We start from the raw sequence: 55303 nt of genomic DNA, 5'->3' as shown, positions 1-55303 counted from the left end.
CCGCCTCGTCGTGGAGGACCTCGACGAGCTCACCGATGCCTTGCGCGGGAACACCGTGTGGTCCACCACGCTGCCGCGCGACGCTGCCTGACCGGCCTGCCGGTCAGTCGGGTGTCGGGGTCTGCACCCAGCCGTAGCTGCGGTTGACCGCCCGCCCCCAGTTCTCGTGCTCGCGGCGGCGCAGGTCGTCGTCCATCGCGGGCTCCCACGCGGCGGCGCGGTGCCAGTTGGCGCGCAGCACCTCCAGGTCCGGCCAGTACCCGACGGCGAGGCCCGCCGCGTAGGCCGCACCGAGCGAGACGGCCTCGGAGCCGAGCGGGCGCTCCACCGGCACGTCCAGCACGTCGGCGACGAACTGCATGAGCAGGTGGTTGGCCGTCATCCCGCCGTCGACCTTCAGCCGGGCGACCGGCACCCCGGAGTCGGCGTTCATCGCGTCGACGACCTCGCGCGTCTGCCAGCCGGTGGCTTCGAGCACGGCGCGGGCGAGGTGGCCACGGTTGATGAACGAGGTGAGCCCGACCATCACGCCACGCGCCTCGGGGTGCCAGCGCGGCGAGTACAGGCCGGAGAACGCCGGGACGATGTAGCAGCCGCCGTTGTCCGGGACCGTGCTGGCGAGCGTCTCGATCTGGGCGGCGGTGCCGATCATCCCGAGTGAGTCGCGGAACCACTGCACCAGCGAGCCGGTGACCGCGATCGCGCCTTCGAGGGCGTACACGGGCGTGTCTCCGAGCAGGTACCCGACGGTCGGGATCAGGCCGTGCGTCGACTCGGCGAGCCGGTGCCCCGTGTTCATCAGCAGGAAGGCACCGGTGCCGTAGGTGCACTTGATCTCCCCGGGGGCGAAGCAGGCCTGGCCCACGAGCGCGGCCTGCTGGTCGCCGAGCGCCCCGGCCACCGGCACACCCGGCAGCAGCGTGGTGCAGGTGCCGTAGACCTCGGCGTTGGGCCGGATCTCCGGCAGCATCCGACGCGGCACCCGCAGCACGTCGAGCAGCTTGTCCGACCACTGCAGCGTCCTGACGTCCATGAGCATCGTGCGGCTCGCGTTCGTGACGTCGGTGACGTGCCTACCGGTGAGCCGCCAGATGAGCCAGCTCTCCATCGTGCCGAACAGCACGTCCCCCGCCTCGGCGCGCTCGCGCGCCCCGGGCACGTGGTCGAGCAGCCACCGCAGCCGCGGGCCCGCGAAGTACGTGGCGGGCGGGAGCCCGCAGATGGACGTGATCAACGGCGCGTGCCCGTCCTCGACGAGCCGGGCGACGATGCCGTCGGTGCGCGTGTCCTGCCAGGTGATCGCCCGCGCGAGCGGCACCCCCGTGTGCCGGTCCCAGATCACCGTGGTCTCGCGCTGGTTGGCGATGCCGAGCCCCACGATGTCGTCCGGCGTGAGGCCTGCGCTCTTGAGCGCCGCGGGCACGACCCGGGTGACGTTGCGCCAGATCTCCGCCGCGTCGTGCTCCACGAGCCCCGGCCGCGGGTAGTGCTGACGGTGCTCCCGCTGGGCAACGGCGAGCATCCGCCCGGACCGGTTGAACAGCAGGCACCGGGTGGAGGTGGTGCCCTGGTCGATGGCTGCGACGACGCGCTCGCTCACGGGCTGGCCACCAGCTCTGCCGAGATCTCGCGCGCCGCGGCCACCAGCTGCTCCGCCAGCCACGGGCGCAGCTCGCCGCCGATGCCGTAGAGCTCCTCGACCGGGCCGACCACGCCGATCGCGCCGACCACGATCCCGCCGCTCGCCCGCAAGGGCGCCGCCGCGCCGCCGGTGCCCGACTCGTACTCCCCCGTGTCGCTCGCCCATCCCCGCCTTCTGGCGAGGGTGAGCTGCGCCTCGAGGGCGGCGACCGAGACGCAGGTGCGCCCGGTCCAGCGCTGCAGGTCCAGGTCGCGCGCAGGCGGGGTGGCCACGGGGGCGAACGCGAGCAGGCACTTGCCGAGCGCGGTGGCGTGCAGCGGCTGCTCCTCGCCGGTGCGGATCCGCTGCGGGCTGCCGTTCGGCCGGAAGACGTGGTGCACCAGGCGCACGGAGCCCTGCGTCGCGACCCCGAGGTGGACGGCGAGCCCGGTGCTGCCGGCCAGCGAGTCGGCCCAGTTCATCGCGCGGGCGCGCAGGTCGTGCCGGTCCCAGCCGCCACGGCCGAGCTCGTGCAGGGCGGAACCGAGCCGGTAGCGGGCCGAGAAGGCGTCCTGGTCGACGAACCCCACGTCACGCAGCGTGCGGATGATCCCGTGAGCGGTCGGCCGGGGCAGGTCGAGGGCGGCCGCGAGCTCGTTCAGGCCCAGCGGCCGGTCGGTGCTTCCCAGCAGCCTGAGCACGGCCGCGGCCCGCTCGATGGACTGAATGGAGCCGGGCACGGCGCGACTCTACGGCACCCGATGTGATGTTCGTCCGATCGGCGGTTCGACAATGCCGAACACCGGCCGTTGACCGCCCCCTCCTGCCTCCCTAGCGTCCGCCACACCCCGCCGCTCAGCGGGTGTCTTCGAGGGAGGGCTTCAGCGGTGAAGAACTCATACATCGGGGAACTGATTGCAGAGTTCCTCGGAACGATGATCCTCATTCTCTTCGGCGTCGGCGTGGTGGCGCAGGTCGTGACCAACCCCGACGGCGCCATGGGCGACCACGACTCGATCGCCTGGGCCTGGGGGATCGGCGTGATCCTCGGCGTCTACGTGGCCGGGCGCGTGTCCGGCGCCCACATCAACCCGGCGGTCACGATCGCGCTCGCGGCGTTCAAGGGCTTCCCGTGGCGCAAGGTGCTGCCGTACTGCCTCGCGCAGACGCTGGGGGCGTTCGTCGCCGCGATCATCGTGCGGTTCGTCTACGCCGACCTGATCGCAAGGATCGACGCCGAACACACCATCGCCTCGCAGGGCATCTTCTCCACGCTGCCGGGCAACGGCGTCGAAGGCGCCAACGTCACGATCACCACGGCGTTCTTCGACCAGATCGTCGGCACCGCGATCCTCGTGTTCGTGGTCTTCGCCCTGATCACCGCGACGAACAACCCGCCGCTGGCGAACATGACCCCGGTGGTCATCGGCCTGCTCGTGGTCGGGATCGGCATGGCGTGGGGCGCGAACGCCGGGTACGCGATCAACCCGGCCCGCGACTTCGGGCCGCGGTTCGCGTCGTGGATCACCGGCTACGAGACGGCGATGTTCGACCAGAACGGCACCCTCTACTTCTGGTTGCCGATAGTCGCGCCGATCATCGGGGGACTGATCGGCGGGGCGGCCTTCAAGTACCTGGTGGAGCGCTACCTGCCTGCCGAGGCCCCGGAGGTCACGCTGGAGCCCACCCCGGCCGAACCCACACCGCCGCCCACCGCCGCCGACCCCAATCACCAGAAGCAGGCCTAGCCGGGCAGCGGAGCTTCCCCAACGCAGAGGAGAGACGCATGGCCGAGTTCGTCGGCGCCATCGACCAGGGCACGACCAGCACCCGCTTCATGATCTTCGACCACTCCGGCGACGTGAAGGGCATCCACCAGCTGGAGCACGAGCAGATCCTGCCGCAGGCCGGCTGGGTCGAGCACAACCCCGTCGAGATCTGGGAGCGCACCACCGCGGTCGTGCAGACCGCGCTCAACAAGACCAACCTCACCGCGTCCGACCTGGCCGCGGTCGGGATCACCAACCAGCGCGAGACGACCGTCGTCTGGGACCGGACCACCGGACGCCCGCTGTACAACGCGATCGTCTGGCAGGACACCCGTACCGACCGCATCGCCTCCGCGCTCGACCGGGACGGGCGCGGTGACGTCATCCGGCAGAAGGCCGGCCTGCCCCCGGCCACCTACTTCTCCGGCGGCAAGATCCAGTGGATCCTGGAGAACGTCGACGGGGTCCGCGAGGCGGCCGAGCGCGGCGACGCGATCTTCGGCAACACCGACACCTGGCTGCTGTGGAACCTCACGGGCGGTCGGGACGGCGGCGCGCACGTCACCGACCCGACCAACGCCAGCCGCACGATGCTGATGAACCTCGAGACGCTCGACTGGGACGACGAGCTGCTCGGCTTCTTCGGCATCCCGCGCTCGATGCTGCCGCAGATCCAGCCCAGCTCGCACCCGAGCGGCTACGGCACCACCCGGGCGAACGGCCCGCTGGGCGGCGAGATCCTGCTGACCGGCGACCTCGGCGACCAGCAGGCCGCCACCGTCGGGCAGGTGTGCTTCGCGCCGGGCGAGGCGAAGAACACCTACGGCACGGGCAACTTCATGCTGCTCAACACCGGCACCGAGCTCGTGCGCTCGAAGTCGGGGCTGCTCACCACCGTCTGCTACAAGTTCGGCGACGAACCTGCGGTGTACGCCCTCGAAGGCTCGATCGCCGTCACCGGGTCGGCCGTGCAGTGGCTGCGCGACCAGCTGGGCATCATCTCGGGCGCCGCGCAGAGCGAGTCGCTCGCCCGGCAGGTCGAGGACAACGGCGGGGTGTACTTCGTGCCGGCGTTCTCCGGGTTGTTCGCGCCCTACTGGCGGTCGGACGCGCGCGGCGCGATCGTCGGGCTGTCGCGCTACAACACCAACGCCCACCTGGCCAGGGCCACGCTCGAGTCGATCTGCTACCAGAGCCGCGATGTCGCCGAGGCCATGGAGAAGGACTCGGGCGTTGCGCTGGACGTGCTCAAGGTCGACGGTGGCGTCACCGCCAACGAGCTGTGCATGCAGATCCAGGCCGACGTGCTCGGCGTGCCGGTGAGCCGGCCCGTCGTCGCGGAGACCACGGCGCTCGGCGCGGCCTACGCGGCGGGGCTCGCCGTCGGGTTCTGGAAGAACACCGACGAGCTGCGCTCCAACTGGAACGAGTCGAAGCGCTGGCTGCCGCAGTGGAGTGACGAGCAGCGCACGACCGGGTACGAGCGCTGGAAGAAGGCCGTGACCAGGACGTTGGACTGGGTAGACGTCGACTGATTCTTCGAGCGACGCAACGAGGAAGGGAACCACCACCATGAGATCGGTCGCGCTCTCCCCGCAGGCCCGCGAGGAAGCCCTGGAGGCCATGAGCTCGACCGAACTCGACGTGCTGGTCGTCGGGGGCGGCGTCGTGGGCAGCGGTGCCGCCCTCGACGCCGCCACCCGCGGCCTGTCCGTCGGGCTCGTCGAGGCGCGCGACTTCGCCTCGGGCACGTCGAGCCGGTCCAGCAAGCTGATCCACGGCGGCCTGCGCTACCTGGAGATGCTGGACTTCCGGCTCGTCGCCGAGGCGCTTCAGGAGCGCGGGCTGCTCATCCAGACGCTCGCGCCACACCTCGTGAAGCCCGTGCCGTTCCTCTACCCGCTCACCCACCGCGGGTGGGAGCGGCTCTACGCGGGCACGGGCGTCGCGCTGTACGACACCCTCGGGCTTCTGTCCGGCCGCTCCCGCGGCGTGCCGGCACACCGCCACCTCACCCGCCGGGGCGCGCGCAAGATCGTGCCGTCGCTGCGCAAGGACGCCCTCGTCGGGGCGCTCCTCTACTTCGACGCCCAGGTCGATGACGCACGGCACACCATGTTCGTCGCCCGCACGGCCGCGGCGTACGGCGCACACGTCGCGTCCCGGGCCAGGGTGGTCGGGCTGCTGCGCGAGGGCGAGCGGGTCACCGGCGCCGAGGTGCACGACCTGGAGTCCGGGCGCACGCTGCGGGTGCGGGCCCGACAGGTGATCAACGCGACCGGGGTGTGGACCGACGAGACGCAGGGCCTGGTCGGCGAGCGCGGCCAGTTCCACGTGCGGGCGAGCAAGGGCATCCACCTCGTCGTCCCGCGCGACCGGATCCGCGGTGACTCCGGGCTGATCCTGCGGACCGAGAAGTCCGTGCTCTTCGTCATCCCGTGGGGCCGGCACTGGATCATCGGCACCACCGACACCGACTGGAAGCTGGGCCTCGCCCACCCCGCAGCGAGCGCCGCCGACATCGAGTACCTGCTCGACCACGTCAACGCCGTGCTGGAGCAGCCGCTCACCCACGAGGACGTCGAGGGCGTCTACGCGGGGTTGCGGCCGCTGCTGTCGGGCGAGTCGGAGTCGACGTCCAAGCTGTCCCGGGAGCACGCCGTGGCGCACACGGTGCCGGGGCTGGTGGTCGTCGCGGGCGGGAAGTACACGACCTACCGCGTGATGGCCAAGGACGCCGTCGACGCCGCGGTGCACGGGCTGCACATCAAGGTGCCGCCGTCGGTCACCGAGAAGGTCCCGCTGCTCGGCGCCGACGGCTTCGAGGCGCTGAAGAACGCGGCCCCACTTCTCGCCCAGCAGTACGGGGTGCACGAGGCGCGCATCCTGCACGTGCTGGGGCGCTACGGATCATTGGTCCACGAGGTGCTGGAGCTCGTGGTGACCGACCCGAGCCTCGGCGAGCCCCTCGCCGGAGCGCCCGACTACCTGCGCGCCGAGATCGTCTACGCCGCCTCGCACGAGGGCGCCCGGCACCTCGACGACTTCCTCGCCCGCCGCACCCGCATCTCGATCGAGACTTTCGACCGGGGCATGGGAGTGGTCGAGGAGGTGGCGCGGCTCGTCGCGCCCGTCCTGGGCTGGAGCGACGAGCAGGTCGAGCGCGAGGTGGAGCACTACCGCAAGCGCGTCGAGGCCGAGCGGGAGAGCCAGAAGATGCCCGACGACGAGACGGCCGACGCCGCCCGGATGGGTGCCCCGGAGGTCGTGCCCGTGGTGTGACCCCTGGTCAGTCCTCGTCCCACACGGCCAGGAGGCTGACCAGGACGAAGACCTGCACCTCCAGCGGCAGTCCGGGCAGCTCCGCCTCGGCCTCGCCGAACCAGGCGCTCGTGCGCCGGACCGTGCCGACCGGCTCGCCGTCGCGCACGAGCACCTGGTCGCGCCGCCACGGCGAGGGCCGCTCGAACTCGTGCACCTCCCCGCCGGTCTCCAGGGTCCAGGTCGAACGGCCGACGCCGTCGGCGAGCGCGACCAGCCGGCCGGACTCGTCGCGCAGCCGGTAGCGCCGGCCCGTCCAGCCGCCGCGCGCCACGTCGTAACGGTGCCCGCCGAGCTCGAACGTGCCGCCGCCGATGAAGGCGGACGGCTTCCACGTGCACGTCGGCGTGTCATCTCGGGTGATCTCGTAGCGGGTGCTCAGCAACCCGGCCCGGGACGCGCGCAGCACCGCCCAACCACACCATCCGACGCCGTGATCCGCCAGCCCCGCGTAGCTTCGACGAACGTGCCGGATCTGATCTCACTCGACGACGTCACCGCAGCGGCCGAGCGCATCGCCGCCCACGTGCTGCGCACCCCCACCGTGTCCAGCCCCGGCCTCGCCGACCACCTCGGGGTACCGGTGACGTGCAAGCTGGAGCTGCTGCAGCGCACGGGTTCGTTCAAGCCGCGCGGTGCGGTCCACAAGCTGCTCGGGCTCTCCCCCGCCGAACGCTCGGCCGGGGTGGCGGCGGTCAGCGGCGGCAACCACGGCATCGCCCTCGCGGAGGCCGCCGCCGCGCTCGGCGTCGCCGCCACCGTCGTGATGCCGGAGTCGGCGCCGCAACGCTCCATCGAAGCGGTGCGGGCCCGCGGAGCGCAGCTGCGGCTCACCCCGGACGTGTCCGCGGCCTTCGCGCTCCTCGACGAGCTGGTCGCGGCCGGTCGCACGCTCGTGCACCCCTTCGACGACCCGGTCGTGATCGCCGGTCAGGGCACCGTCGGGCTGGAGCTCGCGCAAGACGCCCGGGATGTCACCGATGTGCTGGTCAGCATTGGCGGCGGCGCGCTGATCTCCGGCGTCGCCACCGCGCTGCGTGCCCTCATCCCGGGTGTGCGGGTCTGGGGCGTGGAGACCGACGGCGCGGACTCGATGTCCCGCGCGCTCGCCGCGGGCGCTCCGGTCACGATGGCTCCGACCTCGATCGTCACCACGCTGGCGCCCCCGTACGTCTGCGAGCTGACGCTCGCCCACGTCTCCGCGCTCGTCGAGGACGTGATCGTCGTCCCGGACGCCGACGCGGTGCGCGGCTGCCTCACGTTCGCCGAGGAGGCGAAGGTGTGGACCGAGCCCGCGGCGGGCTGCCTCGTCCCAGCCGCGCACCAGGTGGTCGACCGGGTCGGGCCGGGCGCCCGGCTCGGCCTCGTGGTCTGCGGCGGCAATGTCACCGCCACCGACGTCACGGCGTGGGTGCAGCGGTTCGCGGCCACGCCGTTCCCGGCGCGTGTCCCCGTGGCCTGACGGGACTTCCCCGCACCCCGCGGGCGTTGGGGTGGGCGTGCGGAGCGACGTGGTGGTGATCGGGGCCGGGCAGGCGGGGCTCTCGGCGGCGTACGGGCTGCGCCGGGCGGGGCTCGCTCCCGGCTCGGGATTCGTCGTGCTCGACGGCGAGGACGGGCCCGGCGGTGCGTGGCGGCACCGCTGGCGCACGCTGCGTGTCGACCGCGCGCACCGCATCTCGAGCCTCCCCGGGCTGCCGTTCGAGCCCGCCGACCGGACCCGGCCCGCGGCCGAGATCGTGCCGGCCTACTTCGACGCGTACGAGCGCGTGTACGACCTGCAGGTGCGGCGCCCGGTACGGGTGGGCGCCATCCGCCCGGCCGGACCCGACCTCCGGGTCGAGACGGACGCGGGCACCTGGACCACCCGCGCGCTGATCAACGCCACCGGCACGTGGACGCGCCCGTTCCGCCCGCGCTACCCCGGCGCGGAGACCTTCCGCGGCCGCCAGCTGCACACCGTCGACTACGCGGGGCCGGAGGAGTTCGCCGGCAAGCGCGTGGTCGTCGTCGGCGGGGGAACGTCCGCGGTTCAGCTGCTGATGGAGATCGCCACCGTGGCGGCCGCGACGACCTGGGTCACCCGGCGTCCGCCGGAGTTCCACGAGGAGCCGTTCGACGAAGACTGGGGCCGCACGGTCGTTGCCCGCGTCGACGAGCGGGTGCGGGCCGGGCTGCCGCCGCAGAGCGTCGTGAGCGTCACGGGCCTCGCACTCACACCCGAGGTGCGGGCCGCGCAGGCCGCGGGGGTGCTCGACCGGCTGCCGATGTTCGAGCGGATCACCCCCGAGGGCGTGGTGTGGGCAGATGGCACAGCCTGGGCCGCGGACGTGATCTTGTGGGCCACGGGGTGGCGCGCCGCCCTCGGCCACCTCGCCCCGCTGCGGCTGCGCTCACCGGGCGGCGGCATCGCCGTCGACGGCACGCGGGTGGTCGCCGACCCGCGGATCCACCTCGTCGGCTACGGGCCCAGCGCCAGCACGATCGGCGCGAACCGGGCCGGGCAGGCGGCCGCGCGCGAGGTGGTCGCGCTCCTGCGGGAACCCGCAGCGGCGTAGCCGCGATCCGGCCCGGACTGTCGGGATTGCGTGGGCGGGCGAGCCACCGCAACGTCTGGATGACGGCCGTCACAAGGCCTCGCCTTCGCAACACCCCACCTCTAATATTCGGCGCGGAGTAATCGGTGCGGAACGATCAGGAGGGCATGTCCACGGTGACCGTGACCCCGCTGGGCATCTCCGTGCTGGCCCTGCTCGCCGAGCGGCCCATGCACCCGTACGAGATGTACCGGCTGCTGCTGGAGCGGCACGAGGACCGGCGGGTGAAGGTCCGGCCCGGCTCGCTGTACCACACGGTGGACCGGATGGCCGAGATCGGCCTGGTCGAGGCCACAGGCACCGAGCGCGACGGCGGTCGCCCCGAGCGCACCACCTACCGGATCACGGACGCCGGCCGGGAGGCCCTCGCGGAGCGGATCCGCACGCTGCTGGCCACCCCCGTCAACGAGTACCCGCAGTTCCCCGTCGCCCTCGGCGAGGCGCACAACCTCCCGCGCCACGAGGTGATCGAACTGCTCCGGGCGCGGACGCGCCGGATCGAGGGCGAGCTCGCCGAGGGCGCCGCGCTGCTGCGGGCCGCCGCGGACCGGCACGTGGAGGAGGCCTACCTGCTCGCCGCCCACTACCTGCAGGAACAGCTCACCGCGGAGCTGAGCTGGCTCACCGACCTCATCGGTCGGCTCGAACGCAAGGAGCTGCGATGGCCGAACGAGGACGGGCTGTGAGCGGCGCCCGGCCGTGGCCTGCGCTGTGGGCGCTCTCCATCGGCTTCTTCATGATCCTCGTCGACGCCACGATCGTGTCGGTGGCCACGCCCGCGATCATGGCGGACCTGGGCGCCGATGTCGCGTCGGTCGTGTGGGTCACCAGCGCCTACCTGCTCGCGTACGCGGTGCCGCTGCTCGTCACCGGCCGCCTGGGCGACCGGTTCGGCCCCAAGCGGGTCTACAGCGTCGGCCTCGTGGTCTTCACGCTGGCGTCGCTGTGGTGCGGGCTCACGGCGAACGTCGAGCAGCTGATCCTCGCGCGGATCGTCCAGGGCCTCGGCGCCTCGATGATGAACCCCCAGACGATGGCCGTCATCACCCGAACCTTCCCCGCCGACCAGCGCGGCCGCGCGATGAGCCTGTGGGGCGCGGTCGCGGGCATCGCGACGCTGGTCGGCCCGATCCTCGGTGGGGTGCTGGTCGACGGCCTCGGCTGGGAGTGGATCTTCTTCGTCAACGTGCCGGTCGGCGTGGTCGGCCTCGCACTCGTCCTGCGGCTCGTGCCGGACCTTCCCACCCACGTCCACCGGTTCGATCTCCTCGGCGTGGTGCTGAGCGGGGTCGGGATGTTCCTGCTGGTGTTCGGCATCCAGGAGGGGCAGACCTTCGACTGGGGCCCGATCGCCGGGCCGATCTCGGTGTGGTCGCTCATCGTGGCCGGGCTCGTACTGCTCGCGGTGTTCGTGCTCTGGCAGGCGCACCACCAGGGCGACCCGCTCGTGTCGCTCGCCCTGTTCCGCGACCGGAACTTCAGCCTCGCCAACGTCGCGATCACCACGGTCGGGTTCGCGGTGACGGCGATGGCGTTCCCGCTCATGCTGTACGCGCAGGGCGTGCGCGGGCTGAGCCCCACCGGGTCGGCGCTGCTCCTCGCCCCGATGGCCGTGATCTCGGGGGTGCTGGCGCCGGTCGTCGGGAGGCTGACCGACCGCCACCACCCGCGCCACATCGCCGGCATCGGGATGGCCTGCTTCCCGGTCGCGCTGTTCTGGCTCGCGGCCGTGCTCGTGCCCGGCGCGCCGATCTGGCAGCTGCTGCTCCCGCTCGTGCTGATCGGCACCGCGAGCGCGTTCGTCTGGGCGCCGATCGGGAGCACGGCCACCCGCAACCTCCCGATGGCGCACGCCGGTGCCGGAGCGGGGGTCTACAACACCACGAGGCAGGTCGGCGCGGTGCTCGGCAGCGCGGGGATCGCGGCGATGATGGAGGCGCGGCTGTCCGCGCTCCTGCCGGGGATGCCCGGCTACGCCGAGGCCGCCGTCACGCAGCTACCGGCCGCGCAGCACGGGGCGTTCGCCGCCGCGATGGCCCAGTCCCTGCTGCTGCCCGCGGGCGTGCTCCTGGCCGGGCTGGTCGCGGTGCTGTGCTTCGCGCGGCCGGCCCACCTGCGCCGGGACCCCGCCCGCGCGGCGGCCGCCGGCGACTAGCGGCGACTAGGGGAGCACTAGCTGCGGCGGCGGTGCAACCAGACCCCGCCCCAGACCGTGGCGACCAGTGACAGCAGGAAGACCGCCGGCAGCGCCACGAGCATCGACATCATCAGTCCGAGCACACCGACGACGAGCACGAGCGTGGGCAGCAGCCGCGAGCCGCCGCCTGCCGGCGCCGGCCACCGCGTGAACCGGCGCGCGAACTCGGGATCCTCTTGCTGCAGCCGGCGCTCGATCTCCTCGAGGCGGCGCCGGTCGTTCTGGTTGAACATCGCATCGCCTCCCCGACTGGACCCCGCGCACGCCTCACCGCCGGGGTGATCAGCGAGTTCCCGCCGGAAGCGCGATCAAACGGCGCGCTGATCGGCGATCGGGTCGCCCCAGTACTCGTCGGGCCCCGGGTCGTATGCGGGGGCGTGAGCCGCGCACCAGCCCAGGTGCACCGGGCGTTCCCCACAGCCTTCGGCGTCGCACCGGGTGAGCCGGACCCACAGCCCTCTCAGCCCGTCGAGCCTGCCGCGGGCAGGCACGTCCGGTTGTCGCGGCGACGCGATCGTCATTCTTTCCCCCCGATGCAACCCCTGTTGCGAAATCCATATCGGGTGCAGGGCGGCGGCCGTTAACGAGCGTGGGGAAGATCGCCGAGAAACCTCTGACGGCCCCGAGGCGCGACCCCTGCGGAGCCGGTCCGGCGGGGGTGGTGAACTCTTCGCGACGGGGCGGCGTGTCCCGTGTGGCGGGCCGACGGGGCCCGCGGACCCCCGAGGAGCACGACCGATGATCCTGCGACGTCAGGCGGGCACCGAGACGCAGCCGCCGCGGTGGCGCCCGCTTGCGGCACGGCTGCTCACGGTGCTGGCGGCCCTGCTCGTGCTGACCGCCCTCGTCGCACCGGACACGGTCACCGATCTCACGCCGGCCGCGTTCGTGCGGCTGCCCGTCGAAGCGCTCGCCGGCGTCGCCGTCCTGCTGGTGCTTCCCGCTCGTGCGCGCCGGCCCGTCGCGGCGGTCGGCGGCGCCGTGCTGGGCCTGCTCACGATCCTGAAGATCCTCGACCTGGGCTTCTCCGCGGTGCTCGCCCGCCCGTTCGACCCGGTGCTCGACTGGGCGCTGCTCGACGACGGCCTCGGCTTCCTCGGTTCGTCCACCGGTCCTGCCGGGCAGGTCGCCGCGGTCGTCGGCGCCGCCGTCGTCACCATCGGGCTCCTCGTCCTCGTGACGCTCGCGGTCGTGCGGCTGGCCCGCGTCACGGTCGGGCACCCGCGACCCGCGACCCGCGTCCTGGCCGCGCTCACCCCGGTCTGGGTGGCGTGCGCCGTGCTCGGTGCGCAGCTCGTGCCGGGGGTGCCGGTCGCATCGGCATCCGCCGCGATCGCCGCCGGGCAGCGGGCGGTGCAGCTGCCGGCGAGCATGCTCGACCAGCAGGCGTTCACGGCGGCGCTCACCACCGACCCGTTCCGCGGCGTGCCCGCCGACCAGCTGCTCACGGCGCTGCGCGGCAAGGACGTCGTGCTCGCCTTCGTCGAGAGCTACGGGCGCAGCGCGCTCGAACGGCCCGAGCTCGCGGGACCCGTCACCGCCGCGCTCGACACGGGGAGCGCGCAGCTCGCGTCCGCCGGGTTCTCGGCCCGCAGCGGCTTCCTCACCTCGCCGGTGGCGGGCGGCAGCAGCTGGCTCGCGCATGCCACGCTGCTGTCCGGGATGCGCGTCGCCAACCAGGCCCGCCACGACGCGCTGATGGCGAGCGACCGGCTCACGCTCGTCAGCGCGTTCGCCATGGCGAGCTGGCGGACCGCCGCCGTCATGCCGGGCACCACCGGCGAGTGGCCGGAGGCGCGGTTCTACGGCCATCAGCACGTCTACGACTTCCCCGCACTCGGCTACCGCGGGCCCGACCTCGGCTGGGCCAGCGTGCCCGACCAGTACACGATGTCGGCCTTCGAGCGCATGGAGCACGCGCAGCCCGACCGCCCGCCGCTCTTCGCCGAGATCGCGCTCGCGTCGAGCCACGCCCCGTGGCCGCTCATCCCACCGGTGATCGGCTGGGACCAGGTCGGCGACGGCTCGGTCTTCCGGACGTTCGCGACCGGCGAGCCGCGCGACGCCGTGTGGGCGAAGGGCACCGACGCCGTGCACTCCGCGTACAGCCGCTCGATCGCCTACTCCCTCGGAACGCTCACCTCGTGGGTGCAGAACTCCGGTGACGACGACCTGGTGCTCATCGTGCTCGGCGACCACCAGGCCGCGCCGCTGATCATCGGTCCGGACGCGGGCCACGACGTGCCGATCTCGATCATCACGCGCGACCGGGACGTGCTCGACCGGATCGGCGGATGGGGCTGGGAGGACGGGCTGCGGCCGAGCCCGCAGGCCCCGGTCTGGCCGATGGAGGACTTCCGGGACCGCTTCTTCACGACGTTCGGCCCCGGCCCGGCGCCCGAGGCGCACTGACGGCACGCTCGCGGCATTCGGGCCGAGCGATCAACGGATGCGTCCGGCCGCGCCGAGCGCCTCGACGAGGACGTCCGCGAGCAGGTGGGCGCCGTCGCCCGGCTCGTCGATGTCGGGGTCGTAGATCGCCAGGTCGAGGCCGGCGACCCGGGGATCGCGCAGGAGGGGCACGAGCGTCTCGACGAGCTCGTCGGGCCGCAGGCCGTCCGGCTCCGGGCTGTCGACCGCCGGCATCACGGACGGGTCGAGGATGTCGGCGTCGAGGTGGACCCAGATCCGGTCGACACCGGGCGCCATCGCCCCGAGCGCGCGCTCGGCCGCCGTCCCGCACCCGGAGGCGCGCATCTCCTCGACGGTCGCCAGCACGGCGACTGCCTCCCTGGCCTCCGGCAGCAGCGGGTCGCCGGGCTCGTGCATCCCGAGCGCGGCCGTGTCGGCGTCCCGGACGTAGGGCCGCAGGCCCTCGATGTCGGTGAGATCGGACTGCCCACGGCCGGTGACCAGCGCGAGCCCCTCGCCGGCCGCGGCGCCGACGGACGTCGAGTTGCCCGGGTGCCGGAAGTCGGAGTGCCCGTCGAGGTACACCAGGCCGGGGCGGCCGCGGCGACGCAGGCCGATCAGCGTGCCGAGCAGGATGCTGCAGTCGCCACCCAGGACGAGCACGAACGCGCCGGGTGCCGCGTGCCGCTCGACCCGGTCGGCCAGTGCCGCGGAGTAGCGCGCGATCGCGGCCGCGTTGAAGACGCCGTCGCCCTCCGCCCAGTCGCCGCGGTCGTAGCGGGGCGGCGTGACCACGCCGCCCTCATCACCGCCGAGCCGGGCGAGCAGGCCCTGGTCCCGCAGGGCACCGGCGAGCTTGTAGCAACCGGGCACGGTGCCGGGGCGCGGCGGGCGCAGCCCGAGGTTCGACGGAGCGTCGACCACGACGATGCTCATGGCCCTTAGGGTGGCACTCGTGAACCGGGCGCTCGCGGTGCTCACCGGTGGCGCGTTCCTCACGCTGGTCATCGGGGTCGTCGGGGGCGGCGGGCCCCTTGCCGCGATACCGGTCGGCGCGGCGTACACGCTGCTGAGCGTGGCCGCCTTCGGGTGGGTGAGCAGGCGGGGGCGGCTGCCCCTGTCGGCCGCGTACGTCACGGTGCAGCTCGCGCTGGCCTTCACGACGTTCGCGCTGGAGCCGGGCGTCGCCACCACGCTCTTCTTCGTGGTGCTGGTGAGCCAGTGCGTGCTGGTGCTCCCCCGACCGGCCACCGCCGTGGTCGTCCTGCTCGTCCCGTTCGTGCACGCGCCGATGGGCTCCTGGCAGGACGCCTTGCGGGAGGGGATGGGCCTGTTCGCCTCGGTGGTGTTCGCCGCGGTCTTCACCGAGCTGCTGCAGCGGGAGCAGCAGCTGCGCCACGAACTGGCCGAGGCGCACGCGCAGCTGCGCGACTACGCCGCACAGGCCGAGCGGCTCGCCACGGCCCAGGAGCGCAACCGGGTGGCCCGCGACATCCACGACGGGCTCGGGCACTCGCTCACCGTCGTGCAGATGCAGGTCAAGGCCGCGCGGGCGGTGCTGCCCGCCGACCCGGCGAAGGCCGACGAGGTGCTCGCGAAAGCGCAGCAGCAGTCGGAGGAGGCGCTGGGTGCGGTGCGCCGGTCGGTGCGCGCCCTGCGCGAACCGCGCTCGACCGGACCGCTCCCCGAAGCGTTGAACGCGCTCGCGGAGGAGGCCTCCGCGGCGGGCGTGCCCACCCGGCTCGACGTGTCCGGCATCCCGCGCCCGCTCCCCGACGACGCGCAGGAGGCGTTGTACCGGGCCGCCCAGGAGGGGCTGACGAACGTCCGCAAGCACGCCCGGGCGAACCGGGCCGACCTGCTGCTGGCCTACGGCGAGAGCGCGGTCCGCGTGGAGGTCCGTGACGACGGCGTGGGCAGCGACGGGAGTTCCGCCGGCTTCGGCCTGGTGGGGCTGCGGGAGCGGGCCGCCCGGCTCGGCGGGGAGCTGCGCGTCGAGTCGGCGCCGGGTGAGGGCCACACGCTGTCGATGGAACTGCCGACGATGGAGGTGCCGGGGTGACGGGCGTCCGGGTCCTGCTCGTGGACGACCAGGCCCTCTTCCGGGAGGCGCTGGCCACGCTGCTCGCCGTGCACGAGGGCGTCGAGGTGGTGGGCGAGGCGGGCGACGGCGACGAGGCGCTGCGCAAGGCCGCCGAGCTCGCGCCCGACGTGGTGCTCATGGACCTGCGCATGCCCGTGCTGGACGGCATCGGGGCCACGCGCCGGCTGCGCGTCGAGCAACCCGACGTCCGGGTCATCGCGCTCACCACCTTCGACGACGACGAGGACGTCTTCGCGGCGCTGCGCGCCGGCGCGGTCGGCTACCTGCTCAAGGACGTGTCGTCGGCGCGGCTGGTCGAGGCCGTGCACGCGGCCGCCCGTGGCGAGTCGGTGTTGCAGCCGTCGGTGGCGGCGAAGGTGGTGGCCCGCTTCGCGCAGCTGCCCGACGCGGCGCCGGAACCGCGGCCGCAGCCACTGGTCGTGCCGCTGTCGGACCGCGAGCTGGACGTGCTCCGCCTGCTGGCCGACGGCCGCAGCAACCGGGAGATCGCCGCGGCGCTGTTCCTGGCCGAGGGCACGGTGAAGAACCACGTGACCAACGTGCTCGCGAAGCTCGGCGCCCGCGACCGCACGCAGGCCGCGTTGCGCGCCCGCGCCCTCGGCCTCCTGTAGCGGAATCAGGTCCGCGGTGCGTTCTCCCCTCGAGGCACGACGTTCGTCGCCGGTGGCGGCACGGCCACGGTCGTCGGCCGCCTGGCGGGCATGGCGGCTGCGACGAGCACTCCGATGAACGCGAACGCGGCGACCGCGGTCATCCCGGCCGAGAAGCCCTCGCTGAACCGCTCGGCGGACGTGTAGTCGCCGACGCCGGCGAAGACGGCGACCGTGACCGCGACACCGAACACCCCACCGAGGATCCGCAGCATCATGAACGCGCCGGACGCCTGCCCGATCTCGCGTGGCTGCACCGCTCCGACCACCGCCTTCTGCGCCGCGGGCATGGCCATGGTGATCCCGACCGAGCCGACGACCAGCGCGGGCAGCAGTTCGAGGTAGCCCGTCCCGGTGTCGGCGACCACAGCGATCCACCCCATGCCCGCGGTCTGGAGCAGCAGCCCGCCGACGACGAAGTTCCGCTCCCCGACCTTGTCGGCCAGCCTGCCGGCGATCGGCGCGCACACCATCAGCGTGCCGGTCCAGGGCATCAGCATCAGGCCTGCGACGAGCGGGCCGTTGCCGAGCACGACCTGGAAGTACTGCGCGAGGAAGAACATCGTGCCGTACAGCGAGGCGAACACCAGGAAGTTCGCCGGGTTGGCCGTCGCGAACGCCCTCAACCGGAAGAACCGCATCGGCAGCATCGGCGCCTGCGCGCGTCGCTCCCAGAGCACGAAGGCGACCAGCAGCACGACGCCGAGCAGCAGCGCGCCCACCACCTCCGCGCTGTCCCAGCCCGCGACGTTCCCGCGGACCAGGCCCCAGACGACGCCGAACGCGCCCGCGGTCACGAGCACGACCCCTCCCAGGTCGAACCGGGTGTTCGGGCCGACGCTCTCCTCCACGCGCCGCTGCGTGAGCAGGATCGCGATCATCCCGACCGGGAGGTTCAGCCAGAAGATCCACTGCCAGGCGAGTCCCTCGGCGACGACACCGCCGATGAACGGGCCGCTGAACGTCGCCAGACCGGTGATGCCCAGGTACAGCCCCATCGCCCGGCCCCGCTGCTGCGGCGGGAAGGCCGTGCTGATCAGGGTGAGCGACAGCGGGAGCACCATCGCCGCGCCGACGCCCTGCCCCGCGCGCGCCACGATCAGCGTGCCGATGTCCGGCGCCAGCGCGCACGCCACCGAGGCGACGGTGAACACGGCCAGCCCGACGACGAACATCCGGCGCCGGCCGAACCGATCACCCAGCGCGGCGCCCGTCAGCAGCAGCACCGCGAACGTCAGGTTGTAGGAGTTGACGACCCACTCGAGCGACTCGATCGACGCCGTCAGGTCCTGCCGGATCGTGCTCAGCGCCGTCGTCACGACCAGGCTGTCCAGCGCCATCATGAACGACCCGAGCGACGCGATTCCCAGCACCCAGGCCTGGGCGCGCGTGGTCCGTCCCGCGTCAGCGCTCATCGTCGGCCCTCCCCTCGATGCGCAGGGACCGCGGAAGGCCGAACATCGGCAAGAGCGAGTTGTCGTGGAACCGCGTCAACGCGCTCACCCGGTCGCCGGTCAGGGTCAGCACGAGCAGCCCGTGCGCGTGCTGGATCGGGGTGCGCGGATCACGCAGGTACCAGCCGAACGCGGGCTGGCCGTTCGCCCGCGTCGGGACCAGCACGTGCCGAACCTTCCCGCACAGCGCGACCGTGGCCAGGAAGTGGCGGATCGCCTCCGGGCCCTGGTACTCCAGCGGCAGGGGCGGCATCGTCAGCCATGCGTCGTCGGTCAGCATGGCCACGACCGCGTCGACGTCGCCCGCCTCGAAGGCGCGGCTGAACTCGTCGACGATCCGGAGTTCGTGTGGCGAGTCCGGTAGCGGGGCGCTCTCCCGGTCGGAGGCGGGGCGCTCCTGCGCCAGCGCACCCCGGGCCCTGGTCAGCGCGCTGGTCACGGCGTTGCGGCTGGTGTCGAGCATGTCCGCCACCTCGTCGGCCCGGAACCCGAGCACGTCCCGCAGCACCAGCACCGCCCGCTGCCGCGGCGGCAGCTGCTGCAACGCCGCCAGGAACGCGAGCGACACCGACTCCCGCGCCTCGTACCGCGCCTCCGGCCCGGGCACGTCGTCGGCGATCCCGAGCAGCGCGTCGGGGTAGGGCTCCAGCCAGCTCGGTTCGGCTCGGCGGTGCGTCGGCTCGGGCAACGGGACCTCCGATCGGCCGGCCGGGTACTCGTGCGGGCGACGGGAGCCGGTCCGCAGCGCGTTGAGGCAGCGGTTGGTCGCGATCCGGTACAGCCACGTCCGCACGGACGCGCGCTCCTGGTAGTCGCCGATCCCCCGCCACGCCGCGAGCAACGTCTCCTGCAAGAGGTCCTCGGCGTCCTGCACCGAGCCGAGGATGCGGTAGCAGTGCACCTGGAGCTCGTGCCGATGGGGCTCGACGAGCTCGCGGAACGCCTCACCGTCCCCGCTCCGCGCCAACGCCAGCAGCGTCCTTCGCATGTCGGTTCCTTCTCTCGTGCGATCCCTCACGAATGGATGGACACCGCCGGTGCCGGAAAATGGTCGGTGCGCGCCGGTCATGCCGGGTCATGACCAGGGGTCATGACTTCCGGCACCTGGCAGGGCGGCCCCGCGCGCGGACCCTTTCCGCCATGACAACCACGCACACCCACTCCACCCGCAGCAACACGCGCAAGCTGGTCCGCTTCGTCGCCCACTACCTCGAGATGGTCGTCGCCATGATCGTCGGCATGGTGGCGCTCGGGCCGCTCTGGCCCGCCGACTGGGTCGTCCGGCCGGACCTGAACGCGATGACGATGGCCGTCGACATGACGATCGCCATGGCGCTGTGGATGCGCATCCGGCGCCACTCGTGGCCGCGGACCGCCGAGATGAGCGCGTCGATGTTCCTGCCGTTCGTCGTGCTGCTGGTCCCGTACTGGTTGGGCGCGATCTCCGGGACGACCGTCATGGTCGCCGCCCACGTGATCATGTTTCCGCTGATGCTGGCCGTCATGCTGTGGCGCCGCGCCGACTACTGGCACTGAGATGAGCGGCTTCCTCCCTCGTGCTGCCCGTGCGCTCGCCCTGCTGGTCGCCGTCCTGGCGCTGCCCGCGGGGTTCGCGGCCGTCTCCGCGTCAGCGGCCTTCGGCGCCTACTACGCACCCGGACCGGAGCGGACCGTCCCCGCGGCCGCGCCGGTCCGGCACGATCCGGCCAAGCCGACCGCCGTGGTCGTCGTGGGCGCGCTCGGCGCGGAGGTCTCCGACACGCTCGCGCCGTACGAGATCCTCGCCGCGACGGACCGGTTCAACGTCTACACCGTCGCGCCTCAGCGGCGGCCGGTCCCGCTGACCGGCGGGCTCGACCTCGTCCCCGACCTCACGTTCGACGAGCTCGCAGGTCTGGCCGCCCCGGCCCTCGTCGTCGTCCCGGCGTTGCCCGACCTCGGCGAGCCGACCACCGCCCCCGTCACGGAATGGGTGCGCGCACAGGCCGGCCGCGGTGCACAGCTGCTGTCCATCTGCAACGGGTCGGGCGTGCTCGCGTCCGCCGGGCTGCTCGACGACCGGCCCGCGGCCGCCCACTGGATGCAGCTGCGCGGTATGCGGACGGCGTACCCGCAGGTCCGATGGGCGCCCGGGCAGCGCTTCGTCGACGACGGGGACGTCGTCAGCACCGCGGGCATCCTGTCCGGCGTCGACGGCACGCTGCACGTCGTGGAGCGGCTGCTGGGGCCGGCCGCCGCCCGCGACGCCGCCGCCGCGGTCGGCTGGCGGCACCACGGTTCGGGCGCCTCCGCGTACACGGGCCTCCCGCTGCCCGACCCAGCCGCGATCCTGAACGCCGGCTTCCGCCTCGACCCGCCGACGGTCGGCGTGGCGCTCACCGACGGCGTCGGCGAGATCGAGCTCGCCTCGGTGTTCAACACGCAGGCCCGGTCGCTGGCCACGCGGACCCTCGCCGTCACCACCGACGGCGGCCCGGTCCGCTCCCGGCACGGCCTGACCTTCCTGCCCCGCGCCGATCTGGCGAGCGCGGCGCCGCGGCTCGACCGCCTGATCGTGCCCGGGGATCACGCTGTCGAGCCGGTGGCCGGGGGCCCGGCGCCGGAGCACCTGCACGGCCGCTCCGGCTTCGCCTTCGACGCGACGGTGACCGACCTGGCCCGCAGCACGGACACCGCGACCGCACGGTGGGTGGCGAAGGCGCTCGAGCTGCCGATCGATGGCCTCCCACTCGACGGGCCCGCCTGGCCGTGGGGCCCGACCATCGTGCTGGTCGTGCTCGCCCTGCCCGGGTTGCTGTTACATCAAATCATCACCAAGATCCTCGACCGGCGTGGTGGCAGCCATCACACTCACTCGCCATGGTGGACTCAGCCCCGGCCCAAGCCCAACCCGAACTCAAGCGAGCCATCGGCCCCGGACTCCTGCTCTTCTTCGTCATCGGCGACATCCTCGGCACGGGGATCTACGCCCTGACCGGTTCGGTGGCCTCCGTGATCGGCGGCGCCCTGTGGGTGCCGTTCCTCGGCGCGTTCGTGGTCGCGTTCCTGACCGCGTTCAGCTATCTGGAGCTCGTCGGGAAATACCCGGGTGCGGGTGGGGCGGCGCTGTACACGCACCGCGCATTCGGCGTCCAGTTCCTGACGTTCATGGTCACGTTCACGGTGATGTGTTCGGGCGTGACGTCGGCGGCATCGGCGGCCAAGGCGTTCGGTGACACCTACCTCAAGCAGTTCGCCGTGCTGCCGCTGTGGCTCGTCGCGCTGGTGTTCGTCGCGGGGCTCGCGATCATCAACTTCCGCGGCGTGGGCGAGTCGGTCAAGGCGAACGTGCTGCTCACCTGCATCGAGGTGACCGGGCTCGCGATCATCATCATCGCCGGTCTCTGGGCCATCGGTGGTGGCCAGGGCGAACCCGCCCGCCTCGTCGAGATCAACACCGGTGAGACGGGGCCGTTCCTGGCGATCACCACGGCCGTCTCGCTCGCGTTCTTCGCCATGGTCGGGTTCGAGGACTCCGTGAACATGGCCGAGGAGACCAAGGACCCGGTGAAGATCTTCCCGCGCGCGATGCTGCTCGGCATGGCCGTCGCGGGCACCATCTACGTGGTCGTCGCGGTCATCTCCTCGATGCTGGTCCCGGCGGCCGACCTGGCAGAGGCCGGGAGCGGCGCTCTGCTCACGGTGCTTGAGGTCAGCGCGCCCGGATTCCCGCTGCAACTGTTCGCGGCGATCGGTCTGCTCGCCGTGATCAACTCCGCCCTGATCAACATGCTGATGGCGAGCCGGCTGCTCTACGGCATGGCCAACGAGCGGGTCCTCCCGAGCGTGTTCGCCACCGTGCACCCCACCCGCCGCACCCCGTGGGTGTCGATCGTGTTCAGCAGCGTGATCGCGTACATCCTGGTGGTCAGCGTCGACCTGAGCGTGCTGGGTGGCACCACCGCGCTGCTCCTGCTCGCCGTGTTCACGATCGTCAACATCGCGGTGCTCGTGCTGCGCAAGAAGACGGTCGAGCACAAGCACTTCCGCGCCCCGACCTGGGCGCCGGTGCTCGGCGTGTTCCTGTGCGGCTTCCTCGCCACGCCGCTGTCGGGCCGCCCGATGATCCAGTTCCTCATCGCGGGCATCCTGCTGGTGGTGGGCCTGGTGCTGTGGCTGGTCAACCACCTGGTGGTGGGCCGGGTGGAGTTCGACCCGTCGCACCTGGACGACAGCCGCGAGCACCCGCACCCGATCGACCCGAAGAAGTAAGCACTTCACAGACCCGGTGCGGACTTCACACAGGGCCGGCCCTGTGTGAAGTCCGCACCGGCTTTGTGAAGTCGCCTTGTCAGGGACCTGCGGTGGGTGGGGGCGCCACCTGGGCGGGAACCTCGGCCGTGACACCCGTGACCGGGCGGCCACGTCGGCGCAGTGGAGCCGGCCGGACCGTCTGGACCGCCGCGTTGAGGTACGCGCCGAGGATCACCGCGAGCGCGATGAAGTACATGCCGAGCAGGAACGCGATCGGCGCCGCGAGCGCTCCGTACGTGTAGCCGGTGCTCGTGATCCAGTCGAGGTACAGCCGCAGGCCGGTGGCGCCCACCAGGAACACGGCGGCGGCCAGCACCGCCCCGGGTAGGCCGCGGTGCCACGGCGGCTTGAAAGGCAGCGCGATCCGGTACAACGTGGTGAGCGCCAGCACCAGCACCACGACGACCACCGGGTAGTAGACGACGTTCACCACCGTCCGAGCCGCCGGCTCGACCACGTCGGGCAGCAGCGGCAACAGGCGGTCGGGGCCCAGTGCCGCGACCGGCAGCAGCACGATGCCGACGGCGAGGCCCGCCAGGTAGAGCAGGATCGCGAGGGTGCGCTGCCAGACCCAGCCGCGCACCGGGTACTGGTCGTGGGCGCGGGTGATCGCGTCGACGAACGTCGCCATCGCCGAGGAGCCCGACCAGAAGCTCAGCACGAACCCGATCGAGACGACCTCACCCCGGGCGGTCGTGAGGATCTCGTCCACGGTGGGGGCGATGATCTCGTCCATCGCGTTGCGGCTGAACACGCCACCGCTGGTCCGAATGATCCACTCCTGCACGGCGACGACCGTGTCCGGGCCGAACCAGAGCTCCGCGTACCCGAGCAGCCCGAACAGCCCGAGCAGCAACGGGGGCAGCGAGAGCGTCTGCCAGAACGCGGCCGACGCGGACTGGCCGAGCACGTCGTCGTCCCACGCCCGGGTCAGTACCCGGGTGATCACACGCCGGGCGGGCCTCGGCTCCCGCACGGCGCGGGGCACTAGTCGCTGGTCGGCGCCGGCCGGGGAGGCCCGCCGTTGGTGTGCGGCCTGCCGTCGGGCACGGCCGCGTCGGCGACCGCCTCGGCGGCTGCCTCCTCGGCCTGCGCGGCGTCCTCGGCGGCGATCGCCGCCAGCTCGTCGGACGCCGTACCGTCGCGGGTGGCGGGCGAGCGCGGGACGTTCTCGGTGAAAGCCCGCGAGACGCCCTGCAGCGCGGAGGTGACCTCGCTGGGGATCACCCAGAACGTGTTGCCCTCGCCCTGCGCGAGCTGCGGCAGCACCTGCAGGTACTGGTAGGCGAGCAGCTTCGGGTCGGGGTCGTTGCGGTGCACCGCCTGGAACACCTCGTCGATCGCCCTTGACTGCCCCTCGGCCTTGAGGATCGCGGCGGCCCGGTCCCCTTCGGCGCGCAGGATCGCGCCCTGCTTGTCGCCCTGCGCGGTGAGGATCTGCGACTGCCGCTGGCCCTCGGCGGACAGGATGGCGGCGCGCTTGTCCCGCTCGGCGCGCATCTGCTTCTCCATCGCGTCCTTGATGGTCTTCGGCGGGTCGATGGCCTTGATCTCCACGCGGTTGACGCGCAGGCCCCACTTGCCCGTGGCCTCGTCCAGCACACCGCGCAGCAGGCTGTTGATCCGGTCCCGCGACGTGAGCGTGACCTCCAGGTCCATCGAGCCGACCACGTTGCGCAGCGTGGTGACCGTGAGCTGCTCGACCGCCTGCAGGTAGCTGGCGATCTCGTACGCCGCGGCGCGCGGGTCGGTGACCTGGAAGTAGAGGACGGTGTCGATCTCGACGACCAGGTTGTCCTCGGTGATCACCGGCTGCGGGCGGAAGGACACGACCTGCTCCCGCAGGTCGATCATGGGGTAGACGCGGTCGATGTAGGGGATCACGAAGTTGAGGCCGGGTTGCAGCGTGCGCTGGTAGCGGCCGAGCCGCTCGACGTTGCGCGCCCGCGCCTGCGGCACGATCCGCACGGCCTTGATCACGGTGATGACGGCGATCAGCGCGACGAGCAGCCCGACGACCATCAGGGCCAGGTCCATGGTCATGGTCACTCCCTGGGGTAGACGACGGCGGTGGCGCCGTCGATCTGGAGGACGTCGACCGTGGTGCCGGTCGGGATGACGACGGAGTCGTCCATCGCCCGCGCGGTCCACTCCTCGCCGCCGATCCGGACGCGCCCGTCCCGCCCGGTGACCTCCTGGATGACGTACCCCGGCTTGCCGACCAGCGCGTCCAGCCCGAACGCGGTGCCACCGCGGGGCCCCGTCAGATGGCGTCGCGCGACCGGGCCGAGCAACCCGACCCCGGCAACGGCGGCGCCGGAGAACACGACCAGCTGCACCGGCACCGGCAACCCGAGCGCCGCGGCCAGCGCCGTGATCAAGGCCGCACCACCGAGGATTCCCACCGCAGCGGTGAGCGTGAAGATCTCCAGGACGATGAGACCCACTGCAGCGATCACCCAGATGACCCACATGTCCACGGCCATCAGACCCTCCCGCCCACGTCACCGGGGGCTGACCACCCCAGTATGCGCCGCCGGACCTGCGAGAAGAAGGGCTCACCGCCGAGCGGCGATCACGGGACCCGGTAGCGCAGCCAGACGAGCCCCTGCTCCAGCGCTTCGGCGGCGACCAGCTCGAACGCGCCCGCCCGCCCCTGCGCGCCGTGCCAGGCCTGTTGGCCGGGCCCGGCGAGCCGGGGATGGACGAGCAGGCTCAGCTCGTCCAGCAGGTTGTCCCGGAGCAGGGCGCCGATCAGCCCGCCACCGCTGTCGACCCGCACGACGCGGGCGCCGTGGCGTTGCCCGAGCACGGCCAGCGCCGCTGCGAGGTCGACCCGCTCGGCGCCCGCGACCAGCTCGGGGACCGCCTGCTGCGGGCGCGGCGGCGTGGCCGCGGCGCGGAGGGCGAGGACCCCCGACCAGTGGCCGACGGCGCCCAGGGCCTCCCATTCCCGCACGCGCGCCCTGCTGTCGACCACCGCGAGCAGCGGGGCACCGGCGGGGGCGGGCCTGCGCGGCGCCTCCCGCAGAGCCGGTTCCTGGGCGAGGATCGTGTCGGCGCCCGCCAACGTGACGTCCTCGGCCCATGTGGCGGCCAGCTCGTAGAAGCGGACGACGGCCGGGGCGAAGCCCGTGGTGGCACCGTCGAGGGTGATCGCGACATGAGCGACCACGTGGGGTCGGATCATGCGCCGACCGTAGGACGTGCATCCGACGAGAACGTCCGTGGCACGCTCTGCCGGTGCGCGTGCTGGTGGTCGAGGACGACGACGGCGTGGCCGGGGCGGTGGTGGATGCGCTCGCGACGCACGGTCACCGGGTCGATCGGGTGGCGCGGGCGGCGGACGTGTGGCCGCACCTGAGGGGCGCCGACCTCGTGCTGCTGGACCTGGGCCTGCCCGACGGCGACGGCATGGACGTGCTGCGCAGGCTCCGCCGCGTCGCGGCCACGCCGGTGCTGGTGCTGACCGCCCGGCACGCCGAGCGCGACGTCGTGCGCGGCCTGCGTCTCGGCGCCGACGACTACCTCGTGAAGCCGGTGCGGCTGCGGGAGCTGCTGGCACGCGTCGACGCCGTGGTGCGGCGCACGCGGGCCGCTGAGGCCGCTGCGGCCGACGTCGTGGAGATCGAGGACCTGCGCGTCGACCTGACCGCCCGCCGCGCCACGGTGGCGGGCACGGAGGTCGCGCTCACCGCGAAGGAGTTCGACATCCTCGCCGCACTTGCGCGCCGCCCGGGCGCGGCCGTGAGCCGCCAGCAGCTGCTCGACGAGGTGTGGGGCGACGCGTACCTGGCGGTGAGCCGCTCGCTTGACGTCCACCTGGCGTCGCTGCGGAGCAAGCTCGGCCGCCCCGGGCTCGTCTCGACGATCCGCGGCTTCGGCTACCGGCTGGGCGGCTGATGCGCCGCAGACTGCTGGTCGTGCTGTCGGCGTTCGCGCTGGCCGCGGTCGCCGGGTTCGCGGTGCCGCTGCTGCAGAGCACCGCGGCCGGCCGCACCCAGGAGTTCGTGCTCACGCGGGCGGGCGACCTCGACCGGTTCGCTGCGCTCGCCCAGCAGGCCACCGGTCCGGCCGGGGCGGGCACCCTCGCCCAGGAGGTGCAGGCCCACCAGTCCGTCTACGGCGAGGGCGTCGCCGTGGTCGACCGCTCGGGCCGGGCGATCGTCGAGGCAGGGCTGCGCGCCGACGACCCCGCCGTGGTCGCGGCCGTGGACGCGGCCCTGCGCAACCAGCCTGCGGCCCGGCCGGTCGGCCTGCGGCCGTGGTCGACCGGCCCGATCCTGCTCGCCCGCCCGATCGGCACCGGCACCCAGGTGGGCGGCGCGGTCGTCCTGCGGGCCGAGCCCGCCGCCGCGGCCGCCGACATCGCCACCGCCTGGACGGCGGTGCTGCTCGGGGCGCTGCTGGCCGCGCTCGCGTGCGCGGCGCTCGCGCTGCTGCTGGCCCGGTGGGTGCTGCGCCCGATCCGGGAGCTCGCGGCGGGCGTCGGCGAGGTCGCGGCCGGGCACCCGGGTGCGCACGTGTCCCCGCACGCGGGCCCCACCGAGCTGCGCGAGCTCGCCGCGGCGTTCAACCGGATGTCCGACGCCGTCGCCACCAGCGCGGAGGAGCAGCGCAGGCTCGTGGCCGACACCTCGCACCAGCTGCGCAACCCCCTCGCCGCGCTGCGGCTGCGCGTCGACACCCTCGACCCGCACGTCGCCGCCGCGGGGCGGGCGACCTACCGGTCCACGGCGGTGGAGCTGGACCGCCTCGAAGCTCTGCTCGACGGGCTGCTCGACCTGGCCTCGGCGGAGAGCCGGGCCACCGCCCTCGCCGCCGGGGCAGGGCCGGGCGACCGCGCCGAGCTCACCGCCGTCGTCGCGGAGCGCCTCGACGCCTGGCGCCCGGCTGCACTCGAGGCCGGTGTCGGGCTGCGGGTGGCATCGTCGACGCCGGCCTCTGTGGAAGCGGCCTGCACAGCCTCCGAGGTGGAGCAGCTGCTCGACGTGCTGCTGGACAACGCGGTCAAATACGCCGGTCGCGGCGCCACCGTCGAGATCGCACTCCGCGCAGGGAACGGGCGGGCGCTGCTCGAAGTGCGCGACGACGGTCCCGGTCTGCCTGCCGAACAGCTGCAGCAGGCGACGAGGCGGTTCTGGCGCGCCCCCGGCAGTCCGGCGCGCGGCTCCGGGCTGGGCCTGCCGATCGCGGAGCGCCTGGTGACCGCCCGCGGCGGCGCTCTGCGCGTCTCGTCGCCGCCGGGCTCCGGCCTCGTCGTGACGATCGAGCTGCCGGCATGACCCCGGTCTCGACAACGGTCTCGCGCCGGACCCTGCTGCGCGGTCTGCTCGCGGCCCCGCTGGTCGCAGGCTGCGCGGGCGGGACGACGCAACCCGTCGCGCTGGCCGCGGGCGAGCCAGGCGGGTTCTACGTCGAGTTCGGTGAGTTGCTCGCCGCGGCGCTCGGGGCGGCGGGCCTGCCCACCTCGGTGGTGACCACCGGGGGCAGCGTGGAGAACATCGAGCAGCTCCGCGACGGCGTGGCCGCGCTCGGGCTCGCGCTGACCGACATCGCGCTCGCTGCCCGCAACGGGGAGGAGCCGTTCGGCGCCCCGGTGCCGCTGCAGGCGATCGGCCGCGTCTACGAGAACTACATGCAACTGGTGGTGCGCGCCGAGGACCCGGCGACCGGCACCGCGGACCTGGCAGGCCGCCCGGTCTCGCTCGGCGCCGTCGGCTCCGGCGCCGCCGTGTTCGGGGACAGGTTGCTCACCGCCGCAGGCATCGCCGCGGACGTGACCCGCCGCCCGCTGCGCGACGCCGTCGCCGCGCTCGAGTCCGGGTCCGCCGACGCCCTCCTGTGGTCGGGCGGGGTGCCCACGCCCGCGCTCGCCGAGCTCGCGGCCCGCCGCCCGGTCCGGCTGCTGCCGCTCGCCGAGCACCTGCCGCAGCTGCGGTCCCGCCACGGCAGCGTCTACGGGCCGGCCACCGTGCCCGCCGACGCGTACGGACCTGCCGGGCCGGTGCCGACGGTCGGTGTCGCGAACCTGCTGGTCTGCACCTCCGCCCTGCCCGACGAGACGGCAGCCGCGGTGGCGCGCACCCTCGTGGCCGCCGCGCCCGACCTGGTGCCGGAATCGGCGCTGGGCACCCAGTACCTCGACCAGCGCTCGCTCATCGGGACCGGCGAGATCCCGCTGCACCCCGGTGCCGCGGCCGAATATCGCACCCTCCACGGCTGACGGCCTAAGGGCTCGTAAAGATCGCGCGCGGTCGTCGTCCGGCCGACCTACGGTCGGCGGGCGGCAATCCCCGGCATCGACGAGGAGCGGGAACGGATGAGCACGTCTGACACCACGGTGGCGAGGCCACCCGTCGGATTCGGAGCGAAGGTCAAGCAGGTCGGGCCGGGGTTGCTCGCCGCGGCCGCGGGCGTCGGCGCAGGCGACCTCGTCGCCACGATGGTGGCGGGCGCCCGGTTCGGCACCGTGCTGCTGTGGGCGGCGGTCCTGGGCGCGATCCTCAAGCTGGCACTCGCCGAGGGCGTGGGCCGGTGGCACCTCGCGTCCGGCTCCACCCTGCTGGACGGCTGGCGCAGGCTGGGTCGCTGGGCCACCGTCTTCTTCGGCGTCTACATCGTGATCTGGGGCTTCGTGTACGGGGCCACCGCGATGTCGGCGGTGGGGCTGCCCCTGAACGCGCTGTTCGGCGGCCTCGACGTCCGGTACTGGGCCATGATCGCCGGCGTCGTGGGGCTCGTGCTGGTGTGGCTGCAGCGCTACGAGATCTTCGAGAAGTTCATCACCGTCCTGGTGCTGATCAAGTTCGTGTCGGTGGTCTCCGTGGCCTTCCTCGTGGCGCCCGACCTCCTGGACCTGGCCGGCGGCCTCGTCCCCCGGCTGCCGGACGGCTCGGTGGTCTACGTGCTCGGCCTCATCGGCGGCGTCGGCGGCACGATCACGATGGCCGCGTACGGCTACTGGATGATCGCGAAGGGCTGGAAGGGCACCGGCTGGCTGTCGATGATGCGGCTCGACAACGCCGTCGGCTACACCATGACCGCGATCTTCGTGATCGCGATGCTCATCGTCGGCGCCAACCTGCTGCTCGGCCAGGACCTCACCGAGAACGACCGGGGCCTGCTCGTCCTCGGCACCGAGCTCGGAACCCGATACGGCGACTGGGCGCGGATCCTGTTCCTCGTCGGCTTCCTCGCGGTGACCACCACGTCGCTGCTGGGCGTGTGGAACGGCGTCAGCCTGCTGTTCTCGGACTGGACGCGCACGATCCGGCTGCCGCACGGCGCGGAGGCCGAGGTGGGGGCCGAGTCGCTGCGCACGGAGCGGTCTACCACCACCGAGACGGGCTACGAGGCCAGGGCGGCCGAACGCAGCCTGCCGTTCCGGGCGTACCTGATCTGGCTGACGATCCCGCCGATGGGGCTGCTGTTCTTCGACCGCCCGTTCGCGCTCACGCTGGTCTACGGCGTGCTCGGGGCAGCCTTCATGCCGTTCCTCGGGATCACGCTGATGCTCCTGCTGAACTCGAAGCGGATCGCGGCGGACGGCCGGTCGGGCTTGCTGTCGAACATCCTGCTCGGGATGGCGTCGGCGCTGTTCGTCGTACTGCTGGTGGCGGACATCTGGAACCGGATCTCCTGACCCGTCCGGTCAATAGCTGACCTGGCCATAGCACGACTATGACCTCTTGCATGGCAAGAAACCTGTAGCTACCATTGGAGATATCCGAGCGCATCCCACGCTCGGGGGGCATCGCGCGATCATGAAAGGAGTGGCCTGCGATGCTGATGCGCACCGACCCGTTCCGCGAGCTGGACCGGCTCACCCAGCAGGTGTTCGGCAACGCCCCCGGCACCTGGTCGCGACCCACCGCCATGCCGATGGACGCCTTCCGGGACGGTGACCACTTCGTCGTCTGCTTCGACCTGCCCGGCGTGCCCGCCGACGCGATCGAGCTGGACGTCGAGCGCAACGTGCTCACCGTCAAGGCGGAGCGGCGCCCGTTCTCGGGTGAGCACGTGGAGATGCAGGTGGCCGAGCGGCCGCTCGGGGTCTTCTCCCGCCAGCTGTTCCTGGGCGACACCCTCGACACCGACCACATCGACGCCTCGTACGACGCAGGCGTGCTGACGCTGCGGATCCCGATCGCCGAGAAGGCGAAGCCGCGCCGGATCTCCATCGCCGGCACGGGCAGCGAACCCAGGCAGATCGACGCCTGAGAGACGCACGTCAAATCGGCGGCCCCGACCGTTCAGCGGTCGGGGCCGTCGCCGTTGCGCCGTCCGACCTCCGCCTCCAGCTCCGCGATGCGCGCACGGGCCGCTCGCAGCTCGTCCTGCAGCGCCACGATCCTGGTCGCCGCATCGAGGTTCAGCCCCTCGTCGAACAGGGCGCGCATCCGCGTGGCCAACACCAGCTGCCGACGCGAGTAGCGTCGGTGACCGCCTCCGGAGCGCACGGGCGTGAGGACGCCTGCGGCGTCCAGGCTGCGCAGGAACGCAGGCTGCACGTCGAGCAGCTCAGCGGCCTGCCCCATCGTCATCGCGGGGTAGTCCTCGTCGTCGAGCCGGTCGACACCCACCGGGGAACAGCCCTCCACACACACGACCGGGCCCGGTCGCCAGACCGGGCCCGTGGATCAACATGACAACGGTGTAGATGATCTCGATGTCGAACTGGCGTCCAGGCGACCACCTCCCGAGTCACTCGCGCTTCCGTGGAAGCTCCGTGCAACTGGCCTGAAACTGTAGTTCGGACTGGAGATGAGGTCAAGCTTTCGAAGGAGGATGCCTGGATCCCCAGCTGTCGGCCACCCCGCTCGAGTGAGGCACCCCTCTCATCCCGGACGAGCGTCGCCCCTGACCTGGCGGGTAACCGCGCCTCCATGACGAGCATGCGCGGCGACGGACGGGCTCCGGTGCGGGAGGCGGTGGCGCCCACGCGGGCGTCGGTCGGGGACACGCTGCGGATCGCGGCGAACGTGCTCACACCACTCGTCGCCCGCGGCGTGATCATCCGGCGACCCCGGGTGGTGGCGGCGGCCGAGCGGATGGATGCCGATCGCCGCCTCGTCCGCACGATGCAGCGGCTGCACGCGCGGTACGGATCGGCCCCCCTGCGGCTGCGGGTTCCGGGGCGCTCGGTCGTGCTGGTGCTCGACCCGGCCGACGTCGAGGACGTCCTGCACCGCTCGCCCGATCCGTTCGCGGCCACCACGCCGGAGAAGCGGGGCGCGCTGGGTCACTTCCAGCCGCGCGGTGTGCTGATCTCGCGCGGCGAGGACCGGACCGACCGGCGCCGCTTCACCGAATCCGTCCTGGAGCCCGAACGCCCCGTGCACCACCTCGCGGTGCCGATGGTCGGTGTGGTGCGGCAGGAAGCCGCCGACCTGCTCGCGGAGGTCGAACGCACCGGCGTGCTGGGGTGGGACCGGTTCGTCGAGGCGTGGTTCCGCGTCGTGCGGCGCGTGGTGCTCGGCGACTCCGCCGGCGACGACACCGAGGTCACCGCCCTGCTCGCCCGGCTGCGCGGCGCGGCCAACTGGTCGCGGGTGCACCCGGGCCACCCGCGCCTGCGCGCCGAGTTCCTCGACCGGGTGCGGGAGCGGCTGTCCCGGGCCGAACCGGGCAGCCTCGCCGCCGTCATCACCGAGACACTCACGACGCCGCGGACCCACGCGGCGGAACAGGTGGCCCACTGGCTGTTCGCCTTCGACGCGGGCGGGATGTCCGGCTTCCGCGCGCTCGCGCTGCTCGCCACGCACGCGGCCGAGCGAGAGGCCGTGCAGGCAGAGCTGGCGGGCCGCGACCTCACCGATCCGCAGGACCTCCCCGCCCTGCGGGCCGCCGTGCTCGAGGCCGTCCGGCTCTGGCCGACGACGCCCGCGATCCTGCGCGAGACCACCGCAGGCACCGAGCTGGGCGGCCGGACGATCCCGGCCCGCTCGCTGGTGCTGGTGCTCGCCCCGTTCTTCCACCGCGACGACCAGCGCCTCCCCGAGGCGGACCGGTTCGCCCCGCACCTGTGGCGGGACGGCACCCCGCCCGCGGGTCTCGTGCCGTTCAGCGCGGGGCCGGTGATCTGCCCCGGCCGCAGCCTCGTGCTGTTCCTCGCGGGCTCCTTCCTGGCGGCCGTGCTGGAGCACCACGACGTCCGGCTCGCCTCCGGGGCCTCGCTCGGGCCGGACCGGCCCTTGCCGGGCACGCTCGACCCGTTCCACCTGCGGTTCACCGTGACCGCACGGTGACGGGCGTCAGTCCTCCCCGCTCTCCCGATCCTCCAGGCCCACCGCCTTGCGCAGCTCCATGCGGTCGGCGCGCAGCTCGGTGGCGGCCATGGCCGCCTCCGCGCCGGTGATCAGGACTACCCCGAGTTCGCGCAGTTCAACGCCGGGCCAGCGCCGCTGTCGCGAGCCCGGTGACCATGCCGCGGAAGATCCGGGTCAGCGCGAGCCGGTAGATCCAGCCCGTGCCGGGGCGCCCCGGGAGGAACGACGCGCTCCACCGGATGCGCGTGCCCGTCCCGGCCGGGGTCAGCTCGACGACGGCCCGGTAGTCGCGCAGCGGCAGCCCGGAGAGCAGGGTGTAGCTGAGCCGGCGGGGAGGCTCCCGCTCCACGATCTCCTCCCGGACGCAGTGGCGACCGGTGACGAACTGCGCGATGCCACCGAGCCCGTCCGGGGCGCCACCCTCGCCGGGCCGCTCGCTGGAGTGCGACCCGAGCGGCGACCAGCTCGGCCACGTGGACCGGTCGGAGAGCAACGCCCAGACCTCGTCGGGCGCGGCCTCCGTGGTGGCCTCTGCGGCGATGCGCTGGATCTTCATGTCAGCCTCCTGATGAACAGCTCCATGGCCGCGTCCGCACCCGCGCGGTCGCCGGTGGCCAGCAGGTCGAGGAGCAAGCCGCGCACGGTCGCGAGCCCGAGCCGGGCGGTGGCGCGCGCCTCGTCGGCGGGTAGCCCGCGGGCGACGAGCAGCGCGGTGACCTGGTCGAGCCAGGCCGGCACGACCCACGTCAGCATCGGCGCCGCACCCGGATCGCCCTGCAGAGCGCGGCCGTACAGCTCGAAGAACAGCCGCTCGTGCGGGTGCAGCCGGGGCTCGGCCACGCGCTCCCACATGCGACGGGCCAGCTCGGCCGCGGAGGCGCTCTCGTCGGCGGCGAGCTCGGCCATGGCGGCGCGCTGCTCCTCCTCGGCGCTGCGCACGATCGCGAGCAGGAGCCCGTCCCGCGAGCCGAAGTGGTAGATCAGCATCCGGTGGCTGGTGCCGATCGCCGACGCGATGCTGCGGAGGGTGGCGCCGCCGAGGCCGTGCTCGGCGAGGTGGGCGATCGCGGACGTCAGCAGCGCCGCCCGTGCGTCCCCCTCCACGGCGGGGACTGTACCACGTGGTACAGCACGACTACGGGGCCGGGACGCCCACCGCCGCGAGCACGTCCGCCACCCGGACCGGGGCACCGGAGCGGGCCGACTCGTACACCGCCTGCACCGTGGCCAGCGCGAGCAACGCGTCGTCGAGCGTGACGCCCGGCCGGCGGCCGGTGCGGATGGCCTCGACGATGTCCCGGTACTGCCGGGCATGGCCGGTGAACATCGGGCCGTGCGCCGGATCCGGCTCCTCCTCGGCGGGGAGGACCCGCGCGGTCTGGTCCGAGCGGTCGCCCTTGTCGGCGCCGACCCCCGCGTCCCCGGCCGCCTCCGCGGACGCCAGCTCCCTGCTGTGGAAGTAGCGCAGCCGGTCGTCGTCGATCACGGCCGATCCGGCGTCGCCCAGCACCTGCAGCCGGACGGAGAGGCCGGGGTAGGCGGCCGTGGTGGCGTGCAGCGTGGCCAGCGCACCCGACTGGAACCGGACGACCGCGGCGACCGTGTCCTCCACCTCGACCCGCTCGTGCGCGAGCAGCCCGGTGTGGGCCATCACCTCGACCGGCGTGCCGAGGAACCACAGCAGCAGGTCGACGGTGTGCACGCCCTGGTTCATCAGCGCGCCGCCGCCGTCGAGCTCCCACGTGCCGCGCCACGCGCCGGAGTCGTAGTAGGACTGGCTGCGCCACCAGGAGACCGTCGCGACCGCAGAGGTGAGCCGGCCGAAGCGTCCCGCGGTGATCGCGTCGCGCACCACGACGCTCGCGGGGTCGAAGCGGTGCTGGCTGATCACGGTGGCCACGGTGCCCTCCGGGGCAGCGGCGGCGGCGGTCACGATCGGCGCGGCCGCCTCGATCGTGACGTCGACCGGCTTCTCCACCACGACGTGCCGGCCCGACTCCAGGGCCGCCACGGCGATCCGCGCGTGGGCCCCGCTCGGCACGCAGATCGCCACCGCGTCGACGTCGTCGCGGGCCAGCGCCCCGTCGAGGGACGTGGTCACCGCGGGCGCCGGGTCGAGCCGCTGGGCCAACGCGTCCGCGGCCGCCGCGTCGACGTCCACCAGCACGCTGACGGCGGTCTCCGCGCTCGCCGCGAGCACCTCGGCGTGCAGCCTGCCGATGACCCCGCAGCCGACCACCGCGAACCGCACCGTCACCGGTACTCCACCCCCACCTTCTCGAGGATCGCCGTGAACGCGGCGGTGGCCCGGCGGAAGTGGTGCTCGCCGGAGAACCCGCCCAGTGAACCCGCGGTGGCGAGGTGCGGCTCCATCGAGCAGAACCCGTCGTAGCCGTCGGTGACGAGCGCCCGCACGGTGGCCTCGACCTCGCCGTCGCCCTCGCCTGCCGGCACGACCGTGCCGTCGGCCAGCAGCGCGTCCTTCACCTGCAGGTACTCCAGGTACGGGCGCAGGCGCTCGTAACCGTCGGTGAAGGGCGTGACGCCCACCTGCACGAAGTTGGCCGGGTCCCAGGCCAGCCGCAGCTTCGGCGAGCCGACCGACTCCAGGATGTCGAGGCAGCGCTGCGGGGTGTCGCCGTAGATCTCCTTCTCGTTCTCGTGCAGCAGCACGACGTCGTGCCCCTCCGCCTCGGCGGCGAGCGCGGCCATCCGGCGCAGCACCTCGTCGCGGTGCGCCGCCGGGTCGTCGCCCTTCGGGATGAAGAAGGAGAAGAGCCGGATGTAGGGCGCCTGCAGCACCCGGGCCACGTGCAGGGCGCGGCGCATCCGCGCCAGGTGGGCGTCGAAGTCGTCGAGCACCCCGATCTTGCCGATCGGCGAGCCGACCGAAGAGGTGCCGATGCCGGCGCGCTCCAGCGTCGCGCGCACCTTCTCCAGCTGGTCGTCGTCGAGATCGAGGACGTTCGTGTCCCACGCGCTGCGGAACTCGATGTGGCGGATCCCGAGGTCGGTGAGGACCCGGCACTGCTCGTCGAGATCGGGGGAGATCTCGTCGGCGAAGCCGGAGAGGGTCCACATGCTGCTGCTCTCCCGTCTGGGCACCGTCCGATCGGGGCGCCGCGCGACCGAGCGTAGTCGGCCCCGGTGCGACGCTTGCCCGTCCGGCAGGGCGGGTAGGCGATCGCCATGGCGTCCACAGGTCCAGGAACGGCACAGCCCCGCTCCCGCCCACGGGTCGTGATCGTCGGAGGCGGGTTCGCCGGGCACAGCGCCGCTCGTTCGCTCGCGAAGAGGCTGGGCGACACGGCCGAGATCGTGCTGATCAACCCGACGGACTACTTCCTCTACCTGCCGCTGCTGCCTGAGGTCGCGGCCGGGGTGATCGAGCCGCGCCGGATCACGGTGCCGCTCGCGGCCACCCTGCCCGGCGTGCGGGTGGTGCTCGGGGAGGTCGACACCGTCGACCTCGACAAGCGCACGGTGGGCTGGACCGACCCCGAGAGCGGCCGCGGTGAGCTGGGCTACGACCGGCTCGTGCTCGCCGCGGGCAGCGTCAACAAGCTGCTGCCGATCCCCGGCGTCGCCGAGCACGCGCACGGCTTCCGGGGCATCCCGGAGGCGCTCTACCTGCGCGACCACATCACCCGCCAGATCGAGCTGGCGGCTTCCACCGAGGACCCGGCGGAACGGGAGGCGCGCTGCACGTTCATCGTGGTGGGCGCGGGCTACACCGGCACCGAGGTCGCGGCGCAGGGCCCGCTGTTCACCGACGCCCTGGTGCGCCAGCACGCCGCGCTGCGCGACCAGCCGGTGCGCTGGCTGCTGCTCGACCTGGCCGAACGCGTGCTGCCCGAGCTCGACCCGAAGCTCTCCCGCACCGCTGACCGAGTGCTGCGCGAGCGCGGGGTGGAGGTGCGTACCGGGCAGTCGGTGCAGGAGGCCACCCACGAGCACGTGTGCCTCACGACGGGCGAGAAGGTGCCCACCCGCACGCTGGTGTGGTGCGTCGGCGTGCGCCCCGACCCGCTCGTGGCCGGGGTCGGGCTGCCGACGAACAAGGGGCGGCTCGTCGTCGACGCCGAGCTCGCCGTCCCGGGTCACCCCGACGTCTTCGCCTGCGGCGACGCGGCCGCTGTGCCCGATCTGACCCGTCCCGGCGAGGTGACGGCCATGACCGCTCAGCACGCGGTGCGCCAGGGCAAGCTCGCCGGCCGCAACGTCGCCGCGTCGCTCGGGCACGGCTCGCCGCACCGCTACCGCCACCACGACCTCGGCTTCGTCGTCGAGCTGGGCGGGCGAGAGGCGGCGGCCAACCCGCTGCACGTGCCGCTCGCCGGGCTCGTCGCGAAAGCGGTGACGCGCGGCTACCACCTGCTGTCGATGCCCACCAACCGCACCCGCACCGCGGCCGACTGGCTCCTCGACGCGGTACTGCCCCGCCAGACAGTGCAGCTGGGGCTGGTCCGGGCGCCGAACGTGCCCCTCGATACGGCGTCACCCGAGCTCGAGCGCACCCCTCGGTGATGTAGTGCCCCCCGTGGAGCGGGAGAAGGTCACGCTGACCGGAGCACCGGAGACGCTGCTCGCCACGCTGTACGGGCGGGCGCTCGACAGCCGGGCACCGCGCTCGGTGTTGCACGACGAGGCGGCCGCCCGCGCCGTCGAGCGGATCGACTACGACTTCCGGCGCACCGGGATGACCGCCACCACCGCGGCGGGCGTCGCGCTGCGCGGCCGGCAGCTCGACGGGTGGACCCGCGAGTTCCTCGACTCGCACCCCGAGGCCACCGTGCTGCACCTGGCGTGCGGCCTGGACACCCGCGCCCAGCGACTGGCCGCGGGGCCGGGCGTGCGGTGGGTCGACCTCGACCACCCGGAGGTCGTCGCGCTGCGCGAGCGGCTCCTGCCGCCCCCGGAAGGCGACTACCGCCTCGTCGGCGCCTCCGTCACCGACGAGGGCTGGCTGGAGTCGGTGCCCGCCGACCGCCCCACGGTCGCGGTGTTCGAGGGCCTCTCGATGTACCTGCGCAAAGAGGACGGCCGGCGGCTGATCGAGCGGATCACCGCCCGGTTCCCGAGCGGGCAGCTGCTCTTCGACTGCTACGGCGCCATCGGCATCCGGCTGCAGAAGCTCGTGCCCGCCATCCGCAACGCGGGCGCCACCCTGCACTGGGGCATCGACGACCCGCGCGAGCTCGAGACGTGGCACGACGGGCTGGTGCTCCTCGACGCGCTGCGCAGCGTCGACATGGCGGGCCTGGACCTCCTCCCGCCCGTCGGCCGCCTCCAGATGCGCGTGCTCGCGCGGCTGCCCCGGCTCCGCGACGTCGGGCGGATCCTGCGCTACCGATTCTGACCGGACTCGCACACCACCTGCACCGATCACGCGTCGGTGTAGTTCTTCCCGGGGGCCTTGCCAGGGATGGGTTTGGCGATGAGAGCCACCGGGATGAAGAAGCAGATCTGCCCGATCGCCACGGTGAGCGTCCAGAGCGCGTTGTCGTCGTAGTGGACGGCTGCCTTCGCGAACAGCTCGTCGGGAACACGCTCCCCGACCGGGTTCGGGTTGAGGACGGCCTCCACGAGCTCCAGTGCAACCCTTCGGCGTCGGTGAAGTAGGGGGCGTCCCGCCATGACTGGTCATCAGTCCGTGGACGGATCTCGGTACCGATATCGGAGACCCCTGAAGACCCCGTAGGCCCCGCGATCACGGCGAGACGGTCGCGGGCCCGTTCCCGTGAGCAGGTGTCTGCCCCAGATCGCCACGGGACGGTTCTGCGCGCCACCGGGCTTGCGCGACCACCGCGATCAGCGCTGCGGCGCCCACTGCCAGGGACGCCGTGCCGAACGCCGCGGCCGAGCCGGCGCGGTCGACGACCACGCCGGCGAGGGCCATCCCCGCGGCGCCACCGGAGGTCAGCGCGGTGTGCAGCCAGCCCTGCGCCTCGCTGAGCCGGCCGGGGTCGGTGCCCGCGTCGACGAGCGCCTGCTGCGGGATGAGGCTCGGCGAGATGAACAGCCCCGTGACGGCGAGCGCGGCGACCATCAGCGCGAGGGGCGGTGTGCCCGTCCCTCCCACCACCAGCGCGACCGCGGCGAGGCCCGCCGTGTAGCCGAGGAGCGTGACCGGGAGGTGGCGCCGTTCCGGGCCGCGCCAGGCCCGGCTTCCGTACCAGAGCCCGCCGACCGTGCTCCCGACGGCCGCGGAGGCGAAGAACAGGCCGAGCACGCCGTCGCTCGAGTAGCCGTGCTCCGCCGTGGCCGTCATCGCGACGTCCATCTGGCCGAACCCCACCGACATGCCGAGCGCGACGAGCAGGGTCAGCACCACCGTCGGCGAGCGGAGCGGTGACCGGCCGCGCGGACCCCCGTCGCGAGCCGCGGGACGCCACGAACGCGCGGCCGGGCTGGAGCCGTAACCGAGGCCGCCCGCGGCCATCAGGAGCGCCGTCACCGCGAGGGGAACGGCAGGCGGCGCCCAGAGCAGGGCGGTGAGCAGGAGCGGTCCGGTGACGAAGAGGGTCTCGACGGCAACCGCGTCCATCGCGTACGCGGTCCGCCGAGCGGACCCGTCGGGCACGATCGTCGACCACGCCACCCGGATTGCCGGCGAGATGGGCGGGAAGCTCAGGCCGACGGCGGCCGCCGTGACGACCAGGACGGCGTCGGCGGCCCCGCTCACGGCGAGCACGGCCATCGCGGCCAGCAGGGCGGCCGAGACGCAGGAGGTCAGCACCACGACCCTGGACTGCCCCACCCGGTCCATCACGCTCCCCCACACGGGCAGGCTGATCGCCGTGCACCAGGCGAAGGCCGCGGTCACGATGCCGGCGGTGGCGTAGGACCCGCGCTGCTCCTCGACGAGCACGATCATGCCGAGGGGCGCCATCGCGAGGGGGAGCCGACCGACCACGGCGGATCCGAACGGCCACAGCACGTCAGGGCGCCGGAGCAACCGGAGGTAGGGACCACCCATGCCGGTCATCGGCGCACCAGCCGGAAGAAGGCCCGCAGCTCGGACGCGAAGAGCTCCGGCTGTTCCATCGCCGCGAAGTGGCCGCCGCGCTCGGGCTCGTTCCAGTACCGGATGTCGGTGAACCGCCGGGCCGCCCACCGGCGGGACGGGCGGGGATTCTCGTGCGGGAACACCGAGCACCCCGCGGGCACGTGCACCTGGTCGGTTGTCTCGCCTGCGAAGGTGCGCTGCACCTCGCGGAAGCTCTCCCAGTACAGCCGGGCTGCCGAGGCGCCGGTGCCGGGCAGCCAGTAGAGCATCAGGTTGTCCAGCAGCTGGTCGCGGGTGAGTGCGCTCGCCGGGTCGGTCCAGGCGTGGAACTTCTCGACGATCCAGGCCGCGAGCAGCGCGGGCGAGTCGACGAGGCCGTAGCCGATCGTCTGCGGGCGGGTGGACTGCTGCATCGAGTAGCCGTCACCGTCGGCCTGGCCGCGGGCGAGGTCGTCGAGGGCGGCCCGCTCGCCCGGCGTGAGGTCGCCGAACGTCGCCGGGTCCGGCGCCGCCAGCGGTGGGACGAGGTGGATGCCGGCGACGTGCCCCGGGTCGAGCTTGCCGATCCACGTGCTGACGGACGTGCCCCAGTCGCTCCCGGCGGCGCCGTAGCGGTCGTATCCGAGGCGGGCCATCAGCTGCGCCCAGGCCGCCGCGATGCGCTGCACGGTCCAGCCGCGGTCGGTCGGCTTGTCGCTGAACCCGTAGCCCGGCAGCGACGGGCACACGACGTGGAACGGGTCCGGCCCCTCGGTGAGCAGCGCGACGGCGTCGAGGAACTCGACGACGGAGCCGGGCCAGCCGTGGGTGAGCACCAGCGGCATCGCGTCCGGGTGCGGCGAGCGGACGTGCAGGAAGTGGATGCCGAGGCCGTCGATCTCGGTGCGGCACTGCGGCAGCGCGTTCAGGCGCGCCTCGGTGGCCCGCCAGTCGTAGCCGTCGGCCCAGTACGCGCACAGCTCCTGCAGGTAGGACAGGGGAACGCCCTGCGACCAGCCGTCGACGGTCTCGGCCTCCGGCCAGCGCGTGCGCCGGAGCCGGTCGCGCAGGTCGGCCAGTTCGGCGTCGGGCACGGCGATGCGGAACGGGGTCATGTAGCCGGCTCCTTCCGGGCGGTCGTGGCCAGCGCGGCGGCCAGCGGCAGCACGGCCAGCAGGTACGCCGCGCGCAGGTCGAGCGCCGCGCCGAGAGCGGCGAGCACCACCGGCGCGACGAGGATCGCGGTGCCGGACGCGAGCGCCCCGAAGGCCGGTCCGCGCACGTCCGACATGCCCGGCACCTGGACGAGCCGGGCGAGGGTGACGGGGTAGAACGCCGCCGTTCCCAGCCCGGCGACGGCGAGCCCCGCGACGACCGGCACCGGCGCGTTCGGCACCGCGACGGCGAGCGTGCCGGCGACGACGACCGCGCACCCCACGGGAACGACCGGGAACCCCCGGCTGATCAGCCACGGCGCTCCGTAGCGACCGGCGGCCATCCCGAGCAGGAACGCCACGGCGGCGGCCCCGGCCTGCCCAGCCGCCAGCCCGGCGTCCTGCAGCCGGGCGGCGGCCCAGATCGTGAAGCAGAACTCGATCGACACGCCGAGCACCACGGCCACCCACGCGACGGCGACGTGCCGGGAGACCGGCCGGGACGGCGCCGGGGCGGGCGCGGCCGGGGCGGGCCCCGCGGCCCACCTCGCCCAGGCCGCGAGCGCCAGCAGCGGCGGCACGGCGAGCAGCAGCGCGAGCCGGCCGCTGCCCAGCTGCCCGTCCAGCGTGCCGACGGCGAGCGGGCCGAGGATCCCGCATACGCTGGCGACCGCGTTCACCTGCGACAGCCGCGCCCCGACGGCCGGGCCGCGCAGCAGGGCGGGCGTGACCATGACCAGGCCCGCCGCCCCGGTCCCGAGCAGCAGCGCCCCGGTCGCGGCGAGCAGCGCCGTGGGCGCGGTGCCGAGCAGCGCCGCCCCCGCCGCGGCGACGAGCGCGGAGCCGCGCAGCACCGGCCGGGGCCCGCGCCGCAGGAGCACCTGCCCCGCGGCGCCCATGAGCAGCAGCCCGACGCCGAAGGACGACGAGAGCCACACGAGCTCCTCGGGCGGGCGGTCCAGGTCGCGAGCCAGCAGCACCAGGCACGCACCGAGGCTGCTGATCGTGAACCCGACAGCGGCCGGCCCGGGGGCGACCCGCAGGACGACGTTGTCGGTCATGGGTGGACCGGCACGAGGCGCGACGTCACGACCTGCGGCGCGCCCTCGGCCGGAGGGGGTGAGCGCCCTCATCGGCGGTGTCCGACGGCATCGCGCCCCGACGGCCGCGGGCGGGCCCGCTCCAGCAGGTGGGCGAGCTGTGCGAGGTCGGCGATCCGCAGGTCGCCGTCCAGACCGCGCAGCGCGGCCGTGCGCATGCCTGCGGCGCGCCCGGAGGCGAGGCCGGGCTCGCTGTCCTCCACGACGAGGCAGGCCGCCGGGTCGACGCCGAGCCGCCCCGCCGCGATCAGGAAGCCCTCCGGGTCCGGTTTGCCCCGCTGCACGTCCTCGACGGTGACGAGCAGCGGCGGGTCGATCCCCGCGGCGCCCAGCCTGGCCTCGGCCAGGCGCACGTCCGCACTGGTCACGACGGCCCACGGCAACCCGAGCCGGTCGAGGGCGGCGAGCAGCTCGTGAGCGCCGGGGGCCGCGACGACGTCGGCGAGGTCGTCGTACTGGAGGTCCATCTGGCGCTGCGACGCGGCGGCGACGGCGGCGTCGCCCAGCGCGGGGAGCACCCGCCGCACGGTGCGCTCGGGCGGGCTGCCGTGGGCGATGGCCAGCACGGGATCCGGGTCGAGGCCGTGCTCGGCCGACCAGGTCGTCCACGCCCGTTCGACGGATGCGTCCGAATCGACCAGGGTGCCGTCCATGTCGAGCAGGACCGCGTGCACGGTGCTGAGTTCCACGGGGACCTCCGATTAAACTCGACCTCCGAGCATAATCAGAGGAGGGGAGATGGCAACCCCGCGTTGGCACGGAGCGATCGCCGTGCTCGCCGAGATGCGCCGCAGCCCGGGCACCACCCGGGCCGCGGTGGCGCAGCGGCTCGGGCTCTCCAGCGGGTCCGCCACCGACATCACCGCTCGGCTGCGCGAGCTCGCCCTGCTGACCGAGACCCCGGCGGCCGCCGCTGGTCGGGGGCGGCCCACCACCGTGCTCGCCCCGCACCCGGAAGGCCCGGTCGTCATCGCGGTCGACCTGCGCTACGAGGACTGGCGATGCGCGGTCGCAGGCCTCGACGGCCGCCCGGTCGTGCTGGACGCCGCCCCGCACGCGAGCCGCGATCCGGAACAGGTCCTCGAGGCCGCCGGCCGGGCGGTCCGGCGGGCGCACGCGCGCTACGGCGACCGCGTGCGGGGTGTGGCCGTCGCGGCCGCCGCCACCGTCCAGCACGGGCGGGTGGTGCAGGCGTCCTCGCTGGGCTGGGGCCCGGTCGACCTCACACCCCTCGGCGTGCCGGGCGTCCCGCTGCGGATCGACAACGACGCCACCCTCGCGGGCGTCGCCGAGGCGCGCGACGGCGCGGGTGCAGGCGCGGGCACCGCGCTGCACGTCACGGTCGAGGTCGGAGTCGGCGGCACCCTCGTGGTCGACGGGCAACCCGTGCGCGGAGCCACCGGCGCCGGGGGCGAGTTCGGCCACCTGCCCTTCGGCGACCGCACGCTGCGCTGCCCGTGCGGCGCGCTCGGCTGCTGGGACCCCACCGTCGACGGCCGCGCGCTCGCCCGCCACCTCGGCGAGCCGCCGCCGTCCGATCCCCGCACGTACGCCGTCGCCGTGCTCCGCCGGACCGACCCCGCCGCCGTGGCCGCCGTCGCACGCGCGGCGCAGAGCCTCGGGCGGGGCATCGCGGGGCTCGTCAACGGCCTCGACCCCGAGGTCGTGACGCTGGGAGGGCTCGCGCCACCGCTCCGCGCGGCCGCCACGGGAGCGTTCGCCGAAGCGTTCACCGACGGGCTCATGACGTTCCGCCGGGCGGCTCCTCCGCCGCTCCGCCCCGCGGCACTGGGCGACGACGCCGCGCTGCACGGCGCGGCCGCCACCGCGCTGGACGCCGTGCTGACCGAGGAGTCGCTGTCGGCGTGGGCGCGCCTGCGAGGCGTGTAGCTCCTAGCCGCGCACGGCGTCGAGGTAGCCGGCGATCGCGTCGCGGTTGCGGACGAGGCACTCGATGCGTTCGGCCATGCGCGCGTGCTCGCGTTCCAGGATCGCGATCGTCTCCGACGTGGCGTCGGCGACGTGGATGGCCCCCGTGGTGAGGCACGGGAGGATCTGCTTGATGACGCGGGTCGGCAGCCCGGCGTCGAGCAGCCCGCGGATCTGCCGGACCCGGTCCACGCAGGCCTCGTCGTAGTCGCGGTACCCGTTCGCGCTGCGGCCGGAGGTGATCAGCTCCTGCTCCTCGTAGTAGCGCAGCAGCCTGCGGGACGTGCCGGTGCGCTCCGACAGCTCCCCGATCCGCACGTGGCCCACCTCATATCGACCTTCACACAGGTGTGAGGGTTCGAGTCTAGGGGCATGCGAGCTCTCCAGCAGACGGCACTGACCGGGCCGCGCGCCATGCGCCTGATCACCGACGCGCCCGCTCCGACCCCCGGCAGGGGCGAGGTGCTGATCCGGGTCGGCGCGGCCGGGGTCAACTTCGCCGACGTGATGCAGACCCGGGGCACCTACGTCGGCGGTCCGCGGGCGCCGTACATCGCCGGGTTCGAGGCGGCGGGCGAGGTCGTCGCCGTCGGCCCCGGGGTGACGGGCCTCGAACCGGGCGACCACGTGATCGGCATCGGGTCCGGCGCCTTCGCCGAGTACATGGTGCTGCCCGCCACCGGCGCGGCCCCCGTTCCCGCCGGCTGGACCGACGAGCAGTCCCTCGGCCTCGTCCTGAACTGGGCCACCGCGCTCGCCGCGCTCAGGCTCGGCCGGGTGGCGGCCGGCGAGACGGTGCTGGTCCAGGCGGCGGCAGGCGGAGTCGGGCAGGCGGCGGTGCGGATGGCGATGCACTGTGGTGCGACCGTGATCGGCACCGCATCACCGGACAAGCACGATGTGGTGCGGGCGCTGGGCGCCGACCACGTCGTCGACTACCGGAGCGTGGCGGACGAGGTGCTGCGCCTCACCGCGGGTCGCGGCGCCGACCTCGTGCTGGAGTCCGCGGGCGGGGACGCGTTCCGGGCCGCGCTGGCGGCGGCCCGGAGGATCACCGGCCGGGTGGTCGTGTACGGCATGGCCGGTGGCGAGGCCACGCTCAGCAACCGGGAGCTGAACTTCACCCACCCGATCCACGTGATCGGCCTGCACATCGGCATCCTGAGCCAGGCGGCGCCGGACCTGTTCACCGAGCTCACGACCGAGCTGGCCGCGCTCATCGCAGCGGGCGTCTACCCGCCGGGACGCGCGGTCGTCCACGACCTGGCCGACGGGCCGAAGGTCCTCGCCGAACTGGAGTCCCGGACCACCGTTGGCAAGCTGGCGCTCCGGCCCTGACGAGCGGACACTGGCTGACCCGGCTCCACGGCGAGGTGAGCGGCATGCAGGCCATGAAGCGCTGGAACATCGCGATCGAGATCGACGAGCAGGACGGCAGGACCCGGGCCACCGCCCGGTTGGACGCGGGGTCCATCGAGCTGACCGGCGTCGGTATGGCGAGGCGCAGCCCCGAGGATCCGGACGTGCCGCAGATCGGCGACGAACTCGCCGTCGCGCGGGCGCTCTCGGAGCTGTCCCACCGGCTCCTGGACGCGACGGCGGCGGACATCGAACGGGTCACCCACCAGCCTGCGCACGTCCATATCTAGGCGCGCGGCTGGGACCGGTCCGCGGGCGCATCCCGAGCAGCGGCAGGACCCGGGGCGCGACCACGACCGACAGCACGACCACGCTCGTCGAGCGTGCGATGGTCGGGCTGCGGCCCAACGCGAGCAGGGTGTCCTGCAGGTCCTGGTGCGACGACGCGCCGAGGCGGCAGAGCACGTCGGACGAGCCGGTGGTGGCATAGGCCTCCAGCACGGCGGGCAGGGCCGCCAGCTCCGCGGCGACGTCCTCCAGCTGGCCCTGCGCGATCTCCAGGGTGGCGAAGGCCTGCACCGGGTAGCCGGCCGCGGCCAGGTCGACGTCGGGCCCGTAGCCGGTGATCACGCCCTCGCGCTCCAGCCGGTCCAGCCGCGCCTGCACGGTGCCGCGCGCCACGCCCAGCGTGCGCGAGAGCTCCAGCACCCCGGCCCGCGGGCTCGCGCGCAGCGCCCTGATGAGATCGACGTCCAGCGCGTCCAGATCCATGTGGGCTGACTGTACAGCTGAAGCGGCCGAACGACGCACAATCTGTTCAGGACGGCCAGCTGTCCAGGGAACAGTTGCGCAGCACATCACGAGTGAGCTGTCCTGAAGCATGGCCATCGAGCAGACCCTCACCAGTCAGGAACGCCTGGCCGAGCTCGACCTCGACCAACTGCGCCAGCTCGTCGGGCTCGTCGAGTACGACGCGGAAGCCGACCCGTTCCCGGTCACCGGCTGGGACGCCGTCGTCTGGGCCGTCGGCAACGCCACCCAGGCGGCCGCGTACTACCAGCTCGCCTTCGGGATGGAGCTGGTGGCGTACTCCGGCCCGGAGACCGGCAACCGCGACCACCACGCCTACGTGCTGCGCTCGGGCGCGGTGCGGTTCGTGCTGAAGGGCGGGGTCGACCCGGCCGGCGCGATCCTCGACCACCACCGCCGCCACGGCGACGGGATCATCGACATCGCGCTGGAGGTGCCCGACGTCGACCGCTGCATCCGGCACGCCCGCGCCCAGGGCGCCACCGTGCTGGAGGAGCCGCACGACGTCTCCGACGAGCACGGCACGGTCCGGCTCGCGGCGATCGCCACCTACGGCGAGACGCGGCACACGCTCGTGGACCGTTCCCGCTACACCGGCCCGTACCTGCCCGGCTACGTCGCACGCACCTCGACGCACCGCAAGCCGGAGGGCGCGCCGAAGCGGCTCTTCCAGGCGCTCGACCACGTCGTGGGGAACGTGGAGCTGGGCCGGATGGACGAGTGGGTGGGCTTCTACCACCGCGTCATGGGCTTCACGAACATGGCGGAGTTCATCGGCGACGACATCGCCACCGACTACTCGGCCCTGATGAGCAAGGTGGTGGCGAGCGGCAACCACCGCGTCAAGTTCCCGCTCAACGAGCCGGCGATCGGCAAGAAGCGCTCGCAGATCGACGAGTACCTGCAGTTCTACGGCGGCCCCGGCGCCCAGCACCTCGCACTCGCCACGAACGACATCGTCCGCACCGTCGACGCGCTGCGCGACGCGGGCGTCGAGTTCCTGGAGACGCCCGACTCCTACTACACCGACCCGGCGCTACGGGCGCGGATCGGGGAGGTCCGGGTGCCGATCGAGGAGCTGCAGGCCAGGGGCATCCTCGTCGACCGCGACGAGGACGGCTACCTGCTGCAGATCTTCACCAAGCCGATCGGCGACCGCCCGACGGTGTTCTTCGAGCTCATCGAGCGCCACGGCTCCCTCGGCTTCGGCAAGGGCAATTTCCGGGCGCTGTTCGAGGCGATCGAGCGGGAGCAGGCGAAGCGGGGGAACTTCTAGGCGGGCGTGTTGTCCACACGCTCGGGGTAGACCCGTGGCGGTCCCCTTCACCCGGCTGTCCCGCACTGCCGCACCACCGAGGCCTGATCGGCGGAGCCGCTGATCATGCGCGGGACCGCCGGTCGGGAAGTCGGACGCAACGATCAGCCGCCCGTGATCCGTCCGAGATGAAGTCGAATCGCCCTTCGCAGGGCGCCGAACCGCACCTCACAACGATCAACGCTGTCGGCGCGTCAGACCATGATCTTGGGCATCGGGGCCGTCTTCGGGGCGGTCGTCGCCTTCTCCGAGCCCGCGCCCGTCAGCGCGCGGACCTCCATCTCCGCCTGCCGGGCGGCGGCCGCCTCGTCCTTGGGGCCGAGGAAGGTGCCGATCGCCCCGAGCAGGAACGACGCCGGGATGGACACCAGGCCCGGGTTGGCCAGCGGGAAGACGTCGAAGTCGAGGCTCGGCACCATCGACGTCGGGCCGCCGGACACGGCGGGCGAGAGCACGATCAGCACCACGCTGATGGTCAGGCCGCCGTAGATGCTGCACAGCGCCCCTGTGGTGTTGAACCGCTTCCAGAACAGCGAGTACAGGATCGTCGGCAGGTTCGCCGACGCCGCCACCGCGAACGCCAGCGCCACCAGGAACGCCACGTTCTGGTTGCGCGCGAGGATGCCCGCCCCCACCGCCACCACACCGACCAGCACGGCGGTGCGGCGGGCGACCCGGACCTCGGCGTCCGGTGACGCGGCGCCGCGCTTGATGACGTTGGCGTACACGTCGTGGGCGAACGACGCCGACGCGGTGATCGTCAGCCCGGCCACCACCGCGAGGATCGTGGCGAACGCGATCGCCGAGATGACCCCGAGCATGAACTCGCCGCCGAGCTGGTACGCCAAGAGCGGTGCCGCCGAGTTCGTGCCACCGGGCGCGGTGGCGATCCGCTGCGCCCCGCCGGGCACGAGCGCGGCCGCGCCGTAGCCCAGCACCAGGGAGAACAGGTAGAAGATGCCGATCAGCCAGATCGCCCAGACCACGGAGCGGCGCGCCTCCTTGGCGTTCGGCACCGTGTAGAAGCGCATCAGGATGTGCGGCAGGCCCGCCGTGCCGAGCACCAGCGCGAGGCCGAGCGACAGGAAGTCGATCTTCGCGAGGTCGGACGCTCCGAACTGCAGCCCGGGGATGAGCAGCCGCTCCCCCAGCTCCTTCACGCCCTGAGCGGTCTCCATCGACGGGTTCCGCTCGACCGCCTCGCCGAGCAGCGCGGAGAAGTCGAACGCGTACCGGCCGAGCACCCACGTCACCAGGGTCGCGGCGCCCACCAGCAGGAGCCCGGCCTTGATGATCTGCACCCACGTGGTGCCCTTCATGCCGCCGACGAGCACGTAGACGATCATCAGCGCGCCGACGACCGCGATGACGACGCCCTGCCCGAACGTGTTGCTGTTCGGGATCTGCAGCAGCAGCGCGATCAGCGCGCCCGCGCCCGCCATCTGCGCCAGCAGGTAGAACAGCGACACGATCAGCGTGGAGGTGGCCGCAGCCGCCCGCACCGGACGCTGCCGCATCCGGAAGCTCAGCACGTCACCCATCGTGAACTTGCCGGTGTTGCGCAGCAGCTCGGCGACCAGCAGCAGCGCCACCAGCCACGCGACGAGGAAGCCGATCGAGTACAGGAACCCGTCGTAGCCGTTCACGGCGATCGCGCCCGCGATCCCCAGGAACGAGGCCGCCGAGAGGTAGTCGCCCGCGATCGCGACCCCGTTCTGCGGACCGGTGAACGAGCGCCCGGCGGCGTAGTAGTCCGAGGCGGTCTTGTTGCTCCGGCTCACCCGGAACACCACGACGAGCGTCACGAGAACGAACGCCGCGAAGACCGAGATGTTGAGGAGCGGGCTTCCGAGCTTCTCGTACATCAGTGCCCTTCCATGCGGGTACGGATGGACTCCGCGACGGGGTCGAGGTGGGCGTCGGCGTAACGCACGTAGATCCCGGTGATCACGAACGTCGACACGAACTGCAGCAGGCCGACGAGGATCCCCACGTTGATGTGGCCGAACACCGGGATCGCCATGACCTCGGGCGCGTAGGTCGCCATCAACACGTAGCCCAGGTACCAGAGCATGAACGCCGCGCTCATCGGGAACACGAACCGCCGCAGTCGGGACCGCAGCTCGGCGAACTCGGGGCTGGCCTGCACCCGCTCGTGGAGCGTCCGCTCGTCTCTCACCGGCACCGTCCCAAATTCGTTTCGGAGGTCTGCAGCCCGGTGCAACGACCGCGTGACCAACCGGTTCCGCGGCCGCTGACCTACAAGATCGAATTTGGGCACGATGGGGAGCGCCGTCTCGATCAGGGTCGACCCGACCGGGTGAAACTACGGGGAGCCCCAGTGGCTGTCATCACGCAGTAACCGGAAACAGCCACCAGGAGTAGCCGAAATGCGGCCGATGCGCACGATCTTCGCCCTTTCGGGCCGACTTTCGCCGCACGCCCGAGCGACACGCCGGTGCCCCCGAGTGACGGACCCCGGGGCTACGCTCCCCCGCGATGGGGGGAACGAGAGAGCTCGTCCGGGCGGCGGCGCGCCCGGTCGCGGTCACCGCGGCCACTGCGGCATGGGTGCTCGGGGCCGTCGCGAGCGACCTCTCCGGCTGGTCGTTCACGATCACGGCCGTCGCCGGGGCCGTGCTCACCGCGCTCGCCGTCGGCATACCGCTGCGAGCGGAGCACGAGGCACGGGTGCGCGCAGGCACGGCCGAGCAGATCGCCGAGGAGTCGGCCGCACGCATCCAGCTCGTGCTGAACGACGCGCTCGAGCCGCTCGCCTACCTCATCGGCCGCATCACCGACCGGCGGCGCAGGCTGATGGGCCGCGAGGCGGTGGAACTGCAGGGCCAGGCCAAGGCCGTGGTGCTGGCGGCCTCGGCCGAGGTGCTCGGCGCCGACCGCCTGCGCGCCTGCTTCTTCGAGTACGTCGACGAGCGGCCCGCCCGGCTCGTGCCGTCCGGGTTCCAGGGGCGCGCCGAGCAGCCGCGCACCACGTTCGTGGAAGGCACCGAACTCGGCGACTTCGCGCTGGACATGCTCGCCCGGCGCGCAGACCTCTTCTGCGCCGACATCCGCGCCGCTTCCCCACCCGGGTGGGAGCCCGGCGGGCACGCCTACCGCACCTTCATCGCGGTGCCGGTGGCCACCGAGGCGCGTCAGTTCGGCATCCTCACCGTCGACGGCCTCGGGGTCGGCGACCTCACCGAGGACGACGTCGCCGCCGTGCGGGTGCTCGCCCGCCTGTTGGCGGTCGCCCTGGGCTCCTGAGCGCAGCTATCCTTGCGCCCGTGGCGAACTCCCGGAAGAACGGCGACGACGTGCAGCGCGCTCGGCTGGCACGCCTGCTGAGCGACCCCGCCACGTACTTCGCCGACGCCCGCCGCCAGGCCCACGAGCAGGCCAAGCGCCTGCTCGCCTCCCGCCTCGGCGAGCACGGCGAGCCCTCCCCCGGGCGTCCCTAGCCCAGCCGACGCACCCCGTCTCCTGCGGCGCACCCCATCTCCGCCGCCGCGCGCCCTCGACCAGGCGCATGAGCAGAACCGGGGCGCACGAGCGGAGACAAGGTGCGAGCCCCCGCGCGGCCGCACCGCGACGCACCGCGTCCCCGGCGGCGCACCTCGTCTCAGCCGCGGCACCCCATCTCCGCCGGCGCACCCACTCGGTCGGGCGCATGAGCGGGAACGGGGTGCGTGAGCCGAGACGGGGGCCGGAGTCCTCCACACAATCTCCACATCGCCGACCTCTCCCCTCCACAGGCGGCGCCTAGATTCGGCGCCATGAGCGGGGGGCGGCGGGTGCTGGTGGTGGACGACGAGCCGACGATCGCCGGGTCGATCGTGGCCCGCCTGCGGGCGGAGGGGTACACGGTCGACGTGGCGCACGACGGCCCGTCGGCGATTGCGCGGTTCGAGGCGGGCGAGCCCGACCTGGTCGTACTGGACGTCATGTTGCCCGGCTTCGACGGGCTCGAGGTGTGCCGCCGCATCCATGCCCGCCGCCCGATCCCCGTGCTCATGCTGACCGCCCGCGACACCGAGACCGACCTGCTGGTGGGCCTCGCCGTCGGCGCGGACGACTACCTCACCAAACCGTTCTCGATCCGCGAGCTGGCCGCGCGGGTCGGGGTGCTGTTCCGGCGGGTCGACCGCGCCGCCGCGCACCAGGGCACGGCCCGGATCGTGCTCGGCGACCTGGAGATCGACCCGGCCGAGCGGCGCGTGCTGCGCGGCGGCGAGCCGGCCCACCTCACGCCCACCGAGTTCGACCTCCTCGTGCACCTGGCCCGCCAGCCGCGCACCGTGCACCCGCGGGAGACGCTGCTCGCGAAAGTATGGGGCTGGGCCGACGCCACCGGCACCCGCGCCGTCGACAGCCACGTCAAGGCGCTGCGGCGCAAGCTCGGAGCCGACCTCATCCGCACCGTGCACGGGGTTGGCTACGCGCTGGACGTGCCCCGGTGAGACACCTGATCGACCTGCTGCCCCGCCCGCTCGACCCGCTGCGGTCGATCAAGCTGAAGATCAGCATCCTGCTGCTGGGTTCCGGCGCGGCCGGTGCGGTGTACCTGTGGCTGGAGTACCGCTGGCTGCCGCCGATGGCCACCATGCTCGTCGCGATCGCGATCGTGCTGCTCACCGCGCAGGTGCTCGCCCACGGCATGACCCGGCCGCTGCGCGAGATGACGGCAGCGGCGATCGCGATGGCGCAGGGCGACTACACCCGCCGGGTCCGCGCCACCTCGCAGGACGAGGTGGGCAGGCTCGCCACGGCGTTCAACCGGATGGCCGCCGACCTCGCGGCCGCCGACCAGCAGCGCCGCGAGCTCATCGCGAACGTCTCGCACGAGCTGCGCACGCCGATCGCGGCGCTGCAGGCCGTGCTGGAGAACGTCGCGGACGGCGTGGCGGATCCGGATCCGGCCACCCTGCGCACCGCGCTCGCGCAGACCGAGCGGCTCGGCACGCTCGTCGGCGAGCTGCTGGACCTGTCCCGCATCGACGCGGGCGCACTCACGCTGCAGCCGGAGCTCGTGCAGCTCACGCCGATGCTGGACCAGGCGGTGGCCGAGGCGCGGGTGGCTGCCGGCGTGGCCGGGCGCGACGTCGGCTTCCGGCTCGACGTCGCGCCGCCGGAGCTCTCCGTGCGCGCCGACCCCAACCGCCTGCACCAGGTCGTGGTCAACCTGCTCGACAACGCGGCGCGGCACGCGCCACCGGGAACGGACGTCCACGTCGTGGGGCGTCGAGAGGGAGGGGAGCTCGTGCTCGAGGTTCGGGACGAGGGGCCGGGGATCGCCCCGGAGGAGCGGGACCGGGTGTTCCACCGCTTCACGCGCGGGGAACGGGCCGTGGGTGGGGGCACCGGGCTGGGGCTCGCGATCGCCCGGTGGGTCGTGGACCTGCACGGCGGGCGCATCGCCGTCGTCGACGGACCCGGGACGAACGGGCACCCGGGCTGCCGCATCCGCGTGACCCTCCCGGGGCGGTCGTGACCGGGACACCGGGCGGCCCCGGGACGCCGCCGGAACCCGCGCCGCAGGCGGAGCCCTCACCCTCGGACGCGCCGCAGCCGGAGCTCGCGCAGCCCGACTCGCAGCAGCCCAACTCGCAGCAGCCCAACTCGCAGCAGCCGGAGTTGCAGCAGCAGCAGGCCCCCAAGCCGTGGGCACAGCAGCCCTGGACACAGCAGCCCTGGACAGCGCAGCCCTGGGCACCGCAGGGGGCGCCCGTCGCCACCGCGACGCCGCCGATGGCACCCGTCGGCGCGGGCGCGCCGCCGGCCGTCGGCGAGCCCCTGTTCTTCCCCCACTGGCGGGGGCCGGCCACGCCGCCCACCCGGCTGCTGCTCGGGGCGGCCGCCGCGGCCGGGCTCACCACAGCGGTCGTGCTGCCGCTCGAGCGGCCGGGGATCGGGTGGTTCGTCGCCGCGGCCGTGACCGCGGTCCTCGTGGTGGCCGTGGTGCGGCAGGCGCATCGTCTCGACCCCACCCCGCACGCGCTGCGCGCGTACGCGGTCGACGGGGCCTGGGGGCTCGCCGCCGTCGGGCTGGTCGGGGTCGCCGCTGTCCGCGACGCGGACTGGCTGATCGCGCTCTGCCTGCTCGCGGCCCCGTGCGCGGCGTCGATCGCGGTGGCGGGGCGGAACTTCCGCAGCCTCGTCTTCAGCGCGATGGCCGTTCCGCTGGCCGCGATGCGGGCGCTCCCGTGGGCCGGGAAGGCGCTGTGGGCCGCGCGGCAGGGCGCGGGCGGGCACGGCGCGCGCACCGTGGTGGCGGGCGCCGCCGGGCTGTGCCTCGTGGCCGTCTTCGCGCCGCTGCTCGCCTCGGCCGATCCGGCGTTCGCCCGGCTCCTGGACGACCTGGTTCCCACCGTCGACGACTCCGGCGTGGCGCGGGCCGTGCTGTTCACGCTCGGCGCGGGAGCGGTGCTGGGCGCCGGGTTCCTGCTGATGGCACCGCCCCCGCCGCCCGGCCCCCGCGCGAGCGGCCCGGCGCGGCTGCGCCGCGTGGAGTGGGCCCTGCCGGTCGGGCTGCTGGTGGCGCTCTTCGGGCTGTTCGTCGGCGTGCAGTTCGCCGCGCTCTTCGGCTCGGACGACTACGTGCAGCGCACCACCGGCCTCACCTACGCCGAGTACGCCCGCGGCGGGTTCTGGCAGCTGCTCGCGGTCACCGTGCTCGCGCTGGGCGTCGTGCTGCTCGCCTCCCGGTACGCGCCCGCCCCCACCGGGGCGGACCGCGTCTGGAAGCGCAGCCTGCTCGCCGCGCTGGCCGGGCTCACGCTGGTGATCGTCGCGTCGGCGCTGCGCCGGATGTGGCTCTACCAGGAGGCCTACGGCTTCACGACGCTCCGGCTCGTGGTGCTGACCTGCGAGCTGTGGCTCGGCGTCTGCTTCGTGCTCGTGCTCGTGGCGGTGCTGCGGCTGCGGGCCCGGCCGGTGGTGCGCGAGATGGCGGCCGCCGGGGTCGTGGCGCTGCTCGCGCTCGCGGCCATCAACCCCGACGGGTTCGTGGCGGACTACAACGTCGACCGGTACGCGACGACCGGGCAGCTCGACACCTGGTACCTGGGCACGCTCTCGGCCGACGCCGTGCCGGCCCTTTCCCGGCTCCCCGAGGAGCAGCGCTGCGAGGTCCTCCCGCGCATCGCCGCCCGCACGGCCGTACCGGAGGAGAGCTGGACGGGCTGGAACGCGTCCCGCACCATCGCGCGCGAGGTGCTCGCCTCGATGCGCTGCTGAGGCTCCCAGACGCGGCGCGGTCAACTAGGCTCGGGTTTCACCGCGTTCGCTGCTGAATGGGGAGCTTGATGACCGCCGTCCAGGAACCGTCAACCGCGGTCCGCACCATCACCGTCACGATCGACGGCACGGAAACCACCGTCGCGGACGGCACCACGATCTACGACGCGGCGAAGCAGGTCGGGGTCGACATCCCGGTGCTGTGCCACAACGAGCGGTACGACCCGGTCGGCGTGTGCCGGATGTGCGTGGTCGACACGGGCGGGCGCGCGTTCGCCGCGGCGTGCGTGCGGCCGTGCGAGGACGGGATGCAGGTGCAGACCGCCACACCCGACGTCGAGCGCTCGCGCGCGGTGCTGACCGAGATGTTGATGTCGGACCAGCCCGCACCGGAGGAGGACCGCAAGCACACGACCACGCGGGACAACCTCCTGTTCGACCTCGCCGAGGGCTACGGCGTCGGGCAGGACACGCTGCCCCGCGGGTCGGGGCGCGGCACCGACCTGTCGAACCCGGTGATCGCGGTGGACCACGACGCCTGCATCCTGTGCGACCGCTGCGTGCGGGCGTGCGACGACGTGCAGGGCAACGACGTGATCGGCCGCTCCGGCAAGGGCTACTCCACGCGGATCGCGTTCGACCTGAACGACCCGATGGGCAAGAGCTCGTGCGTCACGTGCGGGGAGTGCGTGCAGGCCTGCCCCACCGGCGCCCTGACCAACA

At 73.3% G+C, this 55303-nt stretch carries 58 protein-coding genes (2 of these 58 cut by a window edge); 32 read left to right on the top strand and 26 right to left on the bottom strand.

The window, feature by feature from the left end; all coding sequences use genetic code 11:
• On the top strand, positions 1–91 hold the 3' end of the coding sequence (locus tag FHX44_RS25045) for an HAD hydrolase-like protein (RefSeq protein WP_246170576.1). It extends 587 nt beyond the left edge of the window; the window shows 91 of its 678 coding nt (coding positions 588–678); the start codon falls outside the window, past its left edge; the stop codon is at positions 89–91.
• Positions 92–103: 12 nt separating this feature from the next.
• Here FHX44_RS25045 and glpK (FHX44_RS25040) read toward each other — a convergent pair whose 3' ends face one another.
• Together glpK (FHX44_RS25040) and FHX44_RS25035 are read right to left on the bottom strand one after the other, a co-directional pair.
• A complete protein-coding gene (gene glpK, locus FHX44_RS25040) occupies positions 104–1600 on the bottom strand; it encodes a glycerol kinase GlpK (RefSeq protein WP_147258030.1) in 1497 nt (498 codons plus the stop codon).
• Positions 1597–2361 (bottom strand): IclR family transcriptional regulator, encoded by a 765-nt coding sequence (locus FHX44_RS25035; protein WP_147258029.1) that lies wholly within the window; start codon positions 2359–2361, stop codon positions 1597–1599. The genes glpK (FHX44_RS25040) and FHX44_RS25035 overlap by 4 nt, the downstream gene beginning before the upstream one ends.
• Before the next feature lie 147 nt (positions 2362–2508).
• On the opposite strand from FHX44_RS25035, the gene FHX44_RS25030 reads away from it, so the two are divergent.
• Genes FHX44_RS25030 through FHX44_RS25020 form a run of 3 tightly spaced genes read left to right on the top strand, consistent with a single transcriptional unit; the run spans position 2509 to position 6672 of the window.
• Positions 2509–3369: an MIP/aquaporin family protein gene (locus FHX44_RS25030; protein WP_212612634.1), complete on the top strand. Its 861-nt coding sequence runs from the start codon at positions 2509–2511 to the stop codon at positions 3367–3369.
• 38 nt (positions 3370–3407) lie between these two features.
• Positions 3408–4925, top strand: a complete 1518-nt coding sequence (gene glpK / locus FHX44_RS25025) for a glycerol kinase GlpK (RefSeq protein WP_147258027.1) — start codon at positions 3408–3410, stop codon at positions 4923–4925.
• Positions 4926–4962: 37 nt separating this feature from the next.
• On the top strand, positions 4963–6672 hold the full coding sequence (locus tag FHX44_RS25020) for a glycerol-3-phosphate dehydrogenase/oxidase (protein WP_147258026.1): 1710 nt from the start codon (positions 4963–4965) through the stop codon (positions 6670–6672).
• A gap of 7 nt (positions 6673–6679) precedes the next feature.
• Here FHX44_RS25020 and FHX44_RS25015 read toward each other — a convergent pair whose 3' ends face one another.
• Complete coding sequence (locus FHX44_RS25015) at positions 6680–7120, bottom strand: LURP-one-related/scramblase family protein (RefSeq protein ID WP_147258025.1); 441 nt, start codon at positions 7118–7120, stop codon at positions 6680–6682.
• A gap of 57 nt (positions 7121–7177) precedes the next feature.
• Here FHX44_RS25015 and FHX44_RS25010 point away from each other — a divergent pair, with 57 nt between their 5' ends.
• The 4 genes from FHX44_RS25010 to FHX44_RS24995 all read left to right on the top strand — a co-directional run bounded on the left by FHX44_RS25010 (position 7178) and on the right by FHX44_RS24995 (position 11463).
• On the top strand, positions 7178–8173 hold the full coding sequence (locus tag FHX44_RS25010) for a threonine ammonia-lyase (RefSeq protein ID WP_246170575.1): 996 nt from the start codon (positions 7178–7180) through the stop codon (positions 8171–8173).
• A 37-nt stretch (positions 8174–8210) separates the two neighbouring features.
• On the top strand, positions 8211–9269 hold the full coding sequence (locus FHX44_RS25005; RefSeq protein WP_342792935.1) for an NAD(P)-binding domain-containing protein: 1059 nt from the start codon (positions 8211–8213) through the stop codon (positions 9267–9269).
• 125 nt (positions 9270–9394) lie between these two features.
• Complete coding sequence (locus FHX44_RS25000) at positions 9395–9994, top strand: PadR family transcriptional regulator (protein WP_246170573.1); 600 nt, start codon at positions 9395–9397, stop codon at positions 9992–9994.
• Complete coding sequence (locus tag FHX44_RS24995; protein WP_147258023.1) at positions 9970–11463, top strand: DHA2 family efflux MFS transporter permease subunit; 1494 nt, start codon at positions 9970–9972, stop codon at positions 11461–11463. The genes FHX44_RS25000 and FHX44_RS24995 overlap by 25 nt, the downstream gene beginning before the upstream one ends.
• 17 nt (positions 11464–11480) lie before the next feature.
• Here FHX44_RS24995 and FHX44_RS24990 read toward each other — a convergent pair whose 3' ends face one another.
• Entirely contained in the window at positions 11481–11738 is a 258-nt protein-coding gene (locus FHX44_RS24990) for a DUF3040 domain-containing protein (protein ID WP_147258022.1), read from the bottom strand.
• A gap of 75 nt (positions 11739–11813) precedes the next feature.
• Positions 11814–12026 carry a hypothetical protein gene (locus tag FHX44_RS42290; RefSeq protein WP_170308682.1) on the bottom strand — a complete coding sequence of 71 codons (213 nt, stop codon included), beginning with the start codon at positions 12024–12026 and terminating at the stop codon, positions 11814–11816.
• A gap of 217 nt (positions 12027–12243) precedes the next feature.
• Here FHX44_RS42290 and FHX44_RS24985 point away from each other — a divergent pair, with 217 nt between their 5' ends.
• Entirely contained in the window at positions 12244–13917 is a 1674-nt protein-coding gene (locus FHX44_RS24985) for an alkaline phosphatase family protein (protein ID WP_212612633.1), read from the top strand.
• 30 nt (positions 13918–13947) lie between these two features.
• Here the strand turns inward: FHX44_RS24985 and FHX44_RS24980 are convergent, their stop codons facing one another.
• A complete protein-coding gene (locus FHX44_RS24980; RefSeq protein WP_147258021.1) occupies positions 13948–14853 on the bottom strand; it encodes an arginase family protein in 906 nt (301 codons plus the stop codon).
• A gap of 19 nt (positions 14854–14872) precedes the next feature.
• On the opposite strand from FHX44_RS24980, the gene FHX44_RS24975 reads away from it, so the two are divergent.
• Together FHX44_RS24975 and FHX44_RS24970 are read left to right on the top strand one after the other, a co-directional pair.
• On the top strand, positions 14873–15979 hold the full coding sequence (locus FHX44_RS24975; RefSeq protein WP_212612632.1) for a sensor histidine kinase: 1107 nt from the start codon (positions 14873–14875) through the stop codon (positions 15977–15979).
• Entirely contained in the window at positions 15976–16632 is a 657-nt protein-coding gene (locus FHX44_RS24970) for a response regulator (protein WP_147258019.1), read from the top strand. Before FHX44_RS24975 ends, FHX44_RS24970 begins: the two co-directional genes overlap by 4 nt.
• 5 nt (positions 16633–16637) lie before the next feature.
• On the opposite strand, the gene FHX44_RS24965 is transcribed toward FHX44_RS24970, so the two are convergent.
• Positions 16638–18086, bottom strand: coding sequence for an MFS transporter (locus FHX44_RS24965; protein WP_147258018.1), 1449 nt, complete (start codon positions 18084–18086; stop codon positions 16638–16640).
• Positions 18076–19113 (bottom strand): sigma-70 family RNA polymerase sigma factor, encoded by a 1038-nt coding sequence (locus FHX44_RS24960; protein WP_147258017.1) that lies wholly within the window; start codon positions 19111–19113, stop codon positions 18076–18078. The genes FHX44_RS24965 and FHX44_RS24960 overlap by 11 nt, the downstream gene beginning before the upstream one ends.
• 152 nt (positions 19114–19265) lie before the next feature.
• Here FHX44_RS24960 and FHX44_RS24955 point away from each other — a divergent pair, with 152 nt between their 5' ends.
• The 3 genes from FHX44_RS24955 to FHX44_RS24945 are packed head-to-tail and all read left to right on the top strand — an operon-like array spanning position 19266 to position 22376.
• Complete coding sequence (locus FHX44_RS24955; protein ID WP_147258016.1) at positions 19266–19661, top strand: hypothetical protein; 396 nt, start codon at positions 19266–19268, stop codon at positions 19659–19661.
• A gap of 1 nt (position 19662) precedes the next feature.
• Positions 19663–21099: a DJ-1/PfpI family protein gene (locus FHX44_RS24950; protein WP_147258015.1), complete on the top strand. Its 1437-nt coding sequence runs from the start codon at positions 19663–19665 to the stop codon at positions 21097–21099.
• A complete protein-coding gene (locus FHX44_RS24945; RefSeq protein ID WP_147258014.1) occupies positions 20985–22376 on the top strand; it encodes an APC family permease in 1392 nt (463 codons plus the stop codon). The genes FHX44_RS24950 and FHX44_RS24945 overlap by 115 nt, the downstream gene beginning before the upstream one ends.
• 79 nt (positions 22377–22455) lie before the next feature.
• Here the strand turns inward: FHX44_RS24945 and FHX44_RS24940 are convergent, their stop codons facing one another.
• The 4 genes from FHX44_RS24940 to FHX44_RS24925 form a co-directional block, all read right to left on the bottom strand.
• Positions 22456–23394 carry a YihY/virulence factor BrkB family protein gene (locus FHX44_RS24940; RefSeq protein ID WP_246170572.1) on the bottom strand — a complete coding sequence of 313 codons (939 nt, stop codon included), beginning with the start codon at positions 23392–23394 and terminating at the stop codon, positions 22456–22458.
• 11 nt (positions 23395–23405) lie between these two features.
• Entirely contained in the window at positions 23406–24461 is a 1056-nt protein-coding gene (locus FHX44_RS24935) for an SPFH domain-containing protein (RefSeq protein WP_147258012.1), read from the bottom strand.
• 2 nt (positions 24462–24463) lie between these two features.
• Complete coding sequence (locus FHX44_RS24930) at positions 24464–24904, bottom strand: NfeD family protein (RefSeq protein WP_246170571.1); 441 nt, start codon at positions 24902–24904, stop codon at positions 24464–24466.
• Between the two features lie 89 nt (positions 24905–24993).
• A complete protein-coding gene (locus FHX44_RS24925) occupies positions 24994–25608 on the bottom strand; it encodes a dihydrofolate reductase family protein (RefSeq protein ID WP_147258011.1) in 615 nt (204 codons plus the stop codon).
• A gap of 53 nt (positions 25609–25661) precedes the next feature.
• Between FHX44_RS24925 and FHX44_RS24920 the strand changes: the two genes are divergently transcribed.
• The 5 genes from FHX44_RS24920 (at position 25662) to FHX44_RS24900 (ending at position 30641) form a co-directional block, all read left to right on the top strand.
• A complete protein-coding gene (locus FHX44_RS24920) occupies positions 25662–26321 on the top strand; it encodes a response regulator transcription factor (protein WP_147258010.1) in 660 nt (219 codons plus the stop codon).
• Entirely contained in the window at positions 26321–27703 is a 1383-nt protein-coding gene (locus FHX44_RS24915; RefSeq protein ID WP_147258009.1) for a sensor histidine kinase, read from the top strand. Before FHX44_RS24920 ends, FHX44_RS24915 begins: the two co-directional genes overlap by 1 nt.
• Entirely contained in the window at positions 27700–28644 is a 945-nt protein-coding gene (locus tag FHX44_RS24910; protein ID WP_147258008.1) for a TAXI family TRAP transporter solute-binding subunit, read from the top strand. Before FHX44_RS24915 ends, FHX44_RS24910 begins: the two co-directional genes overlap by 4 nt.
• Before the next feature lie 96 nt (positions 28645–28740).
• Positions 28741–30063, top strand: coding sequence for an Nramp family divalent metal transporter (locus tag FHX44_RS24905; RefSeq protein ID WP_147258007.1), 1323 nt, complete (start codon positions 28741–28743; stop codon positions 30061–30063).
• 140 nt (positions 30064–30203) lie between these two features.
• Positions 30204–30641 carry an Hsp20/alpha crystallin family protein gene (locus FHX44_RS24900; RefSeq protein WP_147258006.1) on the top strand — a complete coding sequence of 146 codons (438 nt, stop codon included), beginning with the start codon at positions 30204–30206 and terminating at the stop codon, positions 30639–30641.
• Between the two features lie 32 nt (positions 30642–30673).
• On the opposite strand, the gene FHX44_RS24895 is transcribed toward FHX44_RS24900, so the two are convergent.
• The gene (locus FHX44_RS24895; protein ID WP_246170570.1) at positions 30674–31003 is read right to left on the bottom strand and encodes a MerR family transcriptional regulator; all 330 of its coding nucleotides are present in this window, start codon (positions 31001–31003) and stop codon (positions 30674–30676) included.
• Positions 31004–31306: 303 nt separating this feature from the next.
• Here FHX44_RS24895 and FHX44_RS24890 point away from each other — a divergent pair, with 303 nt between their 5' ends.
• Positions 31307–32668 carry a cytochrome P450 gene (locus FHX44_RS24890; RefSeq protein WP_246170569.1) on the top strand — a complete coding sequence of 454 codons (1362 nt, stop codon included), beginning with the start codon at positions 31307–31309 and terminating at the stop codon, positions 32666–32668.
• A gap of 136 nt (positions 32669–32804) precedes the next feature.
• Here the strand turns inward: FHX44_RS24890 and FHX44_RS24885 are convergent, their stop codons facing one another.
• The 4 genes from FHX44_RS24885 to FHX44_RS24870 are packed head-to-tail and all read right to left on the bottom strand — an operon-like array spanning position 32805 to position 35770.
• Positions 32805–33245 carry an SRPBCC family protein gene (locus tag FHX44_RS24885; protein WP_147258005.1) on the bottom strand — a complete coding sequence of 147 codons (441 nt, stop codon included), beginning with the start codon at positions 33243–33245 and terminating at the stop codon, positions 32805–32807.
• Entirely contained in the window at positions 33242–33793 is a 552-nt protein-coding gene (locus FHX44_RS24880) for a TetR/AcrR family transcriptional regulator (protein WP_147258004.1), read from the bottom strand. Before FHX44_RS24880 ends, FHX44_RS24885 begins: the two co-directional genes overlap by 4 nt.
• A gap of 31 nt (positions 33794–33824) precedes the next feature.
• A complete protein-coding gene (locus FHX44_RS24875) occupies positions 33825–34946 on the bottom strand; it encodes a Gfo/Idh/MocA family protein (protein WP_147258003.1) in 1122 nt (373 codons plus the stop codon).
• The gene (locus tag FHX44_RS24870) at positions 34943–35770 is read right to left on the bottom strand and encodes a sugar phosphate isomerase/epimerase family protein (protein WP_147258002.1); all 828 of its coding nucleotides are present in this window, start codon (positions 35768–35770) and stop codon (positions 34943–34945) included. Before FHX44_RS24870 ends, FHX44_RS24875 begins: the two co-directional genes overlap by 4 nt.
• A gap of 108 nt (positions 35771–35878) precedes the next feature.
• Between FHX44_RS24870 and FHX44_RS24865 the strand changes: the two genes are divergently transcribed.
• Together FHX44_RS24865 and FHX44_RS24860 are read left to right on the top strand one after the other, a co-directional pair.
• Positions 35879–37216, top strand: coding sequence for an NAD(P)/FAD-dependent oxidoreductase (locus tag FHX44_RS24865; RefSeq protein WP_147258001.1), 1338 nt, complete (start codon positions 35879–35881; stop codon positions 37214–37216).
• A 13-nt stretch (positions 37217–37229) separates the two neighbouring features.
• On the top strand, positions 37230–38048 hold the full coding sequence (locus tag FHX44_RS24860) for a class I SAM-dependent methyltransferase (RefSeq protein WP_147258000.1): 819 nt from the start codon (positions 37230–37232) through the stop codon (positions 38046–38048).
• A gap of 26 nt (positions 38049–38074) precedes the next feature.
• Here FHX44_RS24860 and FHX44_RS24855 read toward each other — a convergent pair whose 3' ends face one another.
• The 5 genes from FHX44_RS24855 to FHX44_RS24835 all read right to left on the bottom strand — a co-directional run bounded on the left by FHX44_RS24855 (position 38075) and on the right by FHX44_RS24835 (position 42620).
• Positions 38075–38275 (bottom strand): carboxymuconolactone decarboxylase family protein, encoded by a 201-nt coding sequence (locus tag FHX44_RS24855; RefSeq protein WP_246170568.1) that lies wholly within the window; start codon positions 38273–38275, stop codon positions 38075–38077.
• A 124-nt stretch (positions 38276–38399) separates the two neighbouring features.
• Positions 38400–39677 (bottom strand): MFS transporter, encoded by a 1278-nt coding sequence (locus FHX44_RS24850; RefSeq protein WP_147257999.1) that lies wholly within the window; start codon positions 39675–39677, stop codon positions 38400–38402.
• Positions 39674–40792: an epoxide hydrolase family protein gene (locus tag FHX44_RS24845; protein ID WP_147257998.1), complete on the bottom strand. Its 1119-nt coding sequence runs from the start codon at positions 40790–40792 to the stop codon at positions 39674–39676. Before FHX44_RS24845 ends, FHX44_RS24850 begins: the two co-directional genes overlap by 4 nt.
• Positions 40789–41892, bottom strand: coding sequence for an MFS transporter (locus tag FHX44_RS24840; protein WP_147257997.1), 1104 nt, complete (start codon positions 41890–41892; stop codon positions 40789–40791). Before FHX44_RS24840 ends, FHX44_RS24845 begins: the two co-directional genes overlap by 4 nt.
• Positions 41893–41960: 68 nt before the next feature.
• The gene (locus tag FHX44_RS24835) at positions 41961–42620 is read right to left on the bottom strand and encodes an HAD-IA family hydrolase (protein WP_147257996.1); all 660 of its coding nucleotides are present in this window, start codon (positions 42618–42620) and stop codon (positions 41961–41963) included.
• A gap of 49 nt (positions 42621–42669) precedes the next feature.
• Here FHX44_RS24835 and FHX44_RS24830 point away from each other — a divergent pair, with 49 nt between their 5' ends.
• The gene (locus FHX44_RS24830; RefSeq protein ID WP_147257995.1) at positions 42670–43821 is read left to right on the top strand and encodes an ROK family transcriptional regulator; all 1152 of its coding nucleotides are present in this window, start codon (positions 42670–42672) and stop codon (positions 43819–43821) included.
• 3 nt (positions 43822–43824) lie between these two features.
• Here the strand turns inward: FHX44_RS24830 and FHX44_RS24825 are convergent, their stop codons facing one another.
• Positions 43825–44178, bottom strand: a complete 354-nt coding sequence (locus tag FHX44_RS24825) for a MerR family transcriptional regulator (RefSeq protein WP_147257994.1) — start codon at positions 44176–44178, stop codon at positions 43825–43827.
• 54 nt (positions 44179–44232) lie between these two features.
• On the opposite strand from FHX44_RS24825, the gene FHX44_RS24820 reads away from it, so the two are divergent.
• A complete protein-coding gene (locus tag FHX44_RS24820; RefSeq protein ID WP_147257993.1) occupies positions 44233–45198 on the top strand; it encodes a zinc-binding dehydrogenase in 966 nt (321 codons plus the stop codon).
• Positions 45199–45242: 44 nt separating this feature from the next.
• A complete protein-coding gene (locus FHX44_RS24815; RefSeq protein WP_147257992.1) occupies positions 45243–45509 on the top strand; it encodes a DUF1876 domain-containing protein in 267 nt (88 codons plus the stop codon).
• Here the strand turns inward: FHX44_RS24815 and FHX44_RS24810 are convergent.
• Entirely contained in the window at positions 45478–45990 is a 513-nt protein-coding gene (locus FHX44_RS24810) for an Lrp/AsnC family transcriptional regulator (protein WP_147257991.1), read from the bottom strand. The genes FHX44_RS24815 and FHX44_RS24810 overlap by 32 nt on opposite strands.
• A 109-nt stretch (positions 45991–46099) precedes the next feature.
• On the opposite strand from FHX44_RS24810, the gene hppD reads away from it, so the two are divergent.
• Positions 46100–47305 carry a 4-hydroxyphenylpyruvate dioxygenase gene (gene hppD / locus FHX44_RS24805; RefSeq protein ID WP_147257990.1) on the top strand — a complete coding sequence of 402 codons (1206 nt, stop codon included), beginning with the start codon at positions 46100–46102 and terminating at the stop codon, positions 47303–47305.
• A gap of 233 nt (positions 47306–47538) precedes the next feature.
• Here hppD and FHX44_RS24800 read toward each other — a convergent pair whose 3' ends face one another.
• Together FHX44_RS24800 and FHX44_RS24795 are read right to left on the bottom strand one after the other, a co-directional pair.
• Positions 47539–49209, bottom strand: coding sequence for a solute symporter family protein (locus FHX44_RS24800; RefSeq protein WP_147257989.1), 1671 nt, complete (start codon positions 49207–49209; stop codon positions 47539–47541).
• Positions 49209–49529: a DUF485 domain-containing protein gene (locus FHX44_RS24795; RefSeq protein ID WP_212612631.1), complete on the bottom strand. Its 321-nt coding sequence runs from the start codon at positions 49527–49529 to the stop codon at positions 49209–49211. Before FHX44_RS24795 ends, FHX44_RS24800 begins: the two co-directional genes overlap by 1 nt.
• A 314-nt stretch (positions 49530–49843) precedes the next feature.
• Between FHX44_RS24795 and FHX44_RS24790 the strand changes: the two genes are divergently transcribed.
• The 6 genes from FHX44_RS24790 to fdhF form a co-directional block, all read left to right on the top strand.
• Positions 49844–50611, top strand: a complete 768-nt coding sequence (locus FHX44_RS24790) for a GAF domain-containing protein (RefSeq protein WP_147257987.1) — start codon at positions 49844–49846, stop codon at positions 50609–50611.
• A 20-nt stretch (positions 50612–50631) separates the two neighbouring features.
• Positions 50632–50805, top strand: coding sequence for a hypothetical protein (locus tag FHX44_RS42285; RefSeq protein ID WP_170309032.1), 174 nt, complete (start codon positions 50632–50634; stop codon positions 50803–50805).
• Between the two features lie 315 nt (positions 50806–51120).
• Positions 51121–51804: a response regulator transcription factor gene (locus tag FHX44_RS24785; RefSeq protein ID WP_147257986.1), complete on the top strand. Its 684-nt coding sequence runs from the start codon at positions 51121–51123 to the stop codon at positions 51802–51804.
• Entirely contained in the window at positions 51801–52835 is a 1035-nt protein-coding gene (locus tag FHX44_RS24780; RefSeq protein WP_147257985.1) for a HAMP domain-containing sensor histidine kinase, read from the top strand. The genes FHX44_RS24785 and FHX44_RS24780 overlap by 4 nt, the downstream gene beginning before the upstream one ends.
• Positions 52832–54580, top strand: coding sequence for a DUF4153 domain-containing protein (locus FHX44_RS24775; RefSeq protein WP_246170567.1), 1749 nt, complete (start codon positions 52832–52834; stop codon positions 54578–54580). Before FHX44_RS24780 ends, FHX44_RS24775 begins: the two co-directional genes overlap by 4 nt.
• A 68-nt stretch (positions 54581–54648) precedes the next feature.
• Positions 54649–55303, top strand: the start of a protein-coding gene (fdhF, locus tag FHX44_RS24770; RefSeq protein ID WP_147257984.1) for a formate dehydrogenase subunit alpha. Its footprint extends 2261 nt past the window's final position; the window shows 655 of its 2916 coding nt (coding positions 1–655); its start codon is at positions 54649–54651; its stop codon lies off the right edge, out of view.

Origin of the sequence: Pseudonocardia hierapolitana (assembly GCF_007994075.1) — a bacterium.
Lineage (GTDB): Bacteria > Actinomycetota > Actinomycetes > Mycobacteriales > Pseudonocardiaceae > Pseudonocardia > Pseudonocardia hierapolitana.
The sequence above is the reverse complement of the archived record's forward strand: the minus strand, read 5'-3'. Positions and strand labels throughout refer to the sequence as shown.

What these genes read in the sequence shown, in the direction of transcription:
- glpK (WP_147258027.1), top strand. Translation starts at nt 3,408, where the DNA reads ATGGCCGAGTTCGTCGGCGCCATCGACCAGGGCACGACCAGCACCCGC.
- FHX44_RS25020 (WP_147258026.1), top strand. Translation starts at nt 4,963, where the DNA reads ATGAGATCGGTCGCGCTCTCCCCGCAGGCCCGCGAGGAAGCCCTGGAG.
- FHX44_RS24995 (WP_147258023.1), top strand. Translation starts at nt 9,970, where the DNA reads ATGGCCGAACGAGGACGGGCTGTGAGCGGCGCCCGGCCGTGGCCTGCG.
- FHX44_RS24990 (WP_147258022.1), bottom strand. Translation starts at nt 11,738, where the DNA reads ATGTTCAACCAGAACGACCGGCGCCGCCTCGAGGAGATCGAGCGCCGG.
- FHX44_RS42290 (WP_170308682.1), bottom strand. Translation starts at nt 12,026, where the DNA reads ATGACGATCGCGTCGCCGCGACAACCGGACGTGCCTGCCCGCGGCAGG.
- FHX44_RS24985 (WP_212612633.1), top strand. Translation starts at nt 12,244, where the DNA reads ATGATCCTGCGACGTCAGGCGGGCACCGAGACGCAGCCGCCGCGGTGG.
- FHX44_RS24980 (WP_147258021.1), bottom strand. Translation starts at nt 14,853, where the DNA reads ATGAGCATCGTCGTGGTCGACGCTCCGTCGAACCTCGGGCTGCGCCCG.
- FHX44_RS24965 (WP_147258018.1), bottom strand. Translation starts at nt 18,086, where the DNA reads ATGAGCGCTGACGCGGGACGGACCACGCGCGCCCAGGCCTGGGTGCTG.
- FHX44_RS24960 (WP_147258017.1), bottom strand. Translation starts at nt 19,113, where the DNA reads ATGCGAAGGACGCTGCTGGCGTTGGCGCGGAGCGGGGACGGTGAGGCG.
- FHX44_RS24955 (WP_147258016.1), top strand. Translation starts at nt 19,266, where the DNA reads ATGACAACCACGCACACCCACTCCACCCGCAGCAACACGCGCAAGCTG.
- FHX44_RS24950 (WP_147258015.1), top strand. Translation starts at nt 19,663, where the DNA reads ATGAGCGGCTTCCTCCCTCGTGCTGCCCGTGCGCTCGCCCTGCTGGTC.
- FHX44_RS24945 (WP_147258014.1), top strand. Translation starts at nt 20,985, where the DNA reads ATGGTGGACTCAGCCCCGGCCCAAGCCCAACCCGAACTCAAGCGAGCC.
- FHX44_RS24935 (WP_147258012.1), bottom strand. Translation starts at nt 24,461, where the DNA reads ATGACCATGGACCTGGCCCTGATGGTCGTCGGGCTGCTCGTCGCGCTG.
- FHX44_RS24930 (WP_246170571.1), bottom strand. Translation starts at nt 24,904, where the DNA reads ATGGCCGTGGACATGTGGGTCATCTGGGTGATCGCTGCAGTGGGTCTC.
- FHX44_RS24925 (WP_147258011.1), bottom strand. Translation starts at nt 25,608, where the DNA reads ATGATCCGACCCCACGTGGTCGCTCATGTCGCGATCACCCTCGACGGT.
- FHX44_RS24915 (WP_147258009.1), top strand. Translation starts at nt 26,321, where the DNA reads ATGCGCCGCAGACTGCTGGTCGTGCTGTCGGCGTTCGCGCTGGCCGCG.
- FHX44_RS24910 (WP_147258008.1), top strand. Translation starts at nt 27,700, where the DNA reads ATGACCCCGGTCTCGACAACGGTCTCGCGCCGGACCCTGCTGCGCGGT.
- FHX44_RS24905 (WP_147258007.1), top strand. Translation starts at nt 28,741, where the DNA reads ATGAGCACGTCTGACACCACGGTGGCGAGGCCACCCGTCGGATTCGGA.
- FHX44_RS24900 (WP_147258006.1), top strand. Translation starts at nt 30,204, where the DNA reads ATGCTGATGCGCACCGACCCGTTCCGCGAGCTGGACCGGCTCACCCAG.
- FHX44_RS24890 (WP_246170569.1), top strand. Translation starts at nt 31,307, where the DNA reads ATGACGAGCATGCGCGGCGACGGACGGGCTCCGGTGCGGGAGGCGGTG.
- FHX44_RS24885 (WP_147258005.1), bottom strand. Translation starts at nt 33,245, where the DNA reads ATGAAGATCCAGCGCATCGCCGCAGAGGCCACCACGGAGGCCGCGCCC.
- FHX44_RS24870 (WP_147258002.1), bottom strand. Translation starts at nt 35,770, where the DNA reads ATGTGGACCCTCTCCGGCTTCGCCGACGAGATCTCCCCCGATCTCGAC.
- FHX44_RS24865 (WP_147258001.1), top strand. Translation starts at nt 35,879, where the DNA reads ATGGCGTCCACAGGTCCAGGAACGGCACAGCCCCGCTCCCGCCCACGG.
- FHX44_RS24850 (WP_147257999.1), bottom strand. Translation starts at nt 39,677, where the DNA reads ATGACCGGCATGGGTGGTCCCTACCTCCGGTTGCTCCGGCGCCCTGAC.
- FHX44_RS24845 (WP_147257998.1), bottom strand. Translation starts at nt 40,792, where the DNA reads ATGACCCCGTTCCGCATCGCCGTGCCCGACGCCGAACTGGCCGACCTG.
- FHX44_RS24840 (WP_147257997.1), bottom strand. Translation starts at nt 41,892, where the DNA reads ATGACCGACAACGTCGTCCTGCGGGTCGCCCCCGGGCCGGCCGCTGTC.
- FHX44_RS24830 (WP_147257995.1), top strand. Translation starts at nt 42,670, where the DNA reads ATGGCAACCCCGCGTTGGCACGGAGCGATCGCCGTGCTCGCCGAGATG.
- FHX44_RS24820 (WP_147257993.1), top strand. Translation starts at nt 44,233, where the DNA reads ATGCGAGCTCTCCAGCAGACGGCACTGACCGGGCCGCGCGCCATGCGC.
- FHX44_RS24815 (WP_147257992.1), top strand. Translation starts at nt 45,243, where the DNA reads ATGCAGGCCATGAAGCGCTGGAACATCGCGATCGAGATCGACGAGCAG.
- FHX44_RS24810 (WP_147257991.1), bottom strand. Translation starts at nt 45,990, where the DNA reads ATGGATCTGGACGCGCTGGACGTCGATCTCATCAGGGCGCTGCGCGCG.
- hppD (WP_147257990.1), top strand. Translation starts at nt 46,100, where the DNA reads ATGGCCATCGAGCAGACCCTCACCAGTCAGGAACGCCTGGCCGAGCTC.
- FHX44_RS24800 (WP_147257989.1), bottom strand. Translation starts at nt 49,209, where the DNA reads ATGTACGAGAAGCTCGGAAGCCCGCTCCTCAACATCTCGGTCTTCGCG.
- FHX44_RS24790 (WP_147257987.1), top strand. Translation starts at nt 49,844, where the DNA reads ATGGGGGGAACGAGAGAGCTCGTCCGGGCGGCGGCGCGCCCGGTCGCG.
- FHX44_RS24785 (WP_147257986.1), top strand. Translation starts at nt 51,121, where the DNA reads ATGAGCGGGGGGCGGCGGGTGCTGGTGGTGGACGACGAGCCGACGATC.